The sequence below is a fragment of the Aureimonas sp. ME7 genome (assembly GCF_903970965.1).
Classification (GTDB): Bacteria; Pseudomonadota; Alphaproteobacteria; order Rhizobiales; family Rhizobiaceae; genus Aureimonas.
This window is the reverse complement of the sequence record NZ_CAJCKW010000011.1, coordinates 1-53,771: the sequence shown is the minus strand read 5'-3', so window position 1 is coordinate 53,771 and position 53,771 is coordinate 1. Positions and strand designations below refer to the sequence as shown.

Below are 53,771 nucleotides of genomic sequence, written 5' to 3'. Positions count from 1 at the left end.
GCAAGGCGCTGGCGTTCGCCGCCCGACAGCCCGGCGCCGCGCTCGCCGACAGGCGCGGCGAAGCCCTCCGGCTTGCCCGTGATGAAGTCGTAGGCGCCCGCGAGCCTGGCGGCTTCCTCGATCTCGGCCATCGAGGCCTCGGGCCGGCCGATCGCGATGTTCTCACCGACCGAGCGGCTGAAAAGGCCGGCTTCCTGGAAGACCACGCCGATCGAGCCGCGCAGCGAGTTCAGCGTCACGTGGCGAATGTCCTGCCCGTCGATCGTGATGCGACCCTTTTCGGGATCGTAGGCGCGCTGGAGGAGGGAAAGGGCGGTGGACTTGCCCGAACCGGTCGGGCCGACGATGGCAACCGTTTCGCCGGGCGCCACCTCGAAGTCGAGCCCGCGGATAGCGCCCGACCCTTGCGGGTACTGGAAGGAGACGTTTTCGAAGCGCACGCGCCCTTGCGTGACCTCAAGCGGGACCGCGTCGGTGAACTCGATCACGTCGGAGCGCTCGCGCAGGACGCCGAAGAACTGCACCAGCATCGGCGCGCGGGTGAAGAGGCTCATCAAGAAGCCCGTGAGCTGGTCAAGCCGGCCAATCAGGAGCGTCGCGAAGCCGACGAAGGAAACGATCTCGCCGACGCTCGACTGCCCGTGCGAGGCGAGCCACGAGCCGTAGGCGAAGATCGAGACGATCGAGATGGACGAGGCGCCACGCGTCAGCACCGCCATCACGGCCCACCAGTTGAGCACCGGATATTGCGCGGCGAGGATGCGGTCGAGCGAAGAGCGGATCGAGCGCACCTCGAGCGGCACGGCGAGGAAGCTCTGCAGCATCGTGGCGTTGCCGAACAACTCGCCGACCGTGCCCGACACCTGCGTGAAGTGACCCTCCACATGGCTCTGGCCGCCCGACGTGCGCCGCACCACCGCGAGATTGACGATCGTGTAGACGCCGATCAGCACGCCGAGAAGAGACGCCAGCCGCCAGTTCATCCAGAACGCGACCGGCACGAGCACGCCGAGCGCGACGAAATTGCCGATCTGCTCTCGAAAGAGCGGCAGCCAGAAGTTGAACAGCGTATCGACGCCCGACGTCATGATGCGCATCAGGCTTCCCGACTGGGAGCGCGAGTGGAACGAGGCGGGAAGCGCCAGAACATGCTCGAAGAACGTGCCCATGGCTGCCAGACGTCGGCGATGCATCAGGCGGTCGCAAAGGAGCGAGATCGCCATGGCTGCCAGAAACGACACGAAGCTCGCCGCGCCCCACAGGAGCACGAGACCGAGCGCGTTCTCGCGTGCCAGAAGGGCGTTGATCGCATGGCCGAAAAGAACGGGCTCCGCCACCTGGATGCCGGCCAGCGCGACGCCGGCCAGGACGATGCCGGATGCCCGGCCGCGCTCAGGTGCCAGCAGGCGAATGGCTTGGACATAGGCTTGGAAGGCTTGAGATGCAGCGGACATGGCAGCCATCGATCATCGGCGCGACGGCTCGAATCATGAGCCGCCTCAAAAGCGCGGCGCTCATTCGCGCCGGTTTTTGTCCAAAACACGACTAAGCCGACTTGAAGCTGAAATGTTTGGCTCTATTTCGCTCCGACCTTTCCGTTCAGGCTGCGTTCAGCTTGGCGCCGGGTTGTTTCCAAGGACGTAGGGCGCAAGATGCCCCGCCGCGTAGGCCGCTCCGGCCGCCGAGGCGTGGAAGCCGTCGCGCGAGAACCCCGCCGGCTCGACGCGGGGAAGCGTGGTCGCCGGCACGACGCCGCGCTCTAGGCACAGCCGCTTGCCGAGCCGCGCCAGCATCCGCTCGCGCAGGCTGAGGACGTGGGCGAGACCGCGCGGCAGGGCCGGCACGCGCAGCATGTCCACCGGAGGCGACCAGACGATGCGCGCATCCGGCCAGCGGGCGCGCAACGCGTAGAGAAGCCCGCCGAAGCCGCGCTTGAAGCGCCGCGTGGAGTGGAAGTTCTTCACGTCGTTGGTGCCGACGCTGAGAAGAATGTGGGTGAAGGCGTCGCGTGCGATGTTGGGGACGATCAGGTCGCGCACATCGGCCGAAACGGCCGAGTTGGACCCCACCGCGCGCCAGACGACGGTTCGGCCCGTCAGCGCGTGCATGCGCTCGGCTAGCCGGGCCGCCAGCCCCTCCTCGATGCGATCGACGCCGACGCCCGCCGCCGACGAATCGCCGAGCACCAGAAGGCGGATGGCGTTCGCCGCCGGCGCGGCTTCGGATCCCGACACGCCGTGGCTCGGGCCCGTCGGCGGCAGCATCCGTTCGATGCGCCGCCGGATGCCGATGCCCTGCCAGATATAGACAGGCAGGAGCAGCCACGAGGCGAGGGCCGTGTTCATCGCGGGGCAGCCCTCAGGCCTTGAGCGCGTCGACGCCCGGCAGCGGCTTGCCTTCCATCCATTCGAGGAAGGCGCCGCCGGCGGTCGAGACGTAGGAGAAGCGCTCGGACACGCCTGCCTGGTTGAGAGCTGCGACCGTGTCGCCGCCGCCGGCGACCGACACGAGCTGGCCCTCGTCGGTGCGCGCGGCGGCATGGCGCGCGGCCGCCATCGTCGCCTTGTCGAACGGCTCGATCTCGAAGGCGCCGAGCGGGCCGTTCCAGACCAGCGTCTTCGACTTGTCGATCCACTCGGAAATCGCGCCGACGCTGGCCGGGCCGACGTCGAGGATCATGGCGTCGCCCGGCACGGCGTCGACAGATACCGTCTCGTTCGCCGCGTTCGCCTTGAACTCGCGCGCGACCACAGCGTCCACCGGCAGGAGGATCGTGCAGCCGCTCCTTTCCGCGGCCGCCATGATCTCGTTGGCGGTTCCCGCCAGATCATGCTCGCAGAGCGACTTGCCGACATCCTTGCTGAGCGCGGCCAGGAACGTATTGGCCATGCCGCCGCCGATCACGAGGCAATCGACCTTGGTGACGAGGTTCTGCAGGAGGTCGATCTTGGTCGAGACCTTGGCGCCGCCGACGATCGCGACGACCGGCTTTTCCGGATTGCCGAGACCCTTTTCCAGGGCTTCCAGTTCGGCCTGCATCGTGCGGCCGGCATAGGAGGGCAGATGATGCGCGAGCCCTTCGGTCGAGGCATGGGCGCGGTGCGCGGCGGAGAACGCGTCGTTCACGTAGACGTCGCCGAGCGCGGCGAGCTGCGAGACGAAGGTCTCGTCGTTCTTCTCTTCGCCCTCGTGGAAGCGCGTGTTCTCCAGAAGCAGGACGTCGCCGTCCTTCATGTTGGCGACAATGCCATCGGCGACCGGGCCGACGCAGTCCTCGGCAAAGCCGACCGGCTTGCCGAGCTTTTCCGCCAGAACGGGCACGATCGGCGCCAGCGACTGCGCGGGATCGACCTTGCCCTTCGGGCGGCCGAAATGGGCGAGCAGGATGGCGCGGCCGCCCTTGTCCGCGATCTCGCGGATCGTCGGCAGGATGCGCTCGATGCGCGTCGCGTCCGTGACCCTGCCGTCCTTCATCGGCACGTTGAGGTCCACGCGCACCAGGACGCGCTTGCTCGAAAGCGCGGCGTCGTCGAGCGTCTTGAACAGGGTCATGGCGTGGGCTCCGTATGGGGTGATGGCGCTTTGCGTCAGACGCGCTTGAAGAGAGTCGGGTAGTCGATCACCAGCCCGTCTTCGTCGACAGGCAGTTCGACCGAGAAACTGCGGTCCATTGCCTCGTAGCGGAACAGGGTGGGTGACAGTTCGGTATATCGCTGCTCGTCCACCAGCGGCTCGAACGTGTCGAAGCGCACGTAGAGCATGCGCAGGTCCGCCGGCTGCGACAGGCGGCCGGCGAGGCGGCGGATCGGGAGCGTGTTGGTGAACGGTGTTCCGGCGAGGTCAATGTCGATGCAGCCGTCCAGCGCGGTCCGATGCGCGCCGCTCTCGTCGGTCCAGCGCCCCGTCGCTTCCTGCGTCAGCGCCAGCCGCTGCCCCCGCGCCGTCGAAATCTCGAACCGCTCCACCCGCCAGCCGGCGTCGAGGTGGATCTCGTAGAAGATGCCGTAGGCGATGCCGCCCCGCTCGCCGATGACGGCCGAGCGTGCGACGACGCCCGAAGGCGTCGCCGAAAGATGCAGATGCTCCAGCCCCTCGCCCTCGACGGGCGCCCAGCGGACATCGCGGGAGGGGAGAGGCCGGAAGCCCATGATCGACCTCAGGCGGCGTTGTGCATCGCGATCGCGGTGTCCGACATGCGGTTGGAGAAGCCCCACTCGTTGTCGTACCAGGACAGGATGCGCACGAAGTTGCCGCCGAGCACCTTCACCTGATCCATGGCGAAGATGGAGGAGTGCGGGTCGTGGTTGAAGTCCACCGACACGTTCGGGTCGAGCGTGTAGCCGAGGATGCCCTTGAGCGGGCCTTCGGCGGCCGCGCGGATGGCGTTCTGCACTTCCTCGACCGTGGTGTCTCGCTTGGCGGTGAACTTGAAGTCCACCACCGACACATTCGGCGTCGGCACGCGGATCGAGGATCCGTCGAGCTTGCCCTTGAGCTGCGGCAGGACGAGGCCGAGCGCCTTGGCCGCGCCCGTCGAGGTCGGGATCATCGACAGGGCGGCGGCGCGCGCCCGGTAGAGGTCCTTGTGCATCGTGTCGAGCGTCGGCTGGTCGCCGGTGTAGGAATGGATCGTGGTCATGAAGCCGGTCTCGATGCCGATGGCTTCATCCAGGACCTTGGCGACCGGGGCGAGGCAGTTCGTCGTGCAGGACGCGTTGGAGACGATCCGGTCGCTCGCCTTCAGCGTCTTGTCGTTGACGCCGAAGACCACCGTCTTTTCGTCGGCCGCGTTGGTCAGCGGGCCGGAGATCAGCACCTTCTTGGCGCCCGCTTCCAGGTGCGCCGAGGCCTTGGCCGGGTCGGTGAAGATGCCGGTGCATTCGAAGGCGATGTCGATGCCGAGCTCGCCCCAGGGCAGGTTCTTCGGATCGCGCTCGGCGGTCACGCGCATGGGCCCGCGCCCGACGTCGATCGTGTTGCCGTCGACCTTCACGGTGCCGGGAAAGCGGCCATGGACCGAATCGTAGCGGATCAGGTGAGCGTTGGTCTCGACCGGGCCGAGGTCGTTGATGGCGACCACTTCGACGTCGGTGCGGCCGGACTCGATGATGGCGCGCAGAACGTTGCGGCCGATGCGACCGAAACCGTTGATGGCGACGCGAACTGCCATGGTCTTCTTCTCCTCAAGGGACGCGGCCGGAATGGCCGGAGCGTCCGAAGCCTGCCCGAAAGGGCGCGGCGAATGGGTGGTCCCGGCCCGAGATAGGGCCTCGGGCGTTCGATGTCAGCCGCGCCGGGCGCGCTCGTTCCGCGAAGGGAGGGTGTGCGGGACGGCGATGACGGGTGGATGACGATGCGAGGGCGCGACCATGATCGAGGTCGCCGAAACGGCCGCGCGGACATCCTCCGCCTGCCGTTGCAAGTCGTGCCGGGCCATCATCCGTCGCGCATTCCTCCGCGGCTTCGCCCGTGGCGATTAAGAGGATTCGTCGTTCGGTTGGCACACATCATAGGTACTCCACGCGTGTCAATCACGCGGGCGAAACGGGCCTCGTCCTGCCTTCGGCGCTTTTCAAACCGTGGTCGGTCACGTTAAAGCGTGAAACACGACCGCGCTCGCGCGCCCCGCCGGGCGTTCGATGCGCAACCTCGACGGCGGAGGGCAAATGATGGATGCGGGAAACCCGCTGGGCGATGCGACCTATCGGCTCCAGAAGGCTCTGGAGCGATTGGAGAACGCCGTCGACGCGCGTTTGTCCCGCGACCATGTCGTCCTGTCGGTAGAGGAGGAAGTGCAGCGGATGACGGCCGATCGCTCCCGCCTCGCCGGCGAACTCGACACCGCCCTGACGCGGGCGCAGCGCCTGGAGGCGGCCAACCGGGAAGTCTCGCGCCGGCTGGTGAACGCGATGGAATCCATCCGCGACGTTCTGGCCGAGCGCCGAGCCTGAACCGACCCGTTTCAGCGGAGACTTGAAGGCCCATGCCCCAGATCGTCGTCACCATCGATGGCAAGACCTACCGCATGGCCTGCGCCGAAGGCGAGGAAGCGCATCTCGAGGGCCTGGCCGCCGGGCTCGACGCGCGCGTCGCGGAACTGCGAGGCTCGTTCGGCGAGATCGGCGACCTGCGCATGATGGTGATGGCCGCCATCATGGTTTCGGACGAACTCGACGATGCGAAGACCCAACTGGCCGAAGCGCAGGCGCGTGTGGCCGAGTTCGAGGCGGGCGCGGCACGTTCGGCCGACGGACGGCGGGAGGGCGACGAGCGGCTGACGGAGCACCTCCTCGGCATTTCCGACGTGGTGGAGCGCATTGCCGCGAAGCTGGAAACCGGGCGCGACTGATCGTCGGAGCGATCCTTCGCTGCTAGCCCATGGAAACGCGGCGGGGAGGGTGCTATATCTCGTTGCGGCGGGCTGCGCGGTTCGACAGGGATAACTTATTCCCCGGGGCCTTACGCATCCCTAAGGGAGCTGTTCCTGCCTCGGCTCGTGGGCTGGGGCATACGGCGCCCACCTACTCTGTAGGTTCCCGGGATCGATCTTCTCATCGGCCGAGGTGGCTCGCCACTCCTCTCGCCCTTCGCTAGATGCGGTGCCACTGCATCGCCGCCGCGAGGGAGAACCATGCCTGATATCGCCATCCTGAAGGCCGAGCTTCGACGTGTTGCGCGAGCGCGCCGCGACGCGTTGCCGGAAACCTGGCGCGCTGAGGCGTCGCTGGCGATCGTCGACGGCTTGAAGCGGTGCCTGCCGGATGGCGATCTCGCCACGGTCGGTGCCTATCTTCCCATTCGCTCGGAGATCGATCCCCGGCCGGCGATGCAATGGCTGTGGGCGCGGGGCGCGCGCCTCGCCGTGCCGGCGATCGTGGAGGGCGAACTCGACTTTCGGGAACTCGCCCCCGGCGCCGCTCTGGAGCCGCAAGGCCTCGGCACGGTCGCGCCGGGTCCGGGTGCCGGGCGCCTCGACCCGGCGATCCTCCTCGTGCCGCTTCTCGCCTTCGACGCGCGCGGCGCGCGGATCGGCTACGGTAAGGGGTTCTACGACCGGGCGATCGAGCGTCTCCACGCTCTGAACCCTTCCCTCCTCACCGTCGGCCTTGCTTTCGAGGCGCAGGGCGTGGACGAGGTGCCGGTCGATGCGCGGGACAGGTTCCTCGATTTCGTGGTTACGGAAAACGGAGTTCGGGCCCCCAGCGCATCGGCTTCTCCGGCGTGACCGAGGGGCGGTTGCGGCTGGGTGCCGCGAAGATCTGCGACCAGTAGGGGCGAGGGTTCCCGGCGAGCTTGGCGCCCGCGAACCCGATCTCGGTGACGTTGGGGTTCAAGAGATTCTTGCGGTGGCCGGGCGAGTTGATCCAACCGACCATCGCGGCGTCGTAGCTCTGATATCCGCGCCCGATGTTCTCGGCAGTCGTACCCCAATGGTAGCCCGCGCCTTCCACGCGGCCGGGCAGGGCGCCCGCCACCGCATGGTCCATCTTGTCGCGCCGTGCCATCGCCTCGCTCTGCGAGGCGGCCGCTCGCATCAGTCGGTCGTCGATGCGCAGCGGTTTCAGTCCGTTTTCGGCGCGGAAGGCGTTGACCGCCGCCAGCCCTTGCGCCCGGTCGATCGCCATCGCTTCCATGTCGGAGCGCGGCGTGCTGGTGGCACATGCCGCCAGAAGGCTGGTCGCCAGCATCGCGCCGAGCGCTTTCGTTCGTCCCGTCATCCGTTTGTTCGCCTGTCCATGCCGGTCCGCCCTCGCAACGCGCCTCGGCGCGCGCTAGGTCGTTGGAAACTTCGTTTGTCGGGAGATTCGCCTCGTGATCGAACTCTACACCTGGACCACGCCGAACGGCGAAAAGCCTGTCATTCTTCTGGAAGAACTTGGGCTGCCCTACGATCTGCGCCTTCTCGACATTTCGACGGGCAAACAGAAGGAATCCGACTTTCTTGCGATCAACCCCAACGGCCGCATTCCGGCGCTGGTGGACGAGGAGGTTCGGGTCTTCGAGTCGGGCGCGATCCTGATCCATCTGGCCGAAAAGACGGGCAAGCTTCTGGCGGCCGGCGGCGCGGCCCGCGCCGAGGCGCTCGGCTGGGTGTTCTTCCAGGCCGGCGGCACGGGGCCGATGATCGGGCAGGTCCACTACTTCCGCAACGCGTCCGAGAGAAGCGAGTTCGCCATTCGCCGCTTCGAGAAGGAGGCCGAACGCCTGCTCGGCGTTCTCGACGCGCATCTCGCCTCCCGCGAATATCTCGCGGGTGACTACTCGATCGCCGACGTGATGAACTTCTCCTGGGCCAAGGCCGGGCTGAGGGCACTGGACGCCGCCGAGCGCTATCCCGCCCTCGCCGCGTGGGTCGAGCGCGTCGGCCAGCGCCCAGCCGTCGTTCGGGCGCTGGAAAAGCTGAAGGCGGCCAAGGAAGCCCTGTCCGCATGAGGTTCCTGTTCCTCGGCGACATGGTGGGCCGCACCGGGCGCACGGCGGTCGCGCAGCGGCTGCCGGGCCTCGTTTCCGACTGGCGGCTCGATTTCGTCGTCGTCAACGGCGAGAACGCGGCCGGCGGCTTCGGCATCACCGAGGAGATCTTCGAGGAAACCTGCGCCGCCGGCGCCGACGTGGTGACCACCGGCAACCACGTGTTCGACCAGCGAGAGGCGCTGAGCTTCGCCGGGCGGCACGACCGCTTCCTGCGCCCGGCGAACTATCCGAAGGGAACGCCCGGGCGCGGATCCTGCCTCGTGGAGGCGCGCAACGGGGCCCGCGTCCTCGTCGCCAACGTCATGGGGCGCGTCTTCATGCACCCCGAACTCGACGATCCGTTCCGCGCGATCGAGGACATCGTTTCGGCCTGCCCGCTCGGCGAGCAGGCGGACGCCGTGATCGTCGATTTCCACGCCGAAGCGACGAGCGAGAAGCAGTGCTTCGGCCACTTCCTCGACGGGCGGGCGTCGGTCGTCGTCGGCACCCATACCCACGTGCCGACGGCCGACTATCAGATCCTGCCCGGCGGCACGGCCTACCAGTCGGACGCCGGCATGTGCGGCGACTACGATTCATCGCTCGGCATGGATAAGGAAGAACCGCTGAACCGCTTCGTCACCAAGGTGCCGCGCGGCCGCTTCGAGGCGGCGGCGGGGCCGGCGACGATCTGCGGGCTGGCGGTGGAGATCTCGGACCGGACGGGCCTTGCCGAGCGGGTCGCCGCCGTGCGCCTCGGCCCGAGGCTGACGGAGGCCGTTCCCGACTTCTGGTGAGCGCCGGAGAATGGCCGCATTCGCGGCGTTCCGTCGCGGCGGCCGAAACAGGGAGCGGGACCCTTGCCTTCGAACCAGACCCGCCTTCACCTCATGGGGGTTCTTCTGTCGTTGATTTCCTTCGCGACCTCGGCCCCCGCGATCCCGCGCCATCACCACGGACCGACGCTCCGCCAGCCCTCCCAGATCCAACTGGACGACGACGACGACGAACGCGAGAAGGAAGCCGCAATCCTCGACGGCGAGGACGAGAAGGCGAACGCGGCCGGCAATCGCCGGCGCCGCTGAGCGTCAGACGCCGCTCAGAATCACCACGGTCGGCTGGCGAGGCAGTGTACGGGCCGACAGAGTGATCGAAGCTTCCTTTCGCCGTTCCACCGCGAAGTCGGGGATCTGCGACAGGAACTGTTCGATCGGCGTGCGGAAGCGGTGCATCGGCAGGACCACCGACGAGTGCAGCCTTTGAGCGATCTCACCCATGCCCGCCTGGCTCATGGTCCACGATCCGTCCACGGGCACCATCAGGACGTCGAGCCGGCCGATCGCGGCATAGTCGTCTTCCGTCAGCTTGTGGTGGAGATGGCCGAGATGCCCGATGCAAAGGCCCGACGCCTCGAAGATGAAGATCGAGTTGCCGTCCGGCTCGAACGTGCCGAAGCGGTTGATGTCGGTCGGCACGTTGCGGACGAGGACGTCCCCGACGCTCACCGCATGATGCGCCGCGCCCCCGCCGGGGTTCCAGCCGCGCAGCACCGTGCCGATGCCGGGGTCGGGATGGTCGGTGTAGTGGGTCGAGTGCGCCTTGTTCATAGTCACGGCATCCGGCGGCTCGGCGCCGCCGTGATAGCCGGAATAGTCGGTGGCGATGCGAACGCCCTCGGCACTCTCGATCAGATAGGTCGAATGGTGGACGAAGGTGATCCGCACCTCGCCGCGCGTGTTGGCGGCAAGGCGGGTCGGCGCTTCCGCCGCGTCCAGCGCCGCATAGCGCGCGCCGGGCACGCGATCGGCGATCGAGAGGCACGAGCTGACGGGCGTTTCCTGCGCGAAAGCCGGGGGAGTCGCGCCCAAGACGAAGGCGAGACCGAGGAGGAGATGCCGCATCGCTGGAAACCTCGCGAGGGGTGCCGTCCGGCGAGACTGCGCTCGATCACACGCGCATCCCAACTCATTTTCCGGTGATCGGCCCGCTTCCGCCGGTTCTGGACGTGAGCCGCCCGAGATTTTATAGGATCGACTTCATCGATCCGAGAACACAAGCCAAGAACAGGTGCCGCAATGGCCGGTCATTCCCAATTCAAGAACATCATGCATCGCAAGGGCCGGCAGGACGCCGTGCGGTCCAAGATGTTCTCGAAACTCGCGCGCGAGATCACGGTCGCGGCCAAGAGCGGCACGCCCGACCCGGACATGAACCCGCGTCTTCGCCTGGCGGTCAACAACGCCAAGGCGCAGTCCATGCCCAAGGACAACATCCAGCGCGCCATCAGCAAGGGTTCGGGCGCCGATACCGAGAACTACGACGAGGTGCGCTACGAAGGCTACGGGCCGGGCGGCGTCGCCGTGATCGTCGAGGCGCTGACCGACAACCGCAACCGCACCGCCTCCAACGTTCGCTCGTACTTCACGAAGTCGGGCGGAGCGCTCGGCGAAACCAACTCGGTGTCCTTCCTGTGGGATCGAGTGGGCGAGATCGTCTACCCGCCGAGCGCGGGCGATGCCGACAAGGTCATGGAAGCGGCGATCGAGGGTGGAGCGGACGACGTCCAGAGCGACGAGGACGGCCACCGCATCATCACCGCCTTCGGGGATCTCGGCGACGTGTCCGCAGCGCTGGAAAAGAGCCTCGGCGAGGCGGAAAGCGTCAAGATCATCTGGCGCCCGCAGACCAACACGCCGGTGGACGAGGACAAGGCGCAGAGCGTGCTACGGCTCATCGCCAATCTCGAGGACGACGACGACGTTCAGAATGTCTACGCCAACTTCGAGGTGGACGAGGAAACGCTGGCCAAGCTTTCCGCCGCCTAACTTGCAAAGCGTTTAAAACGGGAGAGGCCGCGCCGGCTCGTCTCGCGCGGCCTTTCTCGCATCAGGTCTTCGGCGCAGCGGCCTTCCTGGTTTCCGCCGCCGGTACGATCGCCTCCGACACGAGTCGGTGCAGGTCCTGCACGTAGCCCGAACGAGCCGAGGGTTGGCTTTCGTCGGAGGTGATGGCGACGGTGAGATCGAGGTCAGGGATCACGTAGATCATCTGTCCGCCATAGCCCCAGCCGTAGCGCCCCTCGTGGCCGGCGAACGTGTCGATGAACCAGCCGTATCCGTAGCGCCCGTCGTGGAAGCGGGAGGTGGTGCGAGGTGTCCAGGACTGGCGGATCCAGTCCTCCGACAGGACGCGCGTTCCATCCTCCGCCACGCCGCCGCGCCGGTAGAGTTCGCCGAAAGCCAGAAGCGAGCGGGGCGTCATCGCCATCTGGTTTCCGCCGAGATAAACCCCTTGCGGATCGCGCTCCCAGTCGGTCACCCGGACGCCGGCCGGCCCCAGCCATTCGCGCGCCAGCGCCAGCGTGCTCTTTCCGCCGGCCTTCGTCAGGATGGCGGAGAGAAGATGGGTCGAGCCGGTGGAATATAGCATCTCCGCGCCGGGTTCGGCGACGAAGGGGCGGCGGAGCGCGTCGCGCACCCAGTTGCGCGAGGAGATCCAGGCGCCGTAGTTGCCGCCGGACGTGCGCTCCAGCCCGGCCTGCATGGACAGGAGGTTGCCGATCGTCACCCGAGCCAAGCGCGGGTCGGGATCGGCGGGAAAGTCGGCGCGCAGGAAATCGGCGATCGGCTGATCCGGTCCTTCGATCAGACCCTTGTCGATGGCGATGCCGACAAGGGCGGAGATCACCGATTTGGAAGCCGACTTGATGTTGGCGGCGCGATCGGTCCGGCTGGCGCGAAAGCCGCGATCGACGGCGACATCACCGGCTTGCGCGATCTGCAGCGTTCGAAGCGCTGGAAGCGTGCCCGCGCGCTGAACGGCCTCATCGAAATCGGGCGTCGCGGCTACGCCCTGATTGGCCGTCCGGGCTTCGGACGGAACGGGTGGTGACGCATCCTGCGCTAGGGCGGGAAGCGGCAGGGCCAGCGCGACAAGGATCGCGGCCGTCGGGTGTAGGGATCGGATCATGGGAGCAAGATGGGACGGCAATTCGCTGATCGCCACGGCACCTCACCGAAGCTTGTGCGCGCCGTCGTTCCGCTTCGTTTTCGATCCGTTCACTCTTTGTCTTTAGTTCGAGACGATCTACGGTGAACAAAGGTTCAACACCCACATGCTTCAGGAGCGGACCATTCGTATCATCGGGATTGATCCCGGCCTGCGGCGCACTGGTTGGGGCGTCGTCGAGACGGCCGGCAACTCGCTTCGCTTCGTCGCCAGCGGCACTGTGACGTCGGACGGCAAGTTGGAACTCGCCATACGGCTGCGCCAGTTGCACGACGGGCTGACCGAGGTGCTGCAGCGTTTCGTGCCGGACGAAGCCGCCGTGGAACAGACCTTCGTCAACAAGGACGCCGTGGCGACGCTGAAGCTCGGCCAGGCGCGCGGCATCGCACTTCTCGTTCCTTCGCTGGCGGGGCTCTCCGTCGCCGAATATGCGCCGAACGCCGTCAAGAAGGCTGTGATTGGCGTCGGCCACGGGGAAAAGAAGCAGATCCATATGATGGTCAAGGTCCTGATGCCGAAGGCGACTTTCGACACGGACGATGCCGCCGACGCTCTTGCGATCGCCATTTGCCACACCCATCACCGCCAATCCGCACAAGCTCGCGCGGCCTACGCGGCGCTGTGATGTTCTTGACTTGTTCCGTTGTGGAGGTTAGGTAATACCGATCGGTATTACCGAGGGCGAGGCAATGCGAGTGACCGAGAAGGGGCAGGTGACGATCCCCAAGCCGATCCGCGACAAGCTCGGGATCGGACCGGGAAGCGAGGTCGAGTTCGTCAGCCGTGCCGACCGCGTCTTTCTCGAGAAATATGTCGACGGCGGGCCCGAAGGCGATCCGGCGGAAGCGCTGCTGCGCCACATCGATCGCAACGCGGGACGCTTCGCGTTGGGAGATATGCAGGCTGACGCGGTGATGAAGCTTCTGCGCGACTGAGCGATGAAGACCTTGTGCGATACGAATATCCTGATCGACCTCTATGGTGTGGATCAGGACTGGCACGAGTGGTCTCGTGATCGCGTCGCGGCCGCACGCCGTAAGGGCCCTCTTGCTATCAATCCTCTGATCGTGGCGGAGTTTTCGGTCGGGTTCGAGGACGAAGCTGAAGTCTTTCAGCTGCTCGACAAGGCCCTATTCGATCATGAGCCGCTCCCATGGGGCGCGGCTTTCCCAGCGGGTCGCGCCTTCCTGAACTACCGCCGCCAGATAGGCGAGAAGCGCTCGCCGCTTCCCGACTTCTACATCGGCGCGCACGCATCCGTCGCCGGCCATCGCCTTTTAACGCGCGATGCCGCCCGCTACCGCGCCTATTTTCCCAACCTCGAGATCATCTGCCCGGAGACGCATCCTTGATCGGCAAGTTGAAGGGCACCGTCGACGAGGTCGAGGAGGATACGGTGACGCTCGACGTCCACGGCGTCGGCTATGTCGCCTTTTGCGGGGCGCGTACGCTGGCGGGCCTGCCGGGCCGTGGCGAGGCGGCCTCGCTCTTCATCGAGACCTATGTGCGCGAGGACATGATCCGGCTCTACGGCTTCGCCTCCGCGGTCGAGCGGGACTGGTTTCGGCTGCTTCAGAGCGTGCAGGGGGTCGGCGCCAAGGTGGCGTTGGCCGTCGTCGGCACGTTGTCGGCGGGCGATCTCGCCAACGCCATCGCCCTTCAGGATCGCACGATGGTGGCGCGCGCGCCCGGCGTCGGACCGAAGGTCGCCGCGCGCATCGTCGCCGAGCTGAAGGACAAGGCGCCGGCCTTTTCGGGCGCGGCTTCCGTCGAAAGCTTCGGGTTGAAGCGAGAGCTCGGCGAGGGCGTCGCCCTGGCGCCGATCGCGGATGCGGTTTCGGCCCTCGTCAATCTCGGCTATTCCCGCGAGCAGGCGGCGGGCGCGGTCGCCGCCGCCGTGAAGGACGGCGGCGAGGATGCCCCGTCCACCACGCTGATCCGCCTCGGCCTGAAGGCGCTCAGCCGATGAATGCGCGTAAGGTTCGATGAGCGACACCCGTTTGATCACCCCGGAAAAGCGCGGCGAGGACGTCGATGCCTCGCTGCGTCCGCAGCGGCTGGAGGAGTTCGTCGGACAGGCGTCGGCGCGCGCCAACCTCAAGATCTTCATCGAAGCGGCCAAGACGCGCGGCGAAGCGCTGGATCACGTTCTCTTCGTCGGCCCGCCGGGGCTCGGGAAGACGACGCTCGCCCAGATCATGGCCAAGGAGCTTGGCGTCAACTTCCGCTCCACGTCCGGCCCGGTGATTGCCAAGGCCGGGGATCTGGCGGCGCTCCTTACCAATCTCGAAGAGCGCGACGTCCTGTTCATCGACGAAATCCATCGCCTCAGCCCGGCGGTCGAGGAAATCCTCTACCCCGCGATGGAGGATTTCCAGCTCGACCTAATCATCGGCGAGGGGCCTGCGGCGCGCTCGGTGAAGATAGACCTGTCCAAGTTCACGCTGGTGGCCGCCACGACGCGCATCGGCCTCCTGACGACACCGCTGCGCGACCGTTTCGGCATTCCGGTGCGGCTCAACTTCTATACGATCGAAGAGCTCGAACACATCGTCAAGCGCGGCGCGCGGCTGATGAGCTTGGCCATGGGCGACGACGGCGCGCGCGAGATCGCTCGCCGCGCGCGCGGCACGCCCCGCATCGCCGGTCGCCTCCTGCGGCGGGTGCGCGACTTCGCGACCATGGCGGGGTCGGAAGTGGTGGACCGTCGCATCGCGGACGAGGCGCTGACCCGGCTCGACGTGGATTCGCTCGGGCTCGACCAGCTCGATCGCCGCTATCTCGACCTCATCGCGCTCAACTTCGGCGGCGGTCCGGTCGGCATCGAGACCATCGCCGCCGCGCTGTCGGAGCCGCGCGACGCGATCGAGGACATCGTCGAGCCTTATCTCCTGCAGCAGGGCTTCATCCAGCGCACGCCGCGCGGGCGGCTCCTGACCCAGCATGCGTTCCGCCATCTCGGGCTCGCCGTGCCTTCGACCTATCAGGGCGTGCAGTCGAGTCTCTTCGAAGAGGGTGCCGACGAATAGGCGTATCAGAAAGGGCGGGGCCACGAGACCCCGCCCTTCCATGAGGTGCGAAACCGATCAGTTCTTGAGCGCGGCGGACTGGTCGCTCATGCGCCCGATGCCGAAGAACAGGGTCTCACCGGAGGAATCGTCCACCCCGTCGTTGTCGGTGACGACGAAGCCGTTGCCGTCGCGGTCGATCGCGAGGCCCTCGACCTTGTCGACGACGTAGCCGTTGGTCTGCGCCCGCAGGGCGGGCAGGAGATCACGCACCACCGTCTTCGAGACAGTCGGCAAATCCCCGCCAAGCGGCGCTGGCTTCAGGTTGGACAAGGCGACGCGCGTGATCTGCTTCAGCCGGGCGGCGTCGCCGATCAGGTTGTCGCGCTCGATCAGATAGGCATCATCGCCCGACACCGTCAGCTCCGACAGGCCGACCCACGCACCCTCGGCCGGGGGCGCTTCCAGCGGGTAGCGAACGGCGCCCCATTCCTTCGATGTGAGGTCGTAGGCGAGAAGCTTGGTTGTGTTCTTCGGGTCGTCCTTCCAGGGGCGCTGCACGGCGATCCAGAGCCGGTCGCCGACCTTGGCGATGCCCTCGGCGCCGAACCGCGTCTGGTGTTCGAGAAGCGCGGCGGGGAACGTGACCTTCTCCAGGACCTTGCCGGCCGCATCGACATGCACGAGCTGATGCGGGACCTCCTTCTCGGGGTTGCCCTCGCTCGCCAGCCAGAAACCGCCGTTGTCGTCCGGCGTGACTCCCTCGATGTCCAGCTTGGCCGCCGGCTTGTCGCCTTCTGTCACGATCGTGGCATCCGTGATCCGCGCCGGTTTGGAGCCGGCGTCGATCGCGTAGATCGTCGGTGCCTTGCCGTACGCGCTGTCGCTGGCGGCGAAGAAGCGTTCCGGCTGGGCGGGATCGGCGACAAGAGCGCCCAGCGCGCCCCAGCCGATCGGGTGCCCGTCCTTCTCGACCGAGACGATCTGCGGGTAGGCCGGCGTGCCTTCACTCCGCTCGTACAGCATCACATGGCTGCGAGCGGCGTCGTCCTCGACCAGATCCGCCTCGTTGACAGTGGCGATGAGATTGCGGCCGGGGATGGCGACCGCGCCTTCCGGCGAGATGCCCGACGGCAGAAGCTGGACGAACTCCGGCGCCGCGCCCGTATCGCGGTAAACGCCGACCACCGAGCCGCGTTCGGCGAGGGCGAAGATGTATCGCTTCCCGCCGAACTCGGCGACCTCCAAGCCTTCGGGCTCGATGCCCTTGGCGTCGGAGCGCTTGTCCGGGTAGTGGCCGGCCTTGGCCGCTTCCATCTCGAAGCTCGGGCCGGACTCGTAGGAGATGCTGCCGTCACGGTTGAAGATCGTGAAGCCGCGCGTTCCGCCCTTCCAGTCGCCTTCGTTGGCGACCACGAGGCGATCTGTGCCCAACCACTTGATCGCGTCGGGCTCGCGCGGGCGCGCCTCGATCGTGTCGGTAAAGGCGATGCGTCCGTCGTCCTGCGCATCGACGCCTTCCAGTGCTAGCGCGCCGGCGCTGAAGTGGCCCGTCACCTTGCCGGTCGACCCATCGATGATGACGATGTGATTGTTTTCCTGAAGCGTGACCGCCAACTCGTTGCGCTCGTTGAAGGAAACGAATTCCGGCTCCGGGTCGTCGGCGCCGACTTCCGCAAGACCGGTCAGCTCGACGCGACGAAGCGACGCGCAGTCCGGGGCGCCGTTCTTCAAGGGCAGGATGACGACGAAGCCGGCCGGCATCTGGGGCAGCGCACCGTCGTTCACGTCCTCGTCGCGCTCGTTCTCGATCGCGACGGCGACGAGCGAGCCGTCCGGCGACACCGCGACGGAGTCCGGCTGGCCGCCGAGGTCGCAGCGCGCCGCGATCGAACGGTCCGCGAAGGCGACGGTGGCGAGGAAGCCGGAGGGGTTGGCGCGGTTTTGCGACGTGTTGACGCCGACGAGGACGTTGGTACCCGCCACGGCGACCGAGGTCGGCTCGCCGCCTTCGAACGGGGTGTAGCCGCCGGCCTTCGGCGCGCGGGCGTCGGTGATGTCGATGAAGCCGATGCCACCATGCGGGCTGTCGGAATAGACCAGCGTGTTGCCGTCCGGCGAGGCGGCGACGATCTCGGCGGATGTTGCGCTTTTCGGGTCCGTGCCGGCCGGCAGGTTGGCCGCGACGGGAAAGGAGGCGATCCGGTTGAAGACGGGCTCGGCGGCTGCCGGCATCGCGGTGCCGGCGAGAAGCGCCACGAGGGCGGGCAGGTGGATCGGGCGCATGGCAACCTTCCGGTTCGTGTTCGGTCGGCTCCTCCAATCAGCCGGGGATCACGATGGGATGACGCTCGCGTGACGGATCGATGACGGGGCGCGCCGCGTCGCTTGGCAGCCTGTCGCGGGACGGGCTATGAGCGGGCGATGAGCGATACCCACACTCTGTCCGGCGAACTGACCGAAACGGGCCATCGGCTCGACGTTCGCGTCTACTTCGAGGACACCGACTTTTCCGGCGTCGTGTACCACGCACGCTACCTGCATTTCCTGGAGCGCGGGCGAACGGACTATCTGCGCCTTCACGGTATCGGCCACCGTGAGCTGATGGCCGGGACGTTCGGCGAGCCGATGGCGTTCGCGGTCCGGCGCATGGAGATCGAGTTCCTACGCCCGGCCCGGATCGACGACGTGCTTCGGGTGGAAACGAGAACGACGCTTCTCGGCGGCGCGCGGGTGGTGCTCGACCAGCGCATCCTGCGCGGCGAGGAGGTGCTCGTCGAGGCCAAGGTGAAGGTCGCGGTGATCTCGCCGGAGGGCAAGCCGCGCCGCATGCCGGCGGCGGTCGCCGAGCGCCTCGGCGGGCCGGGCGGGGAGGAGGCCACCGCCTGACGCCCGCTCCTGGCGGCCATCCTCGAAGGGGGAATTTTTCCCTCGCACACGATTTGTTAACCCTAACGATGCTTGATCAAGTTCGAAGGGCCAGCTGCGTCACGCCATTCTTTCACCGGAATCCCCGGCGAAAGGGGCGGGATCGACGAAGCTTCGAAGCTGATCGAACCGGCTGGGGGCTCGCCCGGCCGCCGCCGAACGGCTCGGCTCGCAACTGATCGGCCGAAAGGCCAGACCGCTCCGCCGGATTCTGAGGAACGCAAGGGTTATGAACGAGGTCGCTCAGACTGCGCTGGCCGCACCCGCCCACGACATGTCCCTTCTGGGATTGTTCTGGCAGGCCGGGTTCATCGTCAAGTTCGTGATGCTGGGGCTGCTCGTGGCGTCCGTCTGGACCTGGGCGATCATCTTCGACAAATGGCAGCGCTACAGCCGCTTCCGCCGCCAGCTCAACCAGTTCGAGAACAACTTCTGGTCCGGCCAGTCTCTCGAAGAGCTCTACCACACGCTCTCCGACCGCAAGACGAGCGGCATGGGCGCGCTGTTCGTCGCCGCCATGCGCGAATGGAAGAAGAGCTTCGAGAAGGGCGCCCGCTCGCCGATCGGTCTGCAGACCCGCATCGAAAAGGCGATGGACGTCACCATGGCGCGCGAGATGGAGGGGCTGGAGTCCCGCCTCGGCTTCCTGGCGACCGTCGGCTCCGCCGCGCCGTTCATTGGGCTCTTCGGCACGGTGGTCGGCATCATGACCTCGTTCCAGTCGATCGCCGCGTCCGAGCAAACGAGCCTGGCCGTCGTCGCGCCCGGCATCGCCGAGGCGCTTCTGGCGACGGCGATCGGCCTCGTCGCCGCCATCCCCGCAGTCATCGCCTACAACAAGCTGTCGGCGGATGCCGGCAAGCTCGGCTCGCGCCTCGAAGCCTTCGCCGACGAGTTCTCGTCCATCCTGTCCCGTCAGATCGATGAGAAGGCCGCGCGCTAAGCGCGTCGCTTCTTCCGGTCGTTTCCATTCTTTCGAAGGGTCGTTTCCATGGGCATGTCGACGGGAGCTGCATCGTCGGGCGGGTCGCGCCGGGGTCGGCGTGCGCGCAAGGCTCCCATGGCCGAGATCAACATGACGCCGATGGTGGACGTCATGCTGGTGCTGCTGATTATCTTCATGGTGGCCGCGCCCCTGATGACGGTCGGCGTTCCGTTGGAGCTGCCCAAGACCAATGCCAAGGCGCTGAGCGCCCAGAAGCAGCCGATTACGATCTCCGTCCAGAAGGGTGGCGAGATCTTCCTGCAGGAAACGCCCGTCGCGCCCGACGCCGTCGTCGAGCAGCTCAAGGCGATCGCGGAAGCGGGCTACGAGGAGCGCATCTTCCTGCGCGCCGACAGCTCGGCCGACTACGGCACGGTGATGCGCGTCATGTCGCGCATCTCGGCCGCCGGCTTCAAGAACATCGGTCTCGTGACCTCGCAGGAAACCGCGGGAAGCTGACGCGCGCATCATGAAACCCGTCGTCACCTCCACGATCCTGCATACCGCGCTCCTGACCTGGGGTCTGTGGTCGTTCGGGCCGCCGGAAAAGCTCGACATGGGCGCCGAAGCGCTGCCCGTGACGCTGATCTCGGACATGAGCGAGGCGACGCAGGGCGACGAAAAGGCGCCGGAAGCCGAAACGTCCGCGCCGACCCCGACCAAGACGCCTCCGAAGCTGCCGATGGACGCGCAGAACGTCGGCGACAACGAGGTCGATCTGCCGACGCCGCCGGCGCCCAAGGCCGCTCCGCGCGAAAGCGTGAAGACGGCCGCCGCCGAAGCGCCGCCGCCTCCGCCGCCGCCGACCCCCAAGGTCGAGCCGGCCCCGACGCCCAAGCCCGAGCCGACGCCTCCCGAAGAGGTCGCGGAGGAAAAGCCCGAGCCGACGCCGGCAGAGCCGGTGCCCGAGATCGACCCGCTGGCGGCCGAGATCGCCAAGGCGGAAGCGGAAACGCCCGCGCCGCCGCGCAACGTGCCGCGCCCGCAGGTCAAGCCGAAGCCGCCCGAGCCCGTGAAGGTGGCCGAGGCCAAGAAGCCCGAGCCGGTCAAGGAGCCGGTGAAGGAAGCGGCCAAGACGCCGGACAAGCCGAAGGAAACCAAGAAGCCGGCAAAGAACGCCTCGTCCGAGAAATCGTTCGACGCCGACGAGATCGCCGCGCTCCTCAACACGCAGGATTCGTCGGGCGGCGGCGCCAAGCGCTCCACCCAGCAGGCCGCGCTGGGCGCCAAAAAGGCGACCGGCGGCACCCTGTCGCAAAGCGAGATGGACGCCCTGATCGGCCAGATCTCGCAATGCTGGAACCCGCCCGCCGGCAGCACGGAAGCCGGTTCGTTCCGCGTGAAGATCGCCATGCGGCTTTCGCCGTCAGGCGACGTCGAGGGCATGCCCGAGATCTTGTCCGGCGGCGGCGCCTCGATGGCCGAGCGAACGGCCAGCGAAGCGGCGGTGCGCGCCGTGCGCCGCTGCGCGCCCTACAACCTGCCGGCCGAGAAATACGATACCTGGGCGCAGGTCACCGTCAATTTCGATCCGAGCCAGATGTTCTGAACAAACCCGGCGATGGCGCCCCGTCGCCGCTCGCCCATTCTTCGTGCCTCATCGAACCCGATTGCCTAGCGGCCTCAGGGTTCGACGCCATAACGGGAAGGTCCCTTCCATGACGCGCTTCATCCGATCCTTCGCCCTTGCGCTCGCCGCCACCGTGGCGGGCCTTGCCGTTTCCTCCAGCGCCCAGGCTCAGGTCGAGATCGACGTGACGCGCGGCAACGTGCAGCCGCTGCCGATCGCCCTGCCGAACTTCCAGTCGCGCGATGCGCTGGGCACTAAGCTGATCGAGGTCGTGAACGCCGATCTCAAGCGCTCCGGCCTGTTCGCCCCGATCAACCAGTCCGCCTTCATCCAGAAGGACATCGGCCCGGACGCGACGCCCCGCTTCCAGGACTGGACGGTGATCAACGCGCAGGCCCTCGTTACCGGGCGCGTCACACCTGAAGCCGATGGGCGGCTGCGCGTCGAGTTCCGCCTGTGGGACACCTATGCCGGCCAGCAACTCGACGGGCAGCAATTCTACGCCAGCCCCGACAACTGGCGCCGCATCGCCCACATCATCTCGGACGCGATCTACGAGCGGCTCACCGGCGAGAAGGGCTACTTCGACACGCGCATCGTCTTCGTCGACGAGAGCGGTGCCAAGACCGACCGCAAGAAGCGCCTCGCCATCATGGACCAGGACGGCGCCAACGTACGCTATCTCAGCCAGGGCGGCGACCTCGTGCTGACGCCTCGCTTCTCGCCGAACCGGCAGGAAATCACCTACATGTCGTTCGGCAACGCCGAGCCGCGCGTGTACCTTCTGCAGCTCGAGACCGGGCAGCGCGAGGTGGTCGGCAACTTCCCGGGCATGACCTTCGCACCGCGCTTCTCGCCCGACGGGCAGAAGGTGGTCATGAGCCTCCAGCAGGACGGCAACTCCAACATCTACGCGATGGACCTTCGCTCGCGCGCGACGACGCGCCTGACCTCGACCAACGCGATCGACACCTCGCCCTCCTATTCGCCGGACGGCTCCAAGGTCGTGTTCGAGAGCGATCGCGGTGGGCGTCCGCAGATCTACGTGATGGATGCGAGCGGGGGCGGGCAGCAGCGCATTTCCTTCGGGCAGGGCAGCTACAACACGCCCGTCTGGAGCCCGCGCGGCGATCTCATCGCCTTCACCAAGCAGTCGGGCGGCCAGTTCCAGATCGGCGTGATGAAGCCGGACGGCTCGGGCGAACGCATCCTGACGTCGAGCTTCCACGCCGAGGGGCCGACCTGGGCTCCGAACGGGCGCGTCATCATGTTCTTCCGCGATCAGGGTGGGGGTCCGCAGCTCTATTCGATCGATCTGACGGGTCGCAACGAGCAGAAGATCGCCACGCCGAACTACGGTTCCGACCCGGCTTGGTCGCCGGCCCTGGAATAAAGTTTCCTCAGTCGAATCAACCGCCTGTTGACCGGTCGTTAACCTCGAATATGGTAAACGGGCTGTCACGGAAATCCATACACGTAAGGAGACGGCCATGCGCCGCATCGCTACTGGGGTCCATGGTCGTATCGCCCTCGCGCTGGTTGCAGCGCTGGCACTCTCGGCCTGCGCCAAGAAGAACAACGGTCTTCCCGACAACGCCGCCGGCCTCGGGCTTGGCGGCGCGGGCGGGGCAGGCGGCTACGGTGCCGGCGGCGCCGGCGGGTCGGCAGCTCCGGGCACCAGCCAGGACTTCACGGTCAATGTCGGCGACCGCATCTTCTTCGACACCGACTCGACCTCGATCCGCGCCGACGCCCAGCAGACGCTGTCGCGCCAGGCGCAATGGCTGAACCAGTACCGGAACTACTCGATCACCATCGAGGGCCATGCCGACGAGCGCGGCACGCGCGAATACAACCTCGCGCTCGGCGCCCGCCGCGCCGCCGCCACGCGGGACTACCTCGTCAGCCAGGGCGTCGCCGGCAACCGGCTGCGCACCATCTCCTACGGCAAGGAACGGCCGGTGGCCGTTTGCGACGACATCTCGTGCTGGTCGCAGAACCGCCGGGCCGTCACCGTCCTGTCCGGCGCTGGCAGCTGATCTGCGGCTCTTTGGCAACAGTCACACGTGTGAAGCGGCCCTCCGGGGCCGTTTTGCGTTGCATCCCGCAGGGTTGTGCTAGCACCGGCCCAACTTTGGACGCCTTCCGCTTCTTCAAGCGGAGGGGTCGACAGGTTCTCGCGGGGCCGGCCGAATGCCCGACGGGCAAAGGCGACCGTCCCCAGCGATGCCGAGGGGATCTTCGCATGGCCAGCATGAAGCTCGCATCTTTCTCCGTTCTCGCCGTGGTGGCCGCACTGGGCACGCCGGCATCCGCGCTGGAGCTGCCGTTCGGTCTGGGTGGCTCGCGCGCACTCGTCGCTGAAAGCTCGCAGCAGCCCGTCGTCATGGCGCAGGCGGGCGACGGCGGCGTTCGCATGTCGCAGGTGGAAGAGGAAATGCGCCGGCTGACGGGCAAGGTGGAGGAGTTGTCCTTCCTCGTGCTCCAGCTCCAGGAGCAGCTTCGCAAGACGCAGGAAGACAACGAATTCCGCTTCAAGGACCTGGAAGGCGGGAGCGGCGGCGGTAGCAATGCTTCGGCCACGCCGCAGCGCCGGACGCAGGCCGACACGCCCCCGCAGACGCCGGCTCCCAGCGAGCGCGTCGCGTCCGCCGCGCCGCCGAGCGTCAACGACGCGACGGTGCCGAGCGGCCAGCGGACCGACGAGATCGGCGCGCTTCTCGGCGACACCAGCATCAACGAGCCCAGTCGCACCGAGGCACCGGCCCCTGCCAGCGGTTCGAACAAGGTCGCCTCGATCGCCACGAACGGTCCGGTCGAGATGTATTCGCTGGGCTACAACTACATGCTCGCCGGCGACTACCAGCTCGCCGAAAACACGTTCCGCCAGTACACGCAGGCCTATCCGAACTCGCAGGATGCGGCGGATGCGCAATACTGGCTGGGCGAAAGCCTGTTCGCGCAGAACAAGTACCGCGACGCGGCGGAGGTGTTCCTGAACGCGCAGAAGCAGCACCCGAAGAGCGGCAAGGCCCCGGAGATGATGCTGAAGCTCGGCATGTCGCTCGCCAAGCTCAACAACCGCGAAACGGCCTGCGTGACCTATGCCGAGATCGGCAAGCGCTATCCCGACATGAGCGCCAACGTGAAGCGCAAGCTCCAGGGCGAGACCAAGTCGGCGAACTGCGGCTGACGACCGACCCGGCCACCTCGCTCGAAGACGCCGTCCGCCTTTCGATCATCGAGGCGGAGCGCCATCGCGGCGCGATCGGTGCGATCCTCCTGGCCGTTTCGGGCGGTCCCGATTCGCTGGCACTGTTTCTGGCTGCGGCCGAGTTGCGTTCCCGTGCAGGCTTCCCGTCGATCACGGTGGCGACCGTCGATCATTGCCTGCGACCGGAGTCGGCGGCGGAGGCTAACTACGTCGCGTCGGTTTGCCGCGAACTCCGTCTTCCCCATCGAACGCTCAGCTGGGAACGCAGGGCGAGCCTTACCGGCAATCTGCAGGCTGCGGCGCGCGAGGCGCGCTACGATCTCCTCACGCGCGAAGCCCGGCGCATCAGTGCCGGCGCCGTCGTCACCGCCCATCATGCGGACGATCAGCTTGAAACGCATTGTCTCGCGCGCCAGCGGGGCGGAACGGGAACGGCGCTCGCCGGCATGCGCACATGGCGCGATCTGGCGCCCGGCCTCGTGCTTCTCCGTCCATTTCTCCGGCTGCCGAAGGCCGAACTGGCCGCAAGGGTACGGCGCGAGGGGCTGACCGCGATCGACGACCCCAGCAACCGAAGCGACGCGTTCGCGCGTGTGCGGCTGCGGCATGCACTGGCGAGCGGGCTGTACGACCGCCGCCTGCTCGACCTCGAACTGCGCGAGGCGCAGGCCGCGCGGCGAGAAGCCGACGCTGAGCTGGCTCGATCGATAGCCGAGCTTTGCTTAGGCGGCGCGGTGCGGCCGAGGCCGGACGGCGCGCTCGAACTGGTACCGCGTGATGCACCGAACGCGTTCTGGAAGCGGGTGCTGGTCGCCGTCGGAGGCGGGGAGGGCGCGATTCGAACGGACGCGGTCGAGCGTCTGTTGGCTCGCTTCGGCGCCGACGGAAAGGCCGATGCGACGCTCGGCGGCTGTCGTATCCGGCGTGTCGGCGAAAAAGTGATCGTCGCCCGCGAGTTCGGCCGCACTGGGCCTGCCGACGTTCCGCTTCGCGGCGCCAAGTCCGCCAGCTTCGATCGCCGCTTCGACATCACCCTTCCAAGGGATCATCCGATCGACACCCTGCGCGCCTACGGAAACGCCTCCGCGCCCCAGGTTCGCGGGGCGGTCCTGCCTGTCGGGCTCGATCGGGACGGGGCGATCCGCGCCGTCCATCCCGGGTTGGCGGCAAGGTTTCCCGAACTCGGCGTGCTGGCTGCGAGCGAGCGGATCGGCTGGCGGATCTGGGCGGACCTGCCCGGACGCGCTCCGGATCGATTAACCCCCTAGGCTCCAAAATGCCGCAAATCCCGTGAAGCCTGTTGGCAAGGATTTGGAGGCCACCTATCTTCGATGACAAGTCATGGCTCGAGGCGCCGAAAGGCGAAGCGAATCGGGGCGTCATCCCAGGACGGATAATGAACCAGAACTTCCGGAATTTCGCTCTTTGGGCGATCATCGCCCTTCTGCTGATCGCGCTGTTTCAGCTGTTCTCTAACGGCTCGCAGACTGCGAACTCACGGGAGGTCCCCTATTCGCAGTTCCTGTCGGATGTCGACTCGGGCCGCGTGCGATCGGTGACGATCCAGGGTCAGCGCATTTCCGGCAGCTACACGGACGGGTCGAGCCCGTTCCAGACCTATTCGCCGGGCGACCCGCAGCTGGTCTCGCGCCTCGAAGGCCGCAACATCCAGATCAACGCCTCGCCGCCGTCGGACAACACCAATCCGATCTGGTCGATGCTGCTTTCCTTTGGTCCGATCCTCCTCATCCTCGGCGTCTGGATCTTCCTGATGCGCCAGATGCAGGGCGGCGCGGGCGGCAAGGCTATGGGCTTCGGCAAGTCCAAGGCGAAGCTCCTGACCGAGGCGCATGGCCGCGTGACCTTCGCGGATGTCGCGGGCGTCGACGAGGCGAAGCAGGATCTCGAGGAAATCGTCGAGTTCCTGCGCGAGCCCCAGAAGTTCCAGCGCCTCGGCGGTAAGATTCCGCGCGGCGTGCTCCTCGTCGGTCCTCCGGGCACGGGTAAGACGCTGACGGCGCGCGCCGTCGCGGGCGAGGCCAACGTGCCCTTCTTCACGATCTCGGGTTCGGACTTCGTCGAGATGTTCGTCGGCGTCGGCGCGAGCCGCGTGCGCGACATGTTCGAGCAGGCGAAGAAGAACGCGCCCTGCATCATTTTCATCGACGAGATCGACGCCGTCGGTCGCCATCGCGGCGCGGGCCTCGGCGGTGGCAACGACGAGCGCGAGCAGACGCTGAACCAGCTTCTCGTCGAGATGGACGGGTTCGAGGCCAACGAAGGCATCATCCTGATCGCCGCGACCAACCGTCCGGACGTTCTCGACCCCGCGCTCCTGCGTCCCGGTCGCTTCGACCGTCAGGTCATGGTGCCGAACCCCGATGTCGGTGGCCGCGAGAAGATCCTCAAGGTCCACGTGCGCAACGTGCCGCTGGCTCCCAATGTCGATCTGCGCACCATCGCGCGCGGCACGCCAGGCTTCTCGGGCGCCGATCTCGCCAACCTCGTCAACGAAGCGGCGCTGATGGCGGCCCGTCGCTCCAAGCGCCTCGTCACCATGCTCGAGTTCGAGGACGCCAAGGACAAGGTCATGATGGGCGCCGAGCGCCGGTCGATGGCCATGACCGAGGAAGAAAAGAAGCTGACGGCCTATCACGAGGCGGGCCACGCCCTCGTCGGCATCTACGAGCCCTACAACGACCCGCTTCACAAGGTGACCATCATTCCGCGCGGGCGTGCCCTAGGCGTCACGATGAATCTGCCCGAGCGCGATCGCTACGGCATGCGCAAGAACGAGATGGAAGCGCGCCTTGCGATGATCTTCGGCGGCCGAGCCGCGGAAGAGATCATCTACGGTCTCGACAACGTGACGACCGGCGCCTCCAACGACATCCAGCAGGCCACCAACATGGCCCGTGCGATGGTGATGGAATACGGCATGAGCGACAAGCTCGGGCGCCTGCGCTACCGCCAGAACCAGGAGGAGATCTTCCTTGGCCATTCCGTGTCGCAGCAGCAGAACATGTCCGAGGACACGGCGCGGCTGATCGACTCGGAAGTGCGGGGGATCATCGAGGTCGCCGAGAACAAGGCGCGCCGCATTCTGAACGAGCGGATCGACGATCTTCATACGATCGCCAACGGCTTGCTTGAATACGAGACGCTGTCGGGCGACGAGGTCCGCGATCTTCTGGCCGGCAAGTCGCTGGCTCGCGACATGGGCGACGACACGCCGCCCTCGCGCGGGAGCGCGGTCCCGAAGGCCGGTTCGGTGAAGCCGTCGGGCCCCCGGGACGACAAGGAAGGCGGACTGGAGCCGCAGCCTTCGGCCTGACCGGAAGCGAAACAGGTTGAGATAAGGCGGGCCCATGGCCCGCCTTTTTCGTGTCGATCCGTCGACCCGCATCAACGCATCGCCTCGCGCTGACATTCTTTTTTACTTTCTGCGCCATTCTGTCTTCCCTACTGCAGAACCAGATCGGCGCGCGGAGACGAGACCCTATGACGAAGTCGTATTTCGGAACGGATGGAATCCGCGGCCGCGCCAACCGCCATCCGATGACCGCCGAGATCGCGATGAAGGTCGGCATGGCGGCAGGCCTCGCCTTCCGGCGCGGCAGCTATCGCCACCGCGTCGTGATCGGCAAGGACACGCGCCTGTCCGGCTACATGCTGGAAAACGCCATGGTCGCGGGCTTCACGGCGGCCGGCGTCGACGTCTTCCTGCTGGGGCCCATGCCGACGCCCGCCGTCGCCATGCTGACGCGTTCGCTGCGCGCCGACATCGGGGTGATGATCTCGGCCTCGCACAACCCGTTCGACGACAATGGCATCAAGCTCTTCGGCCCGGACGGCTACAAACTGTCCGACGAGGTGGAGCGCGAGATCGAGTCACTGCTCGAAACCGACCTGTCCAAGCGGTTGGCGGACGGCACGAGCCTCGGCCGCGCCAAGCGCATCGACGGCGTCCACGACCGATACATCGAATTTGCCAAGCGCACGCTGCCGCGCGAGTTCTCTCTGGAAGGGCTGCGCGTCGCGATCGATTGCGCCAACGGCGCGGGCTACAAGGTTTCGCCGGGGGTCCTTTGGGAACTCGGCGCGGAGGTCGTCTCGATCGGCGTCGAGCCGAACGGTACCAACATCAATCTCAACTGCGGCTCCACCAGTCCGGCGGCGCTGAAAGCCAAGGTGCGCGAAGTGCGGGCCGACATCGGCATCGCGCTGGACGGGGACGCCGACCGGGTTCTGATCGTCGACGAGCAGGGCGAGGTGGTGGACGGCGACCAGATCATGGCGGTGATCGGCGAGGCCTGGGCCGAGGACGGGCGCCTGGCGGCCGGCGGCGTGGTCGCGACGATCATGTCGAACCTCGGCCTCGAGCGCTTCCTGAACGAGCGGCAGATCCAGCTCGCACGCACCAAGGTCGGTGACCGCTACGTGGTCGAGCACATGCGCCAGCACGGCTACAATGTCGGCGGCGAGCAGTCCGGCCATATCGTGCTTTCGGATTTCGGCACGACGGGCGACGGCCTCGTATCGGCGCTTCAGGTGCTGGCGGTCGTGCGCAAGGCCGGTGGCACGGTGTCGGAGGTCTGCCGCAAGTTCACGCCGGTGCCTCAGGTGCTGAAGAATATCCGCTTTTCAGGCGGAGCGCCGCTGGAGCGCGAGCGGGTCCAGTCGGCGATCGCGCAAGGCCGGGACCGGCTCGGCGAGACCGGGCGCCTCGTGATCCGTCCCTCGGGCACCGAGCCCCTGATTCGCGTCATGGCGGAAGGGGACGACCCGTCGCTCGTCGGCAACGTGGTCGATGACATCATCGGCGCCTTGCAGCGCGAGGCGGCTTGATCGTCAAGAAACAGGCCTAACGCTACGTCACGGTAAACCTGGCATTAATCATTAATCCTTAAGTTTGCGATCATTGCGGAACCCAAGCCGCAGAATGTCGTGAAATCAGGAGATAACGATCATGCTACGGCTTGCGCTTGGCCTTCTGGCCGCCGCCGCATTGTTGCCGTCCGTCGCGAGCGCGGCGGATATCATCGAGCCGATCCCGGTGGTGGAAGAGGCCCCCTTCAGCGGCTGGTACATCCGCGGTGACGTCGGCTACAATTTTGAATCCAAGACCAAGGGCAACTGGGCCTTCTACAACCAGTTCCCCGGCGTCGAAGGCATCGACGACTACTACCGCTACGACGACCTGCGCCTCAGCGATGCGGCGACTTTCGGCGTCGGCGCCGGCTATCGCTTCACCGACATGTTCCGCGTGGACGCGACGGTGGATTATTTCCGCTCGGACGTGAACGGCAAGACCAAGTGCCCGCTGATGATCAAGACCGATCCGGCGCACGGTCTCGGTCCTTTCGAGGAGTGCAACTACAACGACAGTTCCGAAGCCGACGTGTGGACCATCATGGCGAACGCCTATGTCGATCTGCCGAGCTTCGGTGTCGTGACGCCTTACCTCGGCGCAGGTATCGGTACGGCCTACGTCAAGTACGACACCGTGAATTCGCAGGAAGTCTGCCCGCCCTGCAACCCCGGCTACACGCCGTATTCCGGCCAGCATGACGGCACCGACGACTGGCGCTTCGCCTCGGCCCTGATGGCCGGCGCGACGGTGGACCTGACCAGTCAGCTCGCGCTGGACGTCGGCTACCGCTTCACCAAGGTCTGGGAAGGCGACTCCTGGGAATACGACAGCGCCGACAAGCAGTTCGGCGCGACCGGGATCCAGACCAAGGACAACGGTTTCGACATCCACACGGTGCGCGCCGGTCTTCGCTACAGCTTCTTCTGAGCGATCGGCACCGAACACTTTCAAAAAGGCCGCCCCACGGGGCGGCCTTTTTGCGTTCGGACGGGGCAACAAGGTTCGGCACAGCGTGGGCGGGCATGGTTAACCGCCTGTAAACCCCGTCCGCGGCCACGAGGCCAAGCGGTGCCATTGCGCACCGATGCGGGGTCTGCCGAACGACCAAAGCCTCGAAAGTCCATGCCATGCCGTCCAGCCGTATCCTTCTCGCCATGGGCGCGCTGTTCCTATCGGAAGCCGCGCAAGCCGCCGACATCGACATTCTCGACGCGCCGGAGATCGGCACGATCGCTCGCGGTACCGGTTGGTACGTGCGCGGCGATCTCGCCTACGGGTTCGACGCGACGTTCGGCGGAACGCAGGAACTTGCGGCGCCTTTCGGCACCGTGTCCGACCGCTTCGGCGAGATCCGGCTGGACGAAGGTTTCGGCGCCGGGGGCGGCATCGGTTACAAGGCGACCGACTGGCTGCGCTTCGATGCGACGGCGGACTACTGGAAGCGTAACGTCGAGGCGGTGAACGGCTCCGGATGGTTCTGCGGCTTCTCCTCGCTCTGCGCGACGCGCGATGCCGGCAAGATCGAGGCCGTCGAACTCCTCGCCAACGTTTATGCCGACCTCGGCACCGTTGCGGGCTTCACGCCCTATGTCGGCGCGGGCCTCGGCGCGGTCTATGTGAACTATTCCGACGTTGCGAGCACGGCGACCTGTCCTTCGGGCACGTCCGCCTGTTCGGCGCTCGGGGCCGCAGCCCGCTATATCGGCGAGGACTCCTGGCGCTTCGCCTATGCCCTGTCGGCGGGCGTTTCCTACGACGTCACCGACCGGATAGCCATCGACACGGGCTACCATTACCTCCAGGTCACGGACGGCGACAGCTACCGGTTCGAGCCGGCGGCCGGCACGCGTTTGGCGAGCGAAGACGATGGTTTCGACCGGCACACGATCCGCGCCGGTCTCCGCTTCCGGTTTGACTGACGTCAGGTCCGGTTGTCGCGTGCGCCCTGTGCGTCGCGGACGAACTGGGACACGCGGCCGGCCTCCATGGGGCTTCCGATGCGCTCCGCCTTCTCGTTCTCGACGGGGTTCATCCCGCCGTGCGCGGTGCGCCCGGAGCCTGGTCGGCGAGCGCTGCGCCGCGCGTTGGCGCGCTTGAGCTTCAGCGCTCGGCGGGCATTGCTTTGGAGCGCAGCCGATGCCTCCTTGTGCTCGCGCCGCGTGCGCTCCTTGTTCAGCCGGGCCAACGCTTCGGCGAGGACGCCAGCCTTCTGCCGCATGCCGGAGTTTTCCGGTTCGGCTTGACCCTGGCCCAGGCGAGCCGCGCCGCGCCGACGGTTGGCGATCTCGCGCGCCCGGTCGCGGCGCTCGCGCAGGCGCTGGGTCAACTCGTTGATGTCGGTGTGGCCGAGTTCGCGAAGGGCGGGGTAGTGGGTCTTCGCCACGAGCTCCAACTCGTCCTTGTCCAGAGCCCGCCGTTCCAGGCTTCGTCCTGCTGCCATGGTGGTTCTCCTTTTCAGTGTTGACGGAGGCAAAACCACCGGGCTGCGGCACCGTTTCATAGAATGCCCGTGATCGTCGCGTGAGCGTCGCCCGATTGTTGCTTGACCGCCGGGCGAGATGGGCATATCCGCACACTTGGGACACGCCTCCCCAACGAGGCGCTTCTATCTGTAAGGGTAGCTTTTGATGACTGACATCGCACCGCCGGACCTGCGTCCGGCCAATCCTCGTTTTTCGTCCGGCCCCTGTGCCAAGCGTCCCGGCTGGACGCTGGATGCGCTCTCCGACGCGCCGCTCGGGCGCTCGCATCGCGCCAAGTTCGGCAAGGCCAAGCTCGCACAGGCGATCGACGACACCCGCTCCGTTCTCGGTGTTCCCGCCGACTATCGCATCGGCATCGTTCCGGGCTCCGATACCGGTGCCGTGGAAATGGCGATGTGGTCGCTCCTCGGCGAGCGTCCGGTCGATATGCTGGCTTGGGAAAGCTTCGGCGCCGGCTGGGTGACCGATGCCGTCAAGCAGCTGAAGCTCGCCGACGCCCGCGTCTTCGAGGCGCCCTATGGCGAGATCGTCGATTTCTCCCAGGTCGATTTCAACCGCGATGTGGTGTTCACTTGGAACGGCACGACGTCGGGCGTGCGCATGCCGAACGGCGACGCCATTCCGGCGGATCGTGAAGGCCTGACCATCTGCGACGCGACCTCGGCCGCCTTCGCGCAGGACCTTCCCTACGACAAGCTCGATGTCGTCACCTTCTCCTGGCAGAAGGTGCTGGGCGGGGAGGGGGCGCACGGCGTCCTGATCCTGTCCCCGCGCGCGGTCGAGCGTCTCCTGACCTACAAACCTGCCTGGCCGCTGCCCAAGATCTTCCGCCTCACCTCCGGCGGCAAGCTGATCGAGGGCATCTTCAAGGGCGAGACGATCAATACGCCCTCCATGCTCTGCGTCGAGGATTATCTCGACGCGCTGCAATGGGCCAAGGGCCTCGGCGGTCTGGATGCGCTGAAGGCCCGGGCCGACCGGAACCTCGCGGCCATCGAGCGTTTCGTGGAAGCGAACGATTGGATCGACTTCCTGGCCAAGGGCCGGGACATTCGCTCCAATACCTCGGTCTGCCTTCAGTTCACCGCGCCCGAGATCGTCGCCTTGCCGAAGGACGCGCAGGAAGCGTTCGCCAAGGGCGTCGCCTCGAAGCTCGAGAAGGAGGGCGTCGCCCTCGACATCGGCGCCTATCGCGATGCACCTCCGGGGCTTCGCATCTGGGCCGGCGCGACCGTCGAGACGGCCGACCTCGAAGCCTTGATGCCCTGGATCGCCTACGCCTACGAGGCGCAGAAGGCCGCGCTCGCGCAGGCTGCCTGACCGGCTCCAGCCCGTCCCCCGCAACGGGGCCGGGCCCTTTCGCATCCCCTTTTTTCGGCGCACTGCAGCGCCCTTCCGTGCATGGAGAAGCCGCATGGCTCCGCGCGTTCTCGTTTCCGACAAGCTGTCCCCCACCGCCGTCCAGATTTTCAAGGACAAGGGCGTGGAGGTCGACTATCTGCCCGACCTCGGCAAGGACAGGGAGAAGTTCCTCGAGGCGATCGGAGGGTATGACGGCCTCGCCATCCGCTCCGCCAGCAAGGTGACCGAGAAGGTCATCGAGGCGGCGACCAAACTCAAGGTGATCGGCCGCGCCGGAATCGGCGTCGACAATGTCGACATTCCGGCCGCCAGCCGGAAGGGCATCATCGTGATGAACACGCCCTTCGGCAACTCGATCACCACGGCCGAGCATGCGATCGCGATGATCTTCGCCGTCGCCCGCCAGCTGCCCGCCGCCGACGCCTCCACCCAGGCCGGCAAGTGGGAGAAGAACCGCTTCATGGGCGTCGAGATCACCGGCAAGGTGCTGGGCGTCATCGGCTGCGGCAATATCGGCTCGATCGTCGCCAGCCGCGGCGTCGGCCTCCGGATGAAGGTGATCGGCTTCGATCCGTTCCTGTCCGAGGAGCGCGCGGCGCAGCTGGGCATCGAGAAGGTCGAGCTGGAGGATCTCTTCAAGCGCGCCGACTTCATCACTCTTCATACGCCGCTGACCGACAAGACGCGCGGCATCATCGACGCGAAGGCGATCGCGACGATGAAGCGGGGCGTGCGCATCGTGAACTGCGCGCGCGGCGGTCTGATCGTGGAAGCCGATCTCGCCGAAGCCATCAAGTCCGGCCAGGTGGCGGGCGCGGGTATCGACGTGTTCGAGGTGGAGCCGGCGACCGAATCGCCGCTGTTCGGCCTCGACAACGTCGTCTGCACCCCGCATCTCGGCGCTTCCACCACGGAAGCACAGGAAAACGTCGCCCTGCAGGTGGCCGAGCAGATGGCGGACTATCTCGTCAACGGTGCGGTCTCGAACGCGCTCAACATGCCCTCGATCACCGCCGAAGAAGCGCCGATCCTGACGCCCTACGTCAAGCTCGCCGAGATCCTCGGCTCCTTCGCGGGGCAGCTGACGGAGGAGCCGATCGACGCGGTCGAGATCCTCTACGACGGCGCGCCGGGCACCATGAACACGCGCGCCCTTTCGGCGGCGGCGCTGGCCGGTCTTCTGAAGGCGCAGGTTCAGACGGTGAACATGGTTTCCGCGCCGCTGATGGCCAAGGAGCGCGGGATTGCCGTGTCCGAAGTGCGGCGTGACAAGTCCGGCGTCTTCGACGGCTACGTCAAGGTGACCGTGACCACCAGGAGCCAGACGCGCTCGGTGGCGGGCACGACCTTCTCGGACGGCAAGCCGCGCTTCATCCAGATCAAGGGCATCAACATGGAGGCCGACGTCGGTCGCTACATGCTCTACACCGCCAACAAGGACGTGCCGGGCGTGATCGGCCAGCTTGGCACCGCCTTTGGCAAGGCGGGGATCAACATTGCGAACTTCCATCTCGGGCGCGACGACAAGGGCGGTAGCGCGATCGCGGTGATCTATCTCGACGAGCCGTTGAGCGAAGAGTTCCTGAGCGAAATCCGAGGGCTGAACGCCATCGGTCAGGCGAAGATGCTGACGTTCGACGTCTGAGAGAGCGTCGAGGCATCACAGAATGGAAGGGCGGTGCCGCAAGGCGCCGCCCTTTTTTATGCTGCGGTGGGTTTCGGCCTGCCGCGCTCGGCGAGGGCGATGCCGCCCAACACCAAAAGAAGCGACACGATGTGATAGGGGTGGATCGGCTCGCCGAGGATCGCCACCGCCAGGATTGCGCCGTAGATCGGCACGAGGTTGATGAAGAGGTTGGCACGGTTGCCGCCGATCAGTTCGACGCCCTTGATGTAGAGCGACTGGCTGGCGATCGAGACGACGACGCCGGTGAAGAGAACCAACCACCATCCTCGGGCATCGGGCATCACGAGTTGGCCCATGGCGCCCTCGATCGCAGCCGCAAGAGCCGCCAAAAGCGCGGCGAACACGGCGGCCACGAACATCAGCGTCAGCCAGTGGACCGGCGGTTTGCGGGCGAGCGCGATGGTGAAGACGCTGTAGAGGATCACCGCGACGACGAGCATCGCATCGCCCCGGTTGACGTCGAGGTGAAGTAGCGCGGCCGGATCGCCCTGCGCGACCGTGACCACGACGCCGACGAGTGTCGTGGCGAACCCCAGAACCTGAAGCGCGGTGACGCGGGTGCGGAAGACCGCGAACATGCCGGCAAACACGAAAAGCGGCATGGCGGACTGCACGATGCCCGCCTGGATCGCGGACGTGTAGTTCAGGGCGAGATAAAAGAGGACGTTGAACGCGGTGAACCCGGCAAAGCCGAGAAGCGCGAAGAACGGCAGCCGCCGACGAACCACCGGCCAGTCCGCCCTGACGAAGCGCCACGCGAAAGGCAGGAGAACCAAGGCCGAGACCGTCCATCGAAGCCAGGTCAGCGCCATGGGCGAAACATGGCCGACGGCCAAGCGGCCCGCCACCGTATTGCTGGCCCAGATCAATGTCGCGATGTTGAGGAGAACGTAGGGGTGGGCGAGCGTTTTGCGCATGGGCGCTGAATAGGCCGAGGTTCGGCGCCGCGCAATGGGCGCGAGTCCCGCGGGCGGAAGGGTTGGAAAAGCTTGCGCTTCGCCCTCGCAACGCGCCGCGCGCTTCACTATAGTCCGCCCGTTTTGCGCCGGGATTCGCCCGGCTCGGGGCGCGGCAGCCGGCCGAACGCCCATCCGGTCGAACAAGGGCTGTCGTGGCCCTTCGAGGAGAATGCATGGCAAACGTCGTCGTCGTCGGTTCCCAGTGGGGAGACGAGGGTAAGGGCAAGATCGTCGACTGGCTGAGCGAGCGGGCCGACGTGGTGGTGCGCTTCCAGGGTGGCCACAATGCCGGCCACACGCTGGTGGTGGGCGGCGTGTCCTACAAGCTCTCGCTTCTGCCGTCGGGCGTCGTGCGGCCGGGCAAGCTTTCCGTGATCGGCAACGGCGTCGTGTTCGACCCGCATCATTTCGTCGGGGAAAAGAAGCGCATCGAAGGGCAGGGCGTGTCGATCAGCCCCGAGACGCTGCGCATCGCCGACAACGCCGCGCTGATCCTGTCGCTCCACCGCGAGCTCGACGCCGCGCGCGAAGCTGCCGCCGCCGGCACCAAGATCGGCACCACGGGGCGCGGCATCGGTCCGGCCTACGAAGACAAGGTCGGGCGCCGCGCGATCCGCGTCATGGATCTCGCCGAGCCGGAAGCGCTGCCCGAGCGTATCGAGCGGCTTCTCGCGCACCACAATCCGCTGCGCCGGGGCCTTGGCCAGCCGGAGGTGGACGCGTCCGCGATCCTGGAAGAGCTGACCTCGGTCGCGGCCGAGATCACGCCCTATATCGACCGCGTCTGGCGTCTTCTCGACGAGCGCCGCAAGGCCGGCGACCGCATCTTGTTCGAGGGTGCGCAGGGCACGCTTCTCGACATCGACCATGGCACCTATCCCTTCGTCACCTCGTCCAACACCGTGGCGGGGCAGGCGGCTGCGGGCTCGGGCCTCGGACCCTCGGCGGCCGGCTTCGTGCTCGGCATCACCAAGGCCTATACGACCCGCGTCGGCGAAGGGCCGTTTCCGACCGAGCAGGACAACGAGGTCGGCGAGTTCCTCGGCACCAAGGGGCACGAGTTCGGCACGGTCACGGGTCGCAAGCGCCGCTGCGGCTGGTTCGATGCCGTTCTGGTTCGCCAGGCGGTCGCCATCAACGGCATCCACGGGCTGGCGCTGACCAAGCTCGACGTGCTCGACGGTCTCGACGAGATCCGCATCTGCACCGCCTACGAACTGGACGGCGAGCGGATCGACTATTTCCCCGCAAGCCTTGCCGCGCAGAAGCGTGTCGTTCCCATCTACGAAAGTTTCGAGGGCTGGAAGGCGACCACGGCCGGCGCCCGCTCCTGGGGCGATCTGCCGGCTCAGGCGGTGAAATACGTTCGCCAGATCGAGGAACTCGTGGGCGCACCCGTCACGCTCCTGTCGACATCGCCCGAGCGTGACGACACGATCCTTGTTCGGGATCCGTTTCAGGATTAAGGAAAGATTGATATAAGGTTTCCAGACCGTTGAACTGTTCGGCCGTGCAGCGCGGCCTTCACGACCCGGATGCGGAGCGGCTTGCAGCTCCGCCTCGTCCGGGGTGGAGAGATGCCGCGTCGCCGCCTTCCCCATCCGTTTCGCGTTCGACCCCTCGGCAGGCGGGGCCGGGTCGCGAGCCGGGCGAGGCGGCGGCGCCCGAACGGGGAACGGTTCGGCCGATCTCAAGTGAGTGCAGCGCTTCATGGCGAATCTGACCGCCGTCCTTCGCAAGACCATCGACGGCTTGCCCAACGCGACGCCCCAACTGCGCGCCAAGGTCTACGAGAAGGCCAGGGCCGCGATCACGCGGCAGATCCAGGCCGCCGATCCGCCGCTGGCCGATCACGTGGTGGAAGCGCGCTATCGCGTTCTGGAAGACGCGATCCAGGAGTCGGAAGCGCACTATCTGGAGCTAGAAGGCGGTCCGGCGGCGTCCGATGTGGCGCCCGCGCCAACTGAGCCGGCGCGCCCCGAGGCGGAGCCGGTCTCGCCGTCGCGGCCGCCTGTCGAACCCGCCGCTCCGTCACCGCCTCCGGTTGCCGAGGAACGTCCCGTCCCCCCGCCGTTCCCACGGGCGACGCCGACGATCCGGCCGGCATCACCAGTCGAAGCCGCGCCACCTGCTTCCGAGCCGGCATTTCGCGCCGAGCCGAGGCCGCCGCGCGAAGGGGCGCCCGCGCGTCCGGCCTTCCCTGCCGAGCCGCGCGCCCGCATGGCGCCCGACGAGACGCCCCGGGTTTCCGACGAGCCGAAGGTCGGCGAGATCGGACCGGTGGTGGATGCGCCGTCCGAACGCGACGCTGCGGCAGAGCGGATGCCGCGCGCCATCCTTCGCCCGGCCAGCGCTCCGCCGGCCCCTGCCGAGGATCGCCGGGCCGGTCAGTCTCCCGGTGCGATGCTGTCCGGCATTCCAGAGGCGGATGTCGCGGCCCCGCGCTATCCCGCCCGCCGTGCGAAGCGACGCAACTCCGCGCCCTTGGTCGCGGGTGCGGCCGTGGTCGGCATTCTCGGCCTTGGAGCTCTCGGCTTCGTCTACCTCGACGATATCCGCGACGCCCTCCTCGGTTCCTCGACGCAGGTCGCGTCCGTTCCGGCGACGCAGCCGGGGCAAACGACCGATACCGGCGAAACGCCTGCTGCGACCGATGGTGCGACACCGGAGGTCGCAACACCTCCCGCAGGCGCGCCCGCCGATACGGCGCCGGGTGCCGGAACGGGTGGCCGTCAGTTCACCCAGCGCCTTCTGCCGGACGGTAGCGAGGTGGACGAAGGTCCCGGCCCGAACGCGCCGAACGCCTTCGAGGAAGGGACCGACGTCGCGCAGGCCAGCATCCAGCCTGCCGAGGCGGTGTCGTCGCCCCCGGCCGACGCACCGCCTGCGACCGCTGCGGCAACGCCCGAGCCCCCGACGACGAATGCATCGCCCCCTGCCACCGCCTCCGCGACGGTCCCCGTCGGCCAACGCGCGGTGTTCTACGAGGAGCGTTCGGCGGACCGGGAAGGAACCCAGCAGGGCGGCAACGTCGTTTGGAGCGTCATCAGCGAGGCGCCGGCCGATGGGCAGCCGCCCGAGCCGGCGATCCGCGCCGTTGCCGACGTTCAGGGCTCGAACCTTCGCATGACGCTGACCATTCGGCGCAACGCGGACGCCACCCTGCCGGCGAGCCACGTGATCGAGCTGATGTTCGACACGCCCGCCGGCTTCCCGGGCGGCCAGATCGAGAACGTCCAGCGCCTCGCGCTGAAGCCGACCGAACAGGCGCGCGGCGAGCCTCTGATCGGAGTAGCCGGCAAGATTTCGGATGGTTTCTTCATCATCGCGCTGAACGATCTGCCGCAGGCAGTGGAAAGCAATCTCGGGCTTCTCGGCCGAGAGGAATGGATCGATATCCCGATCGCCTACACGAGCGGCCAACGCGCGCTGATGTCGATCGAGAAGGGGATCCCCGGCGATCGCGTCTTCAAGGAGGCGCTGGATGCCTGGGCCGCGCGTCGGACCTGATCTCGACGGAAGTGACACATGAAAAAGGCCGGTCTCGAAAGACCGGCCTTTTTCGTTGGATACGGGCAGGCAAGCCCACGCGTCAGGCGTGGGCTTCCTCGACGACGCGAAGCTGCCGGCGAGCAGCCTCCGCCGTGTCCTGCACCGCCTTCTGAACCTTCTCGAAGGCGCGCACCTCGATCTGGCGCACCCGCTCGCGGCTGATGTCGAACTCGCCGGACAGCGCTTCCAGCGTCAGCGGATCTTCGGCAAGACGGCGCGCCTCAAAGATGCGGCGCTCGCGGTCGTTGAGGACGTCCATCGCGCGGTGGAGCATGCCACGACGCTGCTGCATTTCGTCCTGCTCGACCAGGATATCCTCCTGGCTCTCCGACTGGTCCACCAACCAGTCCTGCCACTCGCCCGACTCGCCCTCGGTCGCGCGGATCGGCGCGTTCAGCGAAGCGTCGCCCGACAGGCGACGGTTCATCGAAACGACCTCGTCCTCGCTGACGCCGAGCTGCGTGGCGATCTGCTCGACCTGATCGGGGCGCAGGTCGCCCTCGTCGAGCGCCTGAATGCGGCTCTTCATCTTGCGCAGGTTGAAGAACAGGCGCTTCTGGTTGGCCGTGGTGCCCATCTTCACGAGGCTCCAGGACCGCAGGATATATTCCTGGATCGAAGCCTTGATCCACCACATCGCATAGGTCGCCAGACGGAAACCCCGCTCCGGGTCGAAGCGCTTGACCGCCTGCATCAGGCCGACATTGCCTTCCGACACGACTTCGCCGATCGGCAGGCCGTAGCCGCGATAGCCCATCGCGATCTTCGCCACGAGGCGCAGATGGCTCGTCACCAGCCGATGCGCCGCCGCACGATCGTCGTGCTCGGCATAGCGCTTGGCCAGCATGTATTCTTCCTGCGGCTCCAGCATCGGAAAGCGGCGGATCTCGTCGAGATAGCGGCTGAGGCCGCCTTCGCTGGATGCGATGCTGGGTAGGTTGGCTTTCGCCATATGAAACCCTCCTTCTGCCTGGACCGCTTCTTCGCAGAAGCCGGCCGGCCCTGAGCCGCCCCGAAGGCACGACCCATCGAGATGACATATGGGAACGCAATGCCAGAATTGCACGGTTTTTCGTGGGCAAACGAAGGTTACATTTCGTTCACCTGATGAGGACGTCGGCGGCGTCTTCCGCGAGGAAGCCAAGCTTTGCGCCGCGTCGGTGTCAGCCCAAACGCCGCAGGCTCTCCACGAGTTCCTCCATATCGGCCGGAAGCTCGGTTTCGAACTCCATCGCTTCGCCGGTGGCGGGATGCTCGAAGGCGAGGCGATAGGCGTGAAGCGCCTGCCGGCCGAAGGCTTCCACGTCGGCGCCGACCTCGCCGAGCTTGCGCGACTTGGTGCGGAAATGGGCGCCGTAGACGTCGTCCCCGATCAGCGGATGCCCGATATGGCTGAGGTGCACGCGGATCTGATGCGTGCGGCCGGTTTCCAGGATGCAGGCGATCAGCGAGGCGTTCGCCCCTTCCACCCCGAACCGCTCCAGCACTTCGAAATGCGTCACGGCATGGCGCGCGTCCGGGCGGCCTTCCGGTACGACGGTTCGTTTGGTGCGATCGGAGTTGGAGCGCCCGAGTGCCGCTTCGATCGTGCCGTTCGGGCGCGAGGGGATGCCCCAAACCACGGCCTGATAGGCGCGCTCCATCCGCCCGTCCTGCCCGTGCGCCGCGAACTGGGCAGCGAGCGAACGGTGGGCCGCGTCGTTCTTGGCGACCACCATGACGCCGCTCGTATCCTTGTCGAGCCGGTGGACGATGCCCGGGCGCTTGACGCCGCCGATGCCCGACAGCGTGTCGCCGCAATGGAAGAGAAGGGCGTTGACGAGGGTACCCGTCCAGTTGCCGGGACCGGGATGGACTACGAGGCCGGCCGGCTTGTCGAGCACCACGAGATGCTCGTCCTCGAACAGAATGTCGAGCGCGATGTTCTCCGGCGTCGGATCGGGGGCCTCGGGCTCGGGCACCTGAAGCGCGATGGTTTCGCCCGCCGCGACCTTGCGCTTGGGGCTTAGGGCGGCGTGGCCGTCGATCGCAACCTGTCCGGCCTCGATCAAGGCCTGGATGCGCGACCGGGACAGCTCGCCGCCGAGCGCTGCTGCCAGAAACTGGTCCAGCCGCCGGCCGGTATCCTCGTCGCCGACCACGAACGCACTTGCCCCGCGTTCCCCCGCGCCTGTACCAACGAACGACATTCGAAACTCCAAAGGCGCAAGAAAACCAAGTGACAGCCAACAACGAGCCCAGCGGACTGCCTCAGGATCCCGCCTTCGAAAAGGTGCGGCGCAAGATGGTTCGCCTTCTGGCACTGTCCATCGCCGTCTTGTTCGTCGGGCTTATCGCGGTTCTGAGCGCGGTTGTCTATCGCTCCGGGGGGAGAGGCTCGGACGCCGAGGCCCCCACGACACCTGTCGCCGCGCTCCTGCCGATTCCGTTGGGCGGCCGCGTGACGCTCGCGACGGGCATTTCGCCCGATCGAGCGCTCGTGGTGGTCGATGCGCCGGAGGGGTTCCAGGAGCTCGTGGTTTTCAACCCATCCACGGGCACCCTGATCTCGCGCATCCGTTTGGATCCGGACGGCTCCTGACGCACCCATGCCCGAGCGGGTTCCAAGCTTTCGGGCGAGAAACCCCCTTGCCATGCCGAAACGCTCCGGCTATATCCCCGATCACTGGCACGCGCCCATCGTCTAGCGGTTAGGACGGCGCCCTCTCACGGCGCAAACAGGGGTTCGATTCCCCTTGGGCGTACCAGCTTCCCATCACGGCTCAGCTTTTCCAGGATCCGGCTGCCGTTTCGCCGTTCGTGATTGAGACGATTTCAACGAACGTTCGGCATGATGGGCACTCGCTCGGAATCCTTTCCCATGAAGAACATGCTCGCCAATCTCGCCGTGATCCGCAGCCGTCGGGAGATGGTGGTCAAGGTTCTCCTCGCAACGCTTGGGATCACCCTTGCCACCGATGCGGTGGATGCCGCGATCAACCTTTATACGCAGCCCGATCGCCTTTGGCCGTCCCTGATCCAGACGACGTTCACGGCGTCGGCGATGTCGGCCCTGTTCCTGAGCGCTTTGGCGCATGCCAACCTGAAACTCTTCCGGCTGAAGGAGCAGTTCGAGGCTCTCTCGCTGACCGACGTCCAGACCGGCCTTCTCAACCGTCGCGGCTTCTTCGCGACGTTGGAGCGCTCGCGCAGCGTCACGGCCCGAGCGACCCTTCTCGTTCTCGATATCGACCACTTCAAGCGCATCAACGATACCTACGGCCATCTCGTCGGTGACTACGTCATCGCGGAGGTCGGGCGCACGCTGAACGGGCTTCTCAAGCCGCCCCATTTCGCAGGCCGGATCGGCGGCGAGGAGTTTTCCGTCACGCTGCAGCAATTGAGCCGCGAAGAGGCGATGGAGATCGCCGAGCGGCTGCGCTGGAGCGTCGCGCGGCTCGGCGGCTCGCCCTTGCCCCCCGAACTGCATGTGACGGTCAGCGTCGGTTTGTCGGAGATCGGCGATCGAAGCGTCATGGCGGCCTTCGCCCGCGCCGATGCAGCGCTCTACGAAGCCAAGCGCGAGGGACGCAACATGTGCGTCGACGCGGACGGCGCCCGCGGCGGCAAGGTCATTCCCATGCCCCTTCCGGCCAGCGCCTGAAGGCCGGCCGGGGATCAACGGTCGTCCCAGACTTCCCTCACATCGAGATGCGATGCGTCGATCCGCACATCGTAGGACGCTTGCTGATCGGCGTCCCCGCAGATCACGCGAACGGCCTGCGTCCCATCATTCCCTTGAGGGCGCTCGATGGAAACGTTGCCAGCGCACCAGAAGCCTCGACGTCGAATCGCATCGCGAACCGAGCGCTGGATCTCGTCGAGCGGCGGCTGCGTCGGTGCGACGGGGGCGGCGTCCGCGCCGCCCACTGTCGCGAGGCAAGCGAGCGTGATCAGCAGTTTCCCGAAACGGGTCGGCATCGCATCTTCGAAACGGGGGCCGGCCAAATCGCTTGCTCACACGCTCGAGGGTGGTACTGCGGTCCATGGCCCGGACCAAGCGGCTCGCGGCGAGGAATATCGAACCGGCGATGGAAGAGGAAGCGGCGTTGCACGATCGCTCGAACGGGCAGCCCCGGCTGATCGACATCCATGATCCGCACGATCCCCGGATCGAGGCCTACCGCGCGGTTCGCGAGCGCGACTGGAGCCGGCAGGGGCGGTTCATCGCGGAGGGGAGTGTGGTTCTGGACCAGCTTCTCGCCTCCACCCGCTTTCGTCCTGTCAGCCTGCTTCTCCTGCGTGCGCGTGTGGCCAACCTGTTGCCGCGCCTGAGGATGTTGAATCCGGATGTTCCGATCTACCAGGTCGAAGGCGAGGTGTTCGACGCGATCGCCGGCTTTCATGTCCATCGCGGCGTGATGGCGCTGGCCGAGACCGACGCGGCGACGGCCGAGCGAGACGCGGATGCGGCACTGGATGCTACGGCGGCGACAGGTGGCACGGTGGTGGTCGCCTGCGGCATTTCCAACCACGACAACATGGGTGCGATCTTCCGCAACGCCGCAGCGTTCGGTGCCGGCGCTGTGCTGCTCGACGAGCGCGCATGCGACCCCTTGTATCGCAAGGCGATCCGGGTCTCGGTCGGAACCGTTCTGACCCTGCCGTTCGCGCGCGGCGGGACGGCGTCCGGCCTCGTCGCCATGCTGGAAGGGAAGGGATTCCAATGTCTGGCGCTGTCGCCTTCGGGGCCGACGGAGCTTCGGAACATGGGGCGTGAGAGACCCCGTGCCCTGTTTCTCGGGGCGGAAGGTGAGGGTTTGGAGCGCGAGGTGATGCGTCGCTGCCAGCCGGTGCGGATCGCGATGGCGCCGGGGCTGGACAGTCTCAACGTGGCGACGTCCGCCGCGATCGCCCTCCACCATTTTTTTTCGGAGAGCGCGGGGACGGCGGCGGGCTGACGGCCTTGGCGCCCGCTGCGTCCTCGGCCTGCAACTGGCGGACCCGATCGGCCAGAAGCGGCTCGGTGGCGTTCGGATCGGCCGGAGGGGCCGCCGCGATGATACGGGCGACCTTGGAGTCCGGCCCTTCCGCCTTGATCTGCTGATGGATCACGCGCGCGGCGATGTCGCCGACGCGCTCGCGAATCTCGGCGTGGCTCTCCGTGCCGGTCGGCGGCTTGATGTCACTTCCCTTCGACAACGCTGCGCGCAGGCGGCTGCTTCCCGACGGCTGGTCCGGGCGGCGTTCGGCGGCCGGGGGAGGCGCGTTCGGGGCGGGCGCGGGGTCGACTCTCGGTGGTGCGACCTCCGGCTTCGGCTCAGGCCGAAGCGCGGCGCCCATTTCCAGAATGCGTGTTTCGGCGGTCGCCAGACGAAACCGTTGCTCGTCGAAGGCTTCGCTCAGCGCCTGATGCTTGCCGGAAAGGGCCTGGAACTCCGCCTCGCGACGGTCCAACCGCTGGCGCAGATCCTGGCGCGTCTCGGCGAGCGAGTTGCGCTCGCCGGTCAGAAGCTGAAGCTGCTCGTCGAGCGCTTGCGCCTTCGCGCCGGCTTCCAGGATCGTCTCTTCCAATTCCGACTGGCGAGCCAGGAGCTGGCCGTTCTGAAGGATCGTGCGCCCGGCTTCCGCACGCTCGCGCACCGATGCGTCCAGCGCGGACCGGTGGCGGATCGCCTCGCGCCGCAGCTCAAACGCGCTCTCGGCCCGAACGGCATCGATTTCCGCCTGCACCTCGCGAACCGCGACCGGGATCGTGGCTTGGAACTCGCGCCGGGCGAGGCGCTGGGCGTTGGTCCACACGATGGGCGCGAACAGGAGAGCGACCAGCGAAGCCACCAGGGCGCCGAGCGCGAACACAAGGGCGGTGGCGATCATGAACACCTCGGCATGCTGGGCGAAATCCCGATCTCGCGCGAAACCGCGAGGAGCCCCTCGGCTCCCCGTTCGGGCGCGACCGGCGATCGCCCCGATGCGCCAGTCTTACGCCAGGTCGGGTCTGTGGCCTAGGGCCGGACGGGCGTGAGGCTCAGAACGGGTTCCAGGTCGAGGTGGGCGTCAGCTTGAGATAGCCGATGTTGACGCCGAGGCGTGCGCCGAGGCCGGTGCGAATGGGCACGAGCGTTATCGAGTCGCGTTGAAGAAAGGTCATCCCGACACCGCCGACGAGATAGGCGCTGCCGCTCATGCCGATGTAGCGTCCATAGACACCTTCCACGGAGGGGAGGTTGTAGACAAGCATCATGGTGCGCGCGCCGTCGCCGCCGGCATCGAAGCCGACGGAAGGGCCCTGCCAGAAGATGCGATGCTCGCCAGCGTTCTTCGTAAACAGCGTCCCTTCGCCGAACCGCAGGCCGCCTATGAAGGCGCCCGAACCCTCTTCGCCGAGAATATAGCCGTTGGGCAGGCCGCGCTGCTGGAAGGCGCGTTCGATCACGGTCGCCAAGCCTCCGGACGTCGCGCCGAAAAAGCGGTGCCCTTCGCCGACGATCTCGTCCATCGAGTATCCGTCGCTCTGCTGGGCGAGGGCGGAGGTGGGCGCGAGGCCGAGGCCAAGCGCGGGAAGCGCGGCGGCGGCAAGGGCAGCCAGCGATAAACGGCGGATCTGCCGGATCATGCGGTTCATCGTTCGAATCCTTCCGAAAGCTCGGGATGCGCCGAACGGCGACGGGATGCCGCTCGGATCCCCAATTTGCGCGCGTCATGGTTTCCGCTTTGCTAACGCGGAAGGGGTTCTCGATCGGGGAGGGCGTGTTCCCTTCGCGCCACGCCGTCGGCGAAAATCGATAGCCGTCCGCTGCGGGCTCGCGGACGCGCCCGAACCCATGTTAGGCCGGATGCCATACGAATTTTCACGCCGCGTTAACCAAACGGATCGCCGATGACGAACCTGCCCGAACTTTCCGCGCCGGATCTCGCCGCGCTTCTGGCCAGCCGCCTCTGCCACGATATCATCTCGCCGGTCGGCGCGATCCAGAGCGGGTTGGAGCTCCTGGACGACATGCCGGACGATCCCGAATCGATGGCGCTCGTCCGCAATTCGACGAAAAGTGCGGTGGCCAAGCTTCAGTTTGCCCGGATCGCCTATGGCGCATCCGGCTCGGCCAGCGCGCAGATCGACATGGGCGACGCTCGCTCGGTGGCCGAAGGCTTCATGAGCTTCGAGAAGGCCAACCTGTCCTGGAGCGGCGAGCGGGCTTATGTGGCGAAGAACATCGCCAAGCTGGTGCTGAACCTGATGCTGGTGGCCAACGCCTCGGTACCGCGCGGGCGGGAGGTGCAGGTCGAGATCGAGGCGCTGGAGCCCGCGCCGCGCTTCACCATCACCTCGACCGGCAAGCCGCTGCGGGTGCCCGCCAAGTTCCGCGAGCTTCTGGCCGGGGACGCGGCGCCCGAATCGATCGACGCCCATGCGATCCAGCCCTACTACACGCTGGTTCTGGCGCGAGAGGCGGGCCTTGGCATCGCCATGGAGCAGGAGGACGAGAAGGTGACGTTCCGCGTCACGCCGCTCGAACGCGCGGCGCCCGCCGAAACGCTCGAATCCGACGCATCGAATTGACGAACGGTTGGCCTTGTTTGGCAACGAGGCCTAAAACCTGAGGGTGTAGATTGAGCCTTCGAAGCGCTGGACCTGCCGGCGTGGAACGGGAGCTCAAGCCATGCCGTCCTGTCTGGTGATCGACGAGTCCGAAATCGTCATCAAGGTCGCGACCCGCATCCTGGCCGATATCGATCTCCAGGTGGAGGGCTCGTCCGATATCGACGCCGCTGTCGCGGCGGTCGATCGGATGGGGGAGGGGCCGGAACTGATTCTCCTGTCCGCCTCGCTTCCCGATACGGCCGTGGATGCTGCCGTGCGTCGCCTGCGGCAGGACCCGCGGTTAGCCAAAACCAAGATCCTCGTTTCCATGGTGGAGGCCAATCTCGGCACGATGACGCGCTCCAAGCGCGCGGGTGCCGACGGTTTCATCCTGCGCCCCTTCGACCGCCGATCGCTGCTCGCCTGGGTGGACCCCTTCGTTCCCGTCGCAGCCTGAGACACGAAAAAGCCCGCCACGCAGGAGCGCGGCGGGCCTGATAGGCTTTGGTTCTGGAAGCGGACGGCCTCAGGCGGCGCGGGTATCGACTTCCGGCTCGCGCAGCACGTAGCCGCGTCCCCAGACGGTCTCGATGTAGTTCTTGCCTTCTGTGGCGGTCGCCAGCTTCTTGCGGAGCTTGCAGATGAAGACGTCGATGATCTTCAGTTCCGGCTCGTCCATCCCACCGTAGAGGTGGTTCAAGAACATTTCCTTGGTGAGGGTCGTGCCCTTGCGGAGCGAAAGCAGCTCCAGCATCGCATATTCCTTGCCCGTCAGGTGGACGCGCTGGCCGTTCACTTCCACAGTCTTGGCATCGAGGTTCACCGTCAGGTCGCCGGTGACGATGACCGACTGGGCATGGCCCTTGGAGCGGCGGACGATGGCGTGGATACGGGCGACGAGCTCATCCTTGTGGAAGGGCTTCGTCATGTAGTCGTCGGCACCGAAGCCGAGGCCGCGGACCTTGTCCTCGATGCCGGCCATGCCGGACAGGATCAGGATCGGCGTCTTGACCTTGGCGAGGCGCAGCGTGCGCAGGACCTCGTAACCCGACATGTCGGGCAGGTTCAGGTCGAGAAGAATGATGTCGTAGTCGTAGAGCTTGCCGAGATCGACGCCTTCTTCACCGAGATCGGTGGTGTAGACGTTGAAGCTTTCGGACTTCAGCATGAGTTCGATGCTTTGCGCGATCGCGCTGTCATCCTCAATCAAAAGAACGCGCATCAGTCAGGTCCTCTGCATCGGCCCGGCCGGGGAGCAATGTCCGACTAGGTTGGAGTTCGTCTTAGAGCTGAAGGCATCGTGCCAGTGAATGGTTAACAATGCCTTCCACCCAAATCGTTTGTTCAACCGAGTCTTTCGATTTTTGTCCGCATCGGGGCCGCTTGGTGGTGGATGTGCGTCCGGAAGGACACTTCCCCACAAACGGAGACTTGGACGGGATCGATTTACCCTGCCTTAAATCATCCATGACTATGATTAACGGTGCGCGTAAACAGACGGTTAAGGTGTAGCCGACGAGGCTTGCCCGAAACCCGATGGATGGCGCGAAACGGGGTTTCATGTCCTAGAAGCCCTATGGACCAAGGAGATGATGGCGCCATGGCCAAACGTGACAACCTTGTGCGTCTGACGCGCTTCAAGGTCGCCGAAAAACGCCGGCAGGTCGACCAGCTTCAGATGATGCTGAGCGAGTTCGAGCGTATGGCCGGCGACCTCGATGCGCAGATCGCCAGCGAGGAAAAGAAGTCGGGCATCACCGATGTCCAGCACTTCGCCTATCCGACCTTCGCCAAGGCTGCGCGCACCCGGCGCGACAACCTGACGAACTCGGTCGGCGATCTGCGGATCCAGATGAACGCGGCTCGTATCGCGCTGGAAGAGGCGGAGGCCGAACTCGTCAACGCCGAAAAGCTCGAGCAGCGCGACGCTGGCGACGATCGGCGCACCGCCGTCGCCTGAACCTCGAAACCGGACGTTTCGTATCCAAAGGCCCGGAGCTCTGCGCTTCCGGGCCTTTTTCGTTGCCGCGTGCCTTACCTCCGCCAGTCGACCGGCCATGAAAAAGGGGCCGGTTCTCTTCGAACCGGCCCCTTCTTTCCTCCCGACACCCACGTTTTCAGTGGAGATCGATCTTCTTCCGGTATTCCTGAATCTGCGTCGTGCGCAGCCCGGCAAGGCCATGGCTGTCGATCGACACCTGCCAGGACAGGAACTCTTCCACGGTCAGCGTATAGCGCGAGCATGCTTCGTCGAGGCTGAGAAGCCCGCCGCGCACGGCCGCAACCACCTCTGCCTTGCGCCGGATCACCCAGCGCCTCGTGTTGGAAGGCGGCAAGTCGGCAATCGTCAGCGGACTGCCGTCAGGTCCAATGACATACTTCACTCTTGGTCTAACCTGATCGGTCATTGAACTCTCTACTTTACGCAAAGACCTAATCGCCAGACGAAGCTAGTCCGTCGCTTCTAAAAATTCCGCTAAGCCCTTAGTAGCAATTCGATAACACGTTGAACGAACGGGCCTCGATCCGCCTACGGCAAAAATCTTGCCTTGCGAAAGCCATGCGCCATCAACAGGTTGGCACCGTAGGGCAGGTTGGTTAAAAGGTCCGCACCGGCCGAGCTTGCCGAACGATCCGGGTTTCCATGCCATGTTGAACAGTCTTGATCTGCCCAAGGCACCTGCCGATACGCGCGTCGTGGTGGCGATGTCGGGCGGCGTCGATTCGTCGGTGACGGCGGCGATTCTGAAAGCCGAGGGCTACGACGTCGTCGGCATCACGCTGCAGCTTTACGACGGCGGCGCGACGCCCAAGCGCGCCGGGGCCTGCTGCGCGGGGCAGGACATCGCGGACGCGCGGCGCACCTCGGAGCTTCTGGGCATTCCGCACTACGTTCTGGACTACGAGCGCCAGTTCCGCGAATCGGTGATCGACCCGTTCGCGGAAAGCTATCTAGCGGGCGAGACGCCGATTCCCTGCGTCGCGTGCAACCAGACGGTCAAGTTCCGCGATCTCCTAGCGACGGCGCGCGAGCTCGGCGCCGATGCGCTGGCGACCGGCCACTACATCCTGTCGCGTCCGAACGGCGAGCGTCGCAGCCTTTACCGACCTGCCGATCTCGACCGCGACCAGAGCTATTTCCTTTATGCGACGACGCAGGAGCAGATCGACTTCCTGCGCTTCCCGCTCGGCCATCTGACGAAGCTAGAGACGCGCGAGATCGCAGCCCGTCATGGCCTTGGCGTCGCCTCGAAGCCCGACAGCCAGGATATCTGCTTCGTGTCGAACGGGCGCTACAGCGACGTGATCGCCAAGCTCCGGCCGAGCGCCAACGCGCCGGGCGACATCGTGCATCTCGACGGGCGCACGCTCGGGCGCCATGAAGGCATCGTCCACTACACGGTCGGCCAGCGGCGCGGGCTCGGCATCGCGGCCGCCGAGCCGCTCTATGTCGTGGGCATCGAGGCGCGAACGCAGACCGTGGTGGTCGGCCCGCGCGAGGCGCTGGCGACGCATCGTTTGACGCTTCGGACCGTCAACTGGCTGGGCGACGGGAGCGCCGAGAGCGCGGCGGAAGCGGGGACGGAGCTTTTCGTGCGTATCCGCTCGACCCGCGCGCCGACGCCCGCGCGCCTCGTGACCGACGGCGAAGGCGCCCTTTGCGTCGAACTGGCGAGCGGCGAGGAGGGTGTTTCGCCTGGGCAGGCCTGCGTCTTCTATTCGGGCGAAGGCACGGGCGCGCAGGTGCTCGGCGGCGGTATCATCGCGCGCACGCAGCGCGCGGCCTCCGGTGGGGTGCCAGCGGCCAGCCTCGTCGCCTGAGCCGTCAGGCCCCGGCGCGGGGCGAGGCCAACTGCAGGATGCGCACCGTCTCGACGGCTTCCGCCGGGCCCGTGCGCGGGGTCGCGCGCGTTTGGATGCACTCGATGAAGTGGCGCAGTTCGCGGTCGAGCGGCAGGCCCGGTTCGGTTTCCAGAAACTCGGCATCGACTGAGGAGAAGGCGTAGGCTGCGCCGTCACGCCAGACGCGGTGGCCGTAGAGGGCGAGCTTCTGGCCTTCGGGCGCCAGATCGTCGAACACGATCATCCCTTCCGTGCCGATGACGGAGAAGCGTCGGTCGCGGTAGGGCGAGATGCGCGAGACATGGATCTCGGCGCTGATGCCGCTCGCGAACTCGAAGGCGATATCGGCGGCGTCCGTTTCGTCGCTGAGAACGGTGCGGCGCAGTGTGTGAATCTGCGACGGATGCTCGCCCGAAATCTGAAGCACCAGCGAGATATCGTGTGGGGCGAGGTCCCAGACCGCGTCCATGCCCAGGAACCGACCGAGCCCGAGGCGCGTCGAGGCGATATGCCTGACCGTGCCGATACGCCCCTCGCGCACCACCTCTTCCAGCTGCTGGAAGACGGGATGGAACTTGAGGACGTGGCCGACCATCAGGATTCGGCCCGCCGAAGCGGCGGCCTCGGCCGTTGCGGCCGCGTCGGCGGGATCGAGCCCGATCGGCTTCTCGATGAAGACGTCCTTGGCCGCCGCCACCGCGCGGCGCGCGACCTCGCCATGCAGGCGCGGCGGTAGAGCGAGAACGAGCGCGTCGATCGACGGGTCCGACAGCACGGCGTCGAGCGTCAGCGACGGCACATCGAACCGCCGGGCGAGCGCTTCGGCGCGCTCGCCGTCCGCGTCGGAAAGGCCCGCCAGCGCACCGATTTCCTTCAGGGTTCGAACGTGGTTCTGACCCCATTGGCCACAGCCGACGACGGCGATGCGCGGTGTCATGGGCGCTCCATTCCCGGTTCCATTGAGCGTTGCCTAGCGTCCGCCAAGGCGCTTCGCAAGTTCGAGCGGAACGAACGGGTAGGCAACGAAGGGAGCGGACATCGGTGCGACGGGTAATGGGCACCGTCGTTGCAAGCGATCGATGGATGCAACCTAAAGTGGAGATTGGGTTGCTTCGAGCGTCCACATCGTTCGGCTAGGTATCCTTACCAATGGTCCGGTCTCACCTAGAGTTCTGCCCGCCTGGCCAATTGAACTCCTTCGCATGCTGCTCGAAACGAACGGCTTATACGAAACCGTCAAGTTTCGCGCACGCTCAACGGGTGTATTTTTCACCTAGAGATTATATCGGGAGTTCAAGATGCGAAGCTTGAAATTCTTCTGGTCGAGTGTCGCTGCGGCATCTGTTTGTATCGAGCCTGCAGCGGCCGTCACCAACACGGTCACCTTTTCGGGGACCGTGAATGCCGCATGCACGATCAACATCAAGAACGGCACCGGCGCCCTGACCACCAACGGGGCGCTCAACACGCTGAGTTCCAAGAACGTCGGCGGGAGCCCCGCGGAAGTCGAACTGGTGACGACGGGTGGCGTGCGCATCAGTCTCGACCCGGTTTCAGGCGTGACGGTGCCCGCAGCCGATCTGACCCCTACGACCTGGCTGCCGACCTACGAGTTGCGAGGCGTCCAGAACGTCGACGAGACGGGTGCTCCGACCCTGATGACGGCCGCCGGCACGAGAACCATGAAGGTTCACCTCGCAGGCTCGAAGGCCGCCGCCGACACGTTTTCGAACGGGCCCTATTCCGCAACGGTGACGCTGCGATGCGAGTAGGATGGCGTCCATTCGCGATCGGCGGTTTCGCGGTCCTATTTCACCTCGTGCCGGCGTCCGCCCAATCGCTGACGCCCATGCGCGGGGAAGTGAAAAGCGTCACGGATTCGTTTGCCGTGCGCGTCTATCCGACGAACCCCTACGACAAGTCCATTCGCCTCGATGTCCGGATCTACGATCAGGACTTCCGGCCGGTTCCCGACGCCCGCGCGTCGCTTCCGTCTATGACGCTGGCGGCTCAGTCGTCCCGGCCCGTCGTGGTCGTCGTCCCCTTCGACGGCCAACGCGAGCGCAAGGTCCGCATCTGTGCGGAAAGCATTCCATTTCCCGATTCTCAAGCGCGAGTGAGGGCGCAGATATGCGGCAAGTTTCTCGGACGGCGGGCCTTCTGACCATCGTCTTCGCGTCCGGCCTTTGGGCCGTCCCGGCCATCGCCGAAGACATCTACTACCTCAACCAGAGCCAGAGCGGCTTCAACCTTCCCGGGGTTTCGCTTCCCCAGGGGCAGGACGAGGTTCGCGCCGCCGACGGGACGACCTGTCGATCGGCGGTCGGGGGCAACGGCGCCTATCTCGATGTCGGCGCGATCAACGGCTCGAGCCGGCGCGATGGCGAGATCGCGACCTATGGGCGCGTGGTCATTCCGCTGGGCCGGGGCGGCAAGCGCCTGAATTGCGCCGAGCTCTACGAGCTGGAGGTCGCCCGGCTTCGGGCAGAGCTGAAGCTTCTCCAGATGGGGCTTTCGGGAACGAGCCAGGTCGCCAACCTCAATGGAGGCGGCAAGCGCAACTCGGCCGGCGACGACCACTGGACCAATACGGGCTGGGCCGACGGGCCGGCGACCGACGCGCCATGACGAGGCGAGGGGGCAGAGCACGCGGGTTGGCGTCGCTGGCGTTTCTGGCCTGTTGCCTCGGGGCATCCTCGGTGGCCGCTGGGGTGGACGTGACGGTCGGCACCTGTACCATCGTCGTCACCGGCTCCGGCACGCTGACCGCATCACCGGATCTGCGCAGCCTGTCGACGCGCAACGCCGGAGGCCAGCCGGCGAGGGTTCGCGTCTCCACCCTTCTCAGCGGATCGGTTCTCCAATCGACCTGCGGCCTTCTGGTGCAGATCAATTGCTTTCGCGTCAGCCTCGACCCGCCGGGCCGGTTCGCCCAGTCGCCCCCCGATGCGGATCAAGGGGTCTTGTTCGAAAGCGGCTGGCGTTCGCAAGGCGCGGGGGCGACGCTGGACGTCGTGTCCGCCTTGATTCTGAGCGGGAACCACGAACTCGACCTCAATCTGACCGCGACGAAATCCAACGGTATCTTCTCGGCGGGACGATATGTCGTGGATCAGACCATACGCTGCGAATAGCGCTTCGAACGATCGGTCGGGCCGGGTTTGGTAGCAGTGGGCAGACTTGAACTGCCGACCTCCGGGTTATGAAGCTGATTGCAACCCTTGTGCTGCAACGAATTTAGCCCGGCATGTTGCGTCCATGTTGCGTCAGCCGAGGAGGCTGGC

At 66.4% G+C, this 53,771-nt stretch carries 58 protein-coding genes, 1 tRNA gene and 1 other RNA gene (1 of these 60 running past the window's edge); 41 read left to right on the top strand and 19 right to left on the bottom strand.

The genetic code is table 11. The annotated features are described in order from the left end of the window. The 5 genes from H7A85_RS16865 to gap form a co-directional block, all read right to left on the bottom strand. Nucleotides 1–1,454 carry the 5' portion of a glucan export ABC transporter ATP-binding protein gene (locus H7A85_RS16865; protein ID WP_244631244.1) on the bottom strand. The gene continues 334 nt to the left of window position 1, outside the view, so 1,454 of the gene's 1,788 nt are visible here — the first part of the coding sequence; it begins with the start codon at nt 1,452–1,454; its stop codon lies off the left edge, out of view. Nucleotides 1,455–1,610: 156 nt separating this feature from the next. After that, nucleotides 1,611–2,345 (bottom strand): SGNH/GDSL hydrolase family protein, encoded by a 735-nt coding sequence (locus H7A85_RS16860; protein WP_182087129.1) that lies wholly within the window; start codon nt 2,343–2,345, stop codon nt 1,611–1,613. Nucleotides 2,346–2,358: 13 nt separating this feature from the next. Further along, nucleotides 2,359–3,552 carry a phosphoglycerate kinase gene (locus H7A85_RS16855; protein WP_182087128.1) on the bottom strand — a complete coding sequence of 398 codons (1,194 nt, stop codon included), beginning with the start codon at nt 3,550–3,552 and terminating at the stop codon, nt 2,359–2,361. Between the two features lie 35 nt (nt 3,553–3,587). Then, complete coding sequence (locus H7A85_RS16850) at nt 3,588–4,148, bottom strand: putative glycolipid-binding domain-containing protein (RefSeq protein ID WP_182087127.1); 561 nt, start codon at nt 4,146–4,148, stop codon at nt 3,588–3,590. Between the two features lie 8 nt (nt 4,149–4,156). Continuing rightward, nucleotides 4,157–5,170: a type I glyceraldehyde-3-phosphate dehydrogenase gene (gene gap / locus H7A85_RS16845; RefSeq protein WP_182087126.1), complete on the bottom strand. Its 1,014-nt coding sequence runs from the start codon at nt 5,168–5,170 to the stop codon at nt 4,157–4,159. A 499-nt stretch (nt 5,171–5,669) separates the two neighbouring features. Between gap and H7A85_RS16840 the strand changes: the two genes are divergently transcribed. From H7A85_RS16840 to H7A85_RS16825, 4 genes are all read left to right on the top strand, one after another. Beyond that, a complete protein-coding gene (locus H7A85_RS16840; protein ID WP_244631248.1) occupies nt 5,670–5,951 on the top strand; it encodes a DUF4164 domain-containing protein in 282 nt (93 codons plus the stop codon). Nucleotides 5,952–5,983: 32 nt separating this feature from the next. Continuing rightward, nucleotides 5,984–6,349 (top strand): cell division protein ZapA, encoded by a 366-nt coding sequence (zapA, locus tag H7A85_RS16835; protein ID WP_182087124.1) that lies wholly within the window; start codon nt 5,984–5,986, stop codon nt 6,347–6,349. Between the two features lie 66 nt (nt 6,350–6,415). Beyond that, nucleotides 6,416–6,574, top strand: a non-coding RNA gene (ssrS, locus tag H7A85_RS16830) — 6S RNA. 57 nt (nt 6,575–6,631) lie between these two features. After that, complete coding sequence (locus H7A85_RS16825; RefSeq protein ID WP_182087123.1) at nt 6,632–7,225, top strand: 5-formyltetrahydrofolate cyclo-ligase; 594 nt, start codon at nt 6,632–6,634, stop codon at nt 7,223–7,225. Here H7A85_RS16825 and H7A85_RS16820 read toward each other — a convergent pair. Beyond that, nucleotides 7,176–7,718, bottom strand: coding sequence for a CAP domain-containing protein (locus H7A85_RS16820; RefSeq protein ID WP_182087122.1), 543 nt, complete (start codon nt 7,716–7,718; stop codon nt 7,176–7,178). The genes H7A85_RS16825 and H7A85_RS16820 overlap by 50 nt on opposite strands. Before the next feature lie 94 nt (nt 7,719–7,812). Here H7A85_RS16820 and H7A85_RS16815 point away from each other — a divergent pair, with 94 nt between their 5' ends. The 3 genes from H7A85_RS16815 to H7A85_RS16805 all read left to right on the top strand — a co-directional run bounded on the left by H7A85_RS16815 (nt 7,813) and on the right by H7A85_RS16805 (nt 9,539). Further along, a complete protein-coding gene (locus H7A85_RS16815) occupies nt 7,813–8,433 on the top strand; it encodes a glutathione S-transferase N-terminal domain-containing protein (protein ID WP_182087121.1) in 621 nt (206 codons plus the stop codon). Then, nucleotides 8,430–9,251 (top strand): TIGR00282 family metallophosphoesterase, encoded by an 822-nt coding sequence (locus H7A85_RS16810; RefSeq protein WP_182087120.1) that lies wholly within the window; start codon nt 8,430–8,432, stop codon nt 9,249–9,251. Before H7A85_RS16815 ends, H7A85_RS16810 begins: the two co-directional genes overlap by 4 nt. Nucleotides 9,252–9,314: 63 nt before the next feature. Next, a complete protein-coding gene (locus H7A85_RS16805; RefSeq protein ID WP_182087119.1) occupies nt 9,315–9,539 on the top strand; it encodes a hypothetical protein in 225 nt (74 codons plus the stop codon). 3 nt (nt 9,540–9,542) lie between these two features. Here H7A85_RS16805 and H7A85_RS16800 read toward each other — a convergent pair whose 3' ends face one another. Next, entirely contained in the window at nt 9,543–10,355 is an 813-nt protein-coding gene (locus tag H7A85_RS16800) for an MBL fold metallo-hydrolase (protein WP_182087118.1), read from the bottom strand. Between the two features lie 174 nt (nt 10,356–10,529). Between H7A85_RS16800 and H7A85_RS16795 the strand changes: the two genes are divergently transcribed. Continuing rightward, entirely contained in the window at nt 10,530–11,279 is a 750-nt protein-coding gene (locus H7A85_RS16795) for a YebC/PmpR family DNA-binding transcriptional regulator (protein ID WP_182087117.1), read from the top strand. A 61-nt stretch (nt 11,280–11,340) separates the two neighbouring features. Here the strand turns inward: H7A85_RS16795 and H7A85_RS16790 are convergent, their stop codons facing one another. After that, nucleotides 11,341–12,423, bottom strand: coding sequence for a serine hydrolase (locus H7A85_RS16790; protein WP_182087116.1), 1,083 nt, complete (start codon nt 12,421–12,423; stop codon nt 11,341–11,343). Between the two features lie 145 nt (nt 12,424–12,568). On the opposite strand from H7A85_RS16790, the gene ruvC reads away from it, so the two are divergent. The 5 genes from ruvC (at nt 12,569) to ruvB (ending at nt 15,491) form a co-directional block, all read left to right on the top strand. Next, complete coding sequence (gene ruvC / locus H7A85_RS16785) at nt 12,569–13,087, top strand: crossover junction endodeoxyribonuclease RuvC (protein ID WP_182087115.1); 519 nt, start codon at nt 12,569–12,571, stop codon at nt 13,085–13,087. A 64-nt stretch (nt 13,088–13,151) separates the two neighbouring features. Next, nucleotides 13,152–13,397: an AbrB/MazE/SpoVT family DNA-binding domain-containing protein gene (locus H7A85_RS16780; RefSeq protein WP_182087114.1), complete on the top strand. Its 246-nt coding sequence runs from the start codon at nt 13,152–13,154 to the stop codon at nt 13,395–13,397. 3 nt (nt 13,398–13,400) lie between these two features. After that, nucleotides 13,401–13,814, top strand: coding sequence for a type II toxin-antitoxin system VapC family toxin (locus H7A85_RS16775; RefSeq protein WP_182087113.1), 414 nt, complete (start codon nt 13,401–13,403; stop codon nt 13,812–13,814). Continuing rightward, a complete protein-coding gene (gene ruvA, locus H7A85_RS16770; protein WP_182087112.1) occupies nt 13,811–14,431 on the top strand; it encodes a Holliday junction branch migration protein RuvA in 621 nt (206 codons plus the stop codon). The genes H7A85_RS16775 and ruvA overlap by 4 nt, the downstream gene beginning before the upstream one ends. A 16-nt stretch (nt 14,432–14,447) precedes the next feature. Then, a complete protein-coding gene (gene ruvB, locus H7A85_RS16765; RefSeq protein ID WP_182087111.1) occupies nt 14,448–15,491 on the top strand; it encodes a Holliday junction branch migration DNA helicase RuvB in 1,044 nt (347 codons plus the stop codon). A 57-nt stretch (nt 15,492–15,548) separates the two neighbouring features. On the opposite strand, the gene H7A85_RS16760 is transcribed toward ruvB, so the two are convergent. Then, nucleotides 15,549–17,705, bottom strand: a complete 2,157-nt coding sequence (locus H7A85_RS16760) for an esterase-like activity of phytase family protein (protein ID WP_244631247.1) — start codon at nt 17,703–17,705, stop codon at nt 15,549–15,551. Between the two features lie 189 nt (nt 17,706–17,894). On the opposite strand from H7A85_RS16760, the gene ybgC reads away from it, so the two are divergent. The 12 genes from ybgC (at nt 17,895) to H7A85_RS16700 (ending at nt 30,959) form a co-directional block, all read left to right on the top strand. Then, the gene (gene ybgC, locus H7A85_RS16755; protein ID WP_182087109.1) at nt 17,895–18,359 is read left to right on the top strand and encodes a tol-pal system-associated acyl-CoA thioesterase; all 465 of its coding nucleotides are present in this window, start codon (nt 17,895–17,897) and stop codon (nt 18,357–18,359) included. Between the two features lie 268 nt (nt 18,360–18,627). Next, on the top strand, nt 18,628–19,341 hold the full coding sequence (tolQ, locus tag H7A85_RS16750; protein WP_182087108.1) for a protein TolQ: 714 nt from the start codon (nt 18,628–18,630) through the stop codon (nt 19,339–19,341). Nucleotides 19,342–19,389: 48 nt separating this feature from the next. After that, on the top strand, nt 19,390–19,842 hold the full coding sequence (gene tolR / locus H7A85_RS16745; RefSeq protein WP_182087107.1) for a protein TolR: 453 nt from the start codon (nt 19,390–19,392) through the stop codon (nt 19,840–19,842). 10 nt (nt 19,843–19,852) lie between these two features. Further along, nucleotides 19,853–20,932, top strand: a complete 1,080-nt coding sequence (locus H7A85_RS16740) for a hypothetical protein (protein ID WP_182087106.1) — start codon at nt 19,853–19,855, stop codon at nt 20,930–20,932. Nucleotides 20,933–21,041: 109 nt separating this feature from the next. Further along, nucleotides 21,042–22,346 (top strand): Tol-Pal system beta propeller repeat protein TolB, encoded by a 1,305-nt coding sequence (tolB, locus tag H7A85_RS16735; RefSeq protein WP_182087105.1) that lies wholly within the window; start codon nt 21,042–21,044, stop codon nt 22,344–22,346. 97 nt (nt 22,347–22,443) lie between these two features. Then, nucleotides 22,444–22,992: a peptidoglycan-associated lipoprotein Pal gene (gene pal, locus H7A85_RS16730; RefSeq protein ID WP_182087104.1), complete on the top strand. Its 549-nt coding sequence runs from the start codon at nt 22,444–22,446 to the stop codon at nt 22,990–22,992. A 206-nt stretch (nt 22,993–23,198) separates the two neighbouring features. Then, a complete protein-coding gene (ybgF, locus tag H7A85_RS16725; protein ID WP_182087103.1) occupies nt 23,199–24,146 on the top strand; it encodes a tol-pal system protein YbgF in 948 nt (315 codons plus the stop codon). Then, nucleotides 24,047–25,435, top strand: coding sequence for a tRNA lysidine(34) synthetase TilS (tilS, locus tag H7A85_RS16720; RefSeq protein WP_182087170.1), 1,389 nt, complete (start codon nt 24,047–24,049; stop codon nt 25,433–25,435). Before ybgF ends, tilS begins: the two co-directional genes overlap by 100 nt. A 128-nt stretch (nt 25,436–25,563) precedes the next feature. Continuing rightward, nucleotides 25,564–27,501, top strand: a complete 1,938-nt coding sequence (gene ftsH, locus H7A85_RS16715; RefSeq protein WP_182087102.1) for an ATP-dependent zinc metalloprotease FtsH — start codon at nt 25,564–25,566, stop codon at nt 27,499–27,501. 167 nt (nt 27,502–27,668) lie between these two features. Further along, a complete protein-coding gene (gene glmM / locus H7A85_RS16710; protein WP_182087101.1) occupies nt 27,669–29,015 on the top strand; it encodes a phosphoglucosamine mutase in 1,347 nt (448 codons plus the stop codon). 121 nt (nt 29,016–29,136) lie between these two features. Then, nucleotides 29,137–29,967, top strand: coding sequence for an outer membrane protein (locus tag H7A85_RS16705; RefSeq protein ID WP_182087100.1), 831 nt, complete (start codon nt 29,137–29,139; stop codon nt 29,965–29,967). A 200-nt stretch (nt 29,968–30,167) separates the two neighbouring features. Further along, entirely contained in the window at nt 30,168–30,959 is a 792-nt protein-coding gene (locus H7A85_RS16700) for an outer membrane beta-barrel protein (protein WP_182087099.1), read from the top strand. Between the two features lie 2 nt (nt 30,960–30,961). On the opposite strand, the gene H7A85_RS16695 is transcribed toward H7A85_RS16700, so the two are convergent. Then, the gene (locus tag H7A85_RS16695) at nt 30,962–31,480 is read right to left on the bottom strand and encodes a hypothetical protein (RefSeq protein ID WP_182087098.1); all 519 of its coding nucleotides are present in this window, start codon (nt 31,478–31,480) and stop codon (nt 30,962–30,964) included. Between the two features lie 187 nt (nt 31,481–31,667). On the opposite strand from H7A85_RS16695, the gene H7A85_RS16690 reads away from it, so the two are divergent. Together H7A85_RS16690 and serA are read left to right on the top strand one after the other, a co-directional pair. After that, complete coding sequence (locus H7A85_RS16690) at nt 31,668–32,843, top strand: phosphoserine transaminase (protein WP_182087097.1); 1,176 nt, start codon at nt 31,668–31,670, stop codon at nt 32,841–32,843. Nucleotides 32,844–32,937: 94 nt separating this feature from the next. Beyond that, entirely contained in the window at nt 32,938–34,530 is a 1,593-nt protein-coding gene (gene serA / locus H7A85_RS16685) for a phosphoglycerate dehydrogenase (protein ID WP_182087096.1), read from the top strand. A gap of 56 nt (nt 34,531–34,586) precedes the next feature. On the opposite strand, the gene H7A85_RS16680 is transcribed toward serA, so the two are convergent. Further along, on the bottom strand, nt 34,587–35,489 hold the full coding sequence (locus tag H7A85_RS16680) for a DMT family transporter (RefSeq protein ID WP_182087095.1): 903 nt from the start codon (nt 35,487–35,489) through the stop codon (nt 34,587–34,589). Nucleotides 35,490–35,704: 215 nt separating this feature from the next. Here H7A85_RS16680 and H7A85_RS16675 point away from each other — a divergent pair, with 215 nt between their 5' ends. Both H7A85_RS16675 and H7A85_RS16670 read left to right on the top strand, forming a co-directional pair. Further along, nucleotides 35,705–36,997 (top strand): adenylosuccinate synthase, encoded by a 1,293-nt coding sequence (locus H7A85_RS16675; protein ID WP_182087094.1) that lies wholly within the window; start codon nt 35,705–35,707, stop codon nt 36,995–36,997. A 244-nt stretch (nt 36,998–37,241) separates the two neighbouring features. Further along, nucleotides 37,242–39,041 (top strand): hypothetical protein, encoded by a 1,800-nt coding sequence (locus tag H7A85_RS16670; protein WP_182087093.1) that lies wholly within the window; start codon nt 37,242–37,244, stop codon nt 39,039–39,041. An 82-nt stretch (nt 39,042–39,123) separates the two neighbouring features. Here the strand turns inward: H7A85_RS16670 and rpoH are convergent, their stop codons facing one another. Both rpoH and H7A85_RS16660 read right to left on the bottom strand, forming a co-directional pair. Then, entirely contained in the window at nt 39,124–40,035 is a 912-nt protein-coding gene (gene rpoH / locus H7A85_RS16665) for an RNA polymerase sigma factor RpoH (RefSeq protein ID WP_182087092.1), read from the bottom strand. A gap of 211 nt (nt 40,036–40,246) precedes the next feature. Continuing rightward, nucleotides 40,247–41,272 carry an RluA family pseudouridine synthase gene (locus tag H7A85_RS16660; RefSeq protein ID WP_182087091.1) on the bottom strand — a complete coding sequence of 342 codons (1,026 nt, stop codon included), beginning with the start codon at nt 41,270–41,272 and terminating at the stop codon, nt 40,247–40,249. A 29-nt stretch (nt 41,273–41,301) separates the two neighbouring features. Between H7A85_RS16660 and H7A85_RS16655 the strand changes: the two genes are divergently transcribed. The 3 genes from H7A85_RS16655 (at nt 41,302) to H7A85_RS16645 (ending at nt 42,726) form a co-directional block, all read left to right on the top strand. Beyond that, the gene (locus tag H7A85_RS16655; RefSeq protein ID WP_182087090.1) at nt 41,302–41,664 is read left to right on the top strand and encodes a hypothetical protein; all 363 of its coding nucleotides are present in this window, start codon (nt 41,302–41,304) and stop codon (nt 41,662–41,664) included. Between the two features lie 91 nt (nt 41,665–41,755). Next, nucleotides 41,756–41,830: transfer RNA gene (locus H7A85_RS16650), tRNA-Glu, on the top strand. 113 nt (nt 41,831–41,943) lie between these two features. Then, nucleotides 41,944–42,726 (top strand): GGDEF domain-containing protein, encoded by a 783-nt coding sequence (locus tag H7A85_RS16645; protein WP_182087089.1) that lies wholly within the window; start codon nt 41,944–41,946, stop codon nt 42,724–42,726. Between the two features lie 14 nt (nt 42,727–42,740). On the opposite strand, the gene H7A85_RS16640 is transcribed toward H7A85_RS16645, so the two are convergent. Next, a complete protein-coding gene (locus H7A85_RS16640) occupies nt 42,741–43,043 on the bottom strand; it encodes a hypothetical protein (RefSeq protein ID WP_182087088.1) in 303 nt (100 codons plus the stop codon). A 65-nt stretch (nt 43,044–43,108) separates the two neighbouring features. Here H7A85_RS16640 and H7A85_RS16635 point away from each other — a divergent pair, with 65 nt between their 5' ends. After that, nucleotides 43,109–44,023 carry an RNA methyltransferase gene (locus tag H7A85_RS16635; protein ID WP_348519700.1) on the top strand — a complete coding sequence of 305 codons (915 nt, stop codon included), beginning with the start codon at nt 43,109–43,111 and terminating at the stop codon, nt 44,021–44,023. On the opposite strand, the gene H7A85_RS16630 is transcribed toward H7A85_RS16635, so the two are convergent. Both H7A85_RS16630 and H7A85_RS16625 read right to left on the bottom strand, forming a co-directional pair. After that, nucleotides 43,950–44,939 carry a hypothetical protein gene (locus H7A85_RS16630; RefSeq protein WP_182087087.1) on the bottom strand — a complete coding sequence of 330 codons (990 nt, stop codon included), beginning with the start codon at nt 44,937–44,939 and terminating at the stop codon, nt 43,950–43,952. The two genes, H7A85_RS16635 and H7A85_RS16630, sit on opposite strands and share 74 nt — an antisense overlap. Nucleotides 44,940–45,090: 151 nt before the next feature. After that, a complete protein-coding gene (locus tag H7A85_RS16625) occupies nt 45,091–45,687 on the bottom strand; it encodes a DUF1134 domain-containing protein (protein ID WP_182087086.1) in 597 nt (198 codons plus the stop codon). Between the two features lie 255 nt (nt 45,688–45,942). Here H7A85_RS16625 and H7A85_RS16620 point away from each other — a divergent pair, with 255 nt between their 5' ends. Together H7A85_RS16620 and H7A85_RS16615 are read left to right on the top strand one after the other, a co-directional pair. Further along, complete coding sequence (locus tag H7A85_RS16620; protein WP_182087085.1) at nt 45,943–46,623, top strand: histidine phosphotransferase family protein; 681 nt, start codon at nt 45,943–45,945, stop codon at nt 46,621–46,623. Between the two features lie 100 nt (nt 46,624–46,723). Further along, a complete protein-coding gene (locus H7A85_RS16615; RefSeq protein WP_182087084.1) occupies nt 46,724–47,101 on the top strand; it encodes a response regulator in 378 nt (125 codons plus the stop codon). A gap of 69 nt (nt 47,102–47,170) precedes the next feature. On the opposite strand, the gene ctrA is transcribed toward H7A85_RS16615, so the two are convergent. Beyond that, nucleotides 47,171–47,866, bottom strand: a complete 696-nt coding sequence (ctrA, locus tag H7A85_RS16610) for a cell cycle two-component system response regulator CtrA (protein ID WP_182087083.1) — start codon at nt 47,864–47,866, stop codon at nt 47,171–47,173. Nucleotides 47,867–48,244: 378 nt separating this feature from the next. Here ctrA and H7A85_RS16605 point away from each other — a divergent pair, with 378 nt between their 5' ends. Continuing rightward, nucleotides 48,245–48,604 carry a flagellar FliJ family protein gene (locus tag H7A85_RS16605; protein WP_182087082.1) on the top strand — a complete coding sequence of 120 codons (360 nt, stop codon included), beginning with the start codon at nt 48,245–48,247 and terminating at the stop codon, nt 48,602–48,604. 157 nt (nt 48,605–48,761) lie between these two features. On the opposite strand, the gene H7A85_RS16600 is transcribed toward H7A85_RS16605, so the two are convergent. Then, the gene (locus tag H7A85_RS16600; RefSeq protein ID WP_182087081.1) at nt 48,762–49,052 is read right to left on the bottom strand and encodes a DUF1153 domain-containing protein; all 291 of its coding nucleotides are present in this window, start codon (nt 49,050–49,052) and stop codon (nt 48,762–48,764) included. Nucleotides 49,053–49,293: 241 nt separating this feature from the next. Between H7A85_RS16600 and mnmA the strand changes: the two genes are divergently transcribed. Beyond that, the gene (gene mnmA / locus H7A85_RS16595) at nt 49,294–50,466 is read left to right on the top strand and encodes a tRNA 2-thiouridine(34) synthase MnmA (RefSeq protein WP_182087080.1); all 1,173 of its coding nucleotides are present in this window, start codon (nt 49,294–49,296) and stop codon (nt 50,464–50,466) included. A gap of 4 nt (nt 50,467–50,470) precedes the next feature. On the opposite strand, the gene H7A85_RS16590 is transcribed toward mnmA, so the two are convergent. After that, nucleotides 50,471–51,424, bottom strand: a complete 954-nt coding sequence (locus H7A85_RS16590) for a Gfo/Idh/MocA family oxidoreductase (protein ID WP_182087079.1) — start codon at nt 51,422–51,424, stop codon at nt 50,471–50,473. Nucleotides 51,425–51,785: 361 nt separating this feature from the next. Here H7A85_RS16590 and H7A85_RS16585 point away from each other — a divergent pair, with 361 nt between their 5' ends. The 4 genes from H7A85_RS16585 to H7A85_RS16570 all read left to right on the top strand — a co-directional run bounded on the left by H7A85_RS16585 (nt 51,786) and on the right by H7A85_RS16570 (nt 53,621). Continuing rightward, on the top strand, nt 51,786–52,259 hold the full coding sequence (locus H7A85_RS16585; protein ID WP_182087078.1) for a hypothetical protein: 474 nt from the start codon (nt 51,786–51,788) through the stop codon (nt 52,257–52,259). Continuing rightward, nucleotides 52,250–52,651, top strand: coding sequence for a hypothetical protein (locus tag H7A85_RS16580; protein ID WP_182087077.1), 402 nt, complete (start codon nt 52,250–52,252; stop codon nt 52,649–52,651). Before H7A85_RS16585 ends, H7A85_RS16580 begins: the two co-directional genes overlap by 10 nt. After that, nucleotides 52,618–53,115 carry a hypothetical protein gene (locus tag H7A85_RS20895; RefSeq protein WP_244631242.1) on the top strand — a complete coding sequence of 166 codons (498 nt, stop codon included), beginning with the start codon at nt 52,618–52,620 and terminating at the stop codon, nt 53,113–53,115. The genes H7A85_RS16580 and H7A85_RS20895 overlap by 34 nt, the downstream gene beginning before the upstream one ends. Nucleotides 53,116–53,186: 71 nt before the next feature. After that, on the top strand, nt 53,187–53,621 hold the full coding sequence (locus H7A85_RS16570) for a hypothetical protein (RefSeq protein ID WP_182087076.1): 435 nt from the start codon (nt 53,187–53,189) through the stop codon (nt 53,619–53,621). The last annotated feature ends 150 nt before the right edge of the window (nt 53,622–53,771 follow it).

Excerpts from the sequence above, each read along its gene's own strand:
- H7A85_RS16740 (WP_182087106.1), top strand. The coding sequence starts at position 19,853 with ATGAAACCCGTCGTCACCTCCACGATCCTGCATACCGCGCTCCTGACC.
- zapA (WP_182087124.1), top strand. The coding sequence starts at position 5,984 with ATGCCCCAGATCGTCGTCACCATCGATGGCAAGACCTACCGCATGGCC.
- tolB (WP_182087105.1), top strand. The coding sequence starts at position 21,042 with ATGACGCGCTTCATCCGATCCTTCGCCCTTGCGCTCGCCGCCACCGTG.
- H7A85_RS16600 (WP_182087081.1), bottom strand. The coding sequence starts at position 49,052 with ATGACCGATCAGGTTAGACCAAGAGTGAAGTATGTCATTGGACCTGAC.
- H7A85_RS16705 (WP_182087100.1), top strand. The coding sequence starts at position 29,137 with ATGCTACGGCTTGCGCTTGGCCTTCTGGCCGCCGCCGCATTGTTGCCG.
- H7A85_RS16625 (WP_182087086.1), bottom strand. The coding sequence starts at position 45,687 with ATGAACCGCATGATCCGGCAGATCCGCCGTTTATCGCTGGCTGCCCTT.
- H7A85_RS16615 (WP_182087084.1), top strand. The coding sequence starts at position 46,724 with ATGCCGTCCTGTCTGGTGATCGACGAGTCCGAAATCGTCATCAAGGTC.
- H7A85_RS16635 (WP_348519700.1), top strand. The coding sequence starts at position 43,109 with ATGGCCCGGACCAAGCGGCTCGCGGCGAGGAATATCGAACCGGCGATG.
- H7A85_RS16585 (WP_182087078.1), top strand. The coding sequence starts at position 51,786 with ATGCGAAGCTTGAAATTCTTCTGGTCGAGTGTCGCTGCGGCATCTGTT.
- rpoH (WP_182087092.1), bottom strand. The coding sequence starts at position 40,035 with ATGGCGAAAGCCAACCTACCCAGCATCGCATCCAGCGAAGGCGGCCTC.
- H7A85_RS16660 (WP_182087091.1), bottom strand. The coding sequence starts at position 41,272 with ATGTCGTTCGTTGGTACAGGCGCGGGGGAACGCGGGGCAAGTGCGTTC.
- H7A85_RS16850 (WP_182087127.1), bottom strand. The coding sequence starts at position 4,148 with ATGGGCTTCCGGCCTCTCCCCTCCCGCGATGTCCGCTGGGCGCCCGTC.
- H7A85_RS16820 (WP_182087122.1), bottom strand. The coding sequence starts at position 7,718 with ATGACGGGACGAACGAAAGCGCTCGGCGCGATGCTGGCGACCAGCCTT.
- H7A85_RS16590 (WP_182087079.1), bottom strand. The coding sequence starts at position 51,424 with ATGACACCGCGCATCGCCGTCGTCGGCTGTGGCCAATGGGGTCAGAAC.
- H7A85_RS16800 (WP_182087118.1), bottom strand. The coding sequence starts at position 10,355 with ATGCGGCATCTCCTCCTCGGTCTCGCCTTCGTCTTGGGCGCGACTCCC.
- H7A85_RS20895 (WP_244631242.1), top strand. The coding sequence starts at position 52,618 with ATGCGGCAAGTTTCTCGGACGGCGGGCCTTCTGACCATCGTCTTCGCG.
- H7A85_RS16640 (WP_182087088.1), bottom strand. The coding sequence starts at position 43,043 with ATGCCGACCCGTTTCGGGAAACTGCTGATCACGCTCGCTTGCCTCGCG.
- H7A85_RS16780 (WP_182087114.1), top strand. The coding sequence starts at position 13,152 with ATGCGAGTGACCGAGAAGGGGCAGGTGACGATCCCCAAGCCGATCCGC.
- tolQ (WP_182087108.1), top strand. The coding sequence starts at position 18,628 with ATGAACGAGGTCGCTCAGACTGCGCTGGCCGCACCCGCCCACGACATG.
- H7A85_RS16695 (WP_182087098.1), bottom strand. The coding sequence starts at position 31,480 with ATGGCAGCAGGACGAAGCCTGGAACGGCGGGCTCTGGACAAGGACGAG.
- serA (WP_182087096.1), top strand. The coding sequence starts at position 32,938 with ATGGCTCCGCGCGTTCTCGTTTCCGACAAGCTGTCCCCCACCGCCGTC.
- H7A85_RS16620 (WP_182087085.1), top strand. The coding sequence starts at position 45,943 with ATGACGAACCTGCCCGAACTTTCCGCGCCGGATCTCGCCGCGCTTCTG.
- H7A85_RS16580 (WP_182087077.1), top strand. The coding sequence starts at position 52,250 with ATGCGAGTAGGATGGCGTCCATTCGCGATCGGCGGTTTCGCGGTCCTA.
- ybgF (WP_182087103.1), top strand. The coding sequence starts at position 23,199 with ATGGCCAGCATGAAGCTCGCATCTTTCTCCGTTCTCGCCGTGGTGGCC.
- pal (WP_182087104.1), top strand. The coding sequence starts at position 22,444 with ATGCGCCGCATCGCTACTGGGGTCCATGGTCGTATCGCCCTCGCGCTG.
- H7A85_RS16860 (WP_182087129.1), bottom strand. The coding sequence starts at position 2,345 with ATGAACACGGCCCTCGCCTCGTGGCTGCTCCTGCCTGTCTATATCTGG.
- H7A85_RS16855 (WP_182087128.1), bottom strand. The coding sequence starts at position 3,552 with ATGACCCTGTTCAAGACGCTCGACGACGCCGCGCTTTCGAGCAAGCGC.
- ruvB (WP_182087111.1), top strand. The coding sequence starts at position 14,448 with ATGAGCGACACCCGTTTGATCACCCCGGAAAAGCGCGGCGAGGACGTC.
- H7A85_RS16675 (WP_182087094.1), top strand. The coding sequence starts at position 35,705 with ATGGCAAACGTCGTCGTCGTCGGTTCCCAGTGGGGAGACGAGGGTAAG.
- gap (WP_182087126.1), bottom strand. The coding sequence starts at position 5,170 with ATGGCAGTTCGCGTCGCCATCAACGGTTTCGGTCGCATCGGCCGCAAC.
- H7A85_RS16690 (WP_182087097.1), top strand. The coding sequence starts at position 31,668 with ATGACTGACATCGCACCGCCGGACCTGCGTCCGGCCAATCCTCGTTTT.
- H7A85_RS16680 (WP_182087095.1), bottom strand. The coding sequence starts at position 35,489 with ATGCGCAAAACGCTCGCCCACCCCTACGTTCTCCTCAACATCGCGACA.
- tolR (WP_182087107.1), top strand. The coding sequence starts at position 19,390 with ATGGGCATGTCGACGGGAGCTGCATCGTCGGGCGGGTCGCGCCGGGGT.
- H7A85_RS16670 (WP_182087093.1), top strand. The coding sequence starts at position 37,242 with ATGGCGAATCTGACCGCCGTCCTTCGCAAGACCATCGACGGCTTGCCC.
- H7A85_RS16775 (WP_182087113.1), top strand. The coding sequence starts at position 13,401 with ATGAAGACCTTGTGCGATACGAATATCCTGATCGACCTCTATGGTGTG.
- ruvC (WP_182087115.1), top strand. The coding sequence starts at position 12,569 with ATGCTTCAGGAGCGGACCATTCGTATCATCGGGATTGATCCCGGCCTG.
- H7A85_RS16700 (WP_182087099.1), top strand. The coding sequence starts at position 30,168 with ATGCCGTCCAGCCGTATCCTTCTCGCCATGGGCGCGCTGTTCCTATCG.
- H7A85_RS16760 (WP_244631247.1), bottom strand. The coding sequence starts at position 17,705 with ATGCCGGCAGCCGCCGAGCCCGTCTTCAACCGGATCGCCTCCTTTCCC.
- H7A85_RS16795 (WP_182087117.1), top strand. The coding sequence starts at position 10,530 with ATGGCCGGTCATTCCCAATTCAAGAACATCATGCATCGCAAGGGCCGG.
- ctrA (WP_182087083.1), bottom strand. The coding sequence starts at position 47,866 with ATGCGCGTTCTTTTGATTGAGGATGACAGCGCGATCGCGCAAAGCATC.
- H7A85_RS16630 (WP_182087087.1), bottom strand. The coding sequence starts at position 44,939 with ATGATCGCCACCGCCCTTGTGTTCGCGCTCGGCGCCCTGGTGGCTTCG.
- ftsH (WP_182087102.1), top strand. The coding sequence starts at position 25,564 with ATGAACCAGAACTTCCGGAATTTCGCTCTTTGGGCGATCATCGCCCTT.
- H7A85_RS16825 (WP_182087123.1), top strand. The coding sequence starts at position 6,632 with ATGCCTGATATCGCCATCCTGAAGGCCGAGCTTCGACGTGTTGCGCGA.
- H7A85_RS16810 (WP_182087120.1), top strand. The coding sequence starts at position 8,430 with ATGAGGTTCCTGTTCCTCGGCGACATGGTGGGCCGCACCGGGCGCACG.
- H7A85_RS16790 (WP_182087116.1), bottom strand. The coding sequence starts at position 12,423 with ATGATCCGATCCCTACACCCGACGGCCGCGATCCTTGTCGCGCTGGCC.
- mnmA (WP_182087080.1), top strand. The coding sequence starts at position 49,294 with ATGTTGAACAGTCTTGATCTGCCCAAGGCACCTGCCGATACGCGCGTC.
- glmM (WP_182087101.1), top strand. The coding sequence starts at position 27,669 with ATGACGAAGTCGTATTTCGGAACGGATGGAATCCGCGGCCGCGCCAAC.
- H7A85_RS16605 (WP_182087082.1), top strand. The coding sequence starts at position 48,245 with ATGGCCAAACGTGACAACCTTGTGCGTCTGACGCGCTTCAAGGTCGCC.
- H7A85_RS16840 (WP_244631248.1), top strand. The coding sequence starts at position 5,670 with ATGGATGCGGGAAACCCGCTGGGCGATGCGACCTATCGGCTCCAGAAG.
- ybgC (WP_182087109.1), top strand. The coding sequence starts at position 17,895 with ATGAGCGATACCCACACTCTGTCCGGCGAACTGACCGAAACGGGCCAT.
- H7A85_RS16645 (WP_182087089.1), top strand. The coding sequence starts at position 41,944 with ATGAAGAACATGCTCGCCAATCTCGCCGTGATCCGCAGCCGTCGGGAG.